This is a genomic window from Shewanella sp. 3_MG-2023, assembly GCF_030548765.1.
Taxonomy (GTDB): Bacteria; Pseudomonadota; Gammaproteobacteria; order Enterobacterales; family Shewanellaceae; genus Shewanella.
On sequence record NZ_JAUOSH010000017.1, the window covers coordinates 1 to 57,671 of the forward strand.

The following is a 57,671-nucleotide window of genomic DNA, read 5'->3' on the forward strand; positions in this document are numbered from 1 at the left end:
ATATCGCCGCCGCATTTACCTTCACCGCATTTGCCTTCTTTGGCTTTTTTCATATCGCCGCCGCATTTACCTTCACCACACTTGCCTTCTTTAGCTTTTTTATCGCCGCCATCTAACTGATAACCTGAATTCATTTGCTCAAAACCAAATGGATTAGCCTCTACAGACGTAGATACGCCAGCGGTTAATACGACTGCACCTAATGCCAATGCGACTGTTGTTTGCTTTACTGAGTTCATAATAATTTCCTTAAATTCAAACTTAATAATGATGACCAACAACAAACAGTGCTGGCTTACAGATGAATAGACCTACAACCTGCTACTTTTATTTCACATTAATTGATCTAAATCATCATTTTTTATTAAAAATATTGCTAGAGAAGTTCTCTAATGATTAAGGATAGGACAAAATATTCATCTATCAACTTGATATAAAAGATTAAATATGCAGTTGCAGCAGATAACAGTGAATTCAAATACTTGAAATGAATTTGTATAAAAAATTAAACTCGCTAGAATAGCGCTCCTTTTATAGTTAACCAGGTAGTACTGTGCACGTAGTCTTAGCTCCGATGGAAGGCGTCATTGATGATTTGATGCGAGAAATTTTATCTGAAATCAACCCTTATGATTTGGTGGTAACCGAATTTGTGCGGGTGATTAATCAGTTACTTCCTGAGAAGGTTTATCATAAATTATGCCCTGAGCTGCGTAATGGCGGCTTGACCGCATCAGGCACCCCGGTAAGAATTCAATTATTAGGGCAACATCCGCAAGTGATGGCAGAAAACGCCCAGCGCGCCGTCGAGCTAGGCTCACGCGGTGTTGATGCTAACTTTGGCTGCCCTGCTAAAATGGTTAACCGCAGTAATGGCGGCGCAGTATTACTGCAATACCCGGATAAGATTCACGATATAGTCAAAGCAATGCGTGATGCAGTACCAGCAGATCAACCTGTTACTGCTAAAATCCGTCTCGGTTACGAAGATAAATCATTATTTATGGAAAACGCTATCGCTGTGTATGAAGCGGGTGCTACCGAGCTTGCTATTCATGCTCGCAGTAAGACTGACGGTTACAAGCCGCCTGCTTATTGGGAATACATAACCGAGGTGCGTGAGCGTTTACCTATCCCTATTATTGCTAACGGTGAGATTTGGAATAGTGATGATGCTAAGCGCTGTATGGCAGTTACAGGCTGTGACAGCATAATGCTGGGGCGCGGGGCAATGTCTCTGCCAAACCTTGCTGCCACCATAAAAGGCGTTGAAGCGCCTTACACTTGGTCACAAACGCTAAATTTGTTACTGAACTACACCCAAAAGCAGTTGGTTAACAAGAAAATTGATTATTACCCTGCCCGAGTAAAGCAATGGTTTACTTATTTGAATAAACAGTACCCTGAAGCTGATGTGTTATTCAGAGAGCTCAGAGTGCTTAAAACGGCTGAAGGTATCATTGCCATTTTAGAAAAAGCCCATGAACAACAGTTAGCGACTAACGGCTAACTTAAGCAGTCTTTTTAGCATTAACAGCTTTCATTAACTGAGAACTCATTTCTGTGATGGGTTTTCGGTTAAACAAACTGCATAATTCTTTTTGAGTCAGCAATTTGCCCCGATACAGACCATCATTGAGCTATCCCCTTCGCTATCTTGCTTAATTTACAGCACAAAATATAAGATTTTGCGCGTTTAGTTACCTACTTAGTTCACACTATATAAATAAAGCCTAATACTGAAATCCTAAATTAACTCTCAATTGATCTCCATCATAGTAAGCATATTGATTAACGGTAGACTGGATAACCAGTGAAATGAACAAACTAATTAGGTGATCTTGTGAACACTCAAGACGTACAACAAATATTATTGCAACGAGAAGCACAGTTAAAATATGAACTTGTACATCAATTAAACCAACAAACTCAGCCTTCTGCTCAAGTTCAATTTAATATGAGTTTGACCGAGTTGATTGAACTCATGAGTGAGCAGCGATTAACTGACACCCCTCTATTTGGACAACTAACCCGTCTTGATGCCGCTCTTTGCCAGCTTGAACTTGGCCTCTATGGTTTATGTTCTGACTGCGAGTCTGACATTGAAGCGGAGCGGTTGGCCGCCGACCCCACAGAGCAGCGCTGTGCTCATTGTGCAGAAAAATACCATCAGCAACATCGCCATGAACTTAAATTAAGTCATTAATTGGCCTGTATTACTATTGTCAGTTAAGGCACTTGATTGCTCGTACTTTCCATAACGATCAGCCATGAAAACATCTACATTTGCAGGTAGGCCTAATTGAATCTCGGTATTGGCTACGGTGTGACCACGCTCAGGATTCATATCATCACCTCCGGTGATAACTCCAGAAGCAAATTTTGGTTCAGACTTTTGCTTGAAGTTAATCATTTCATATTCAGCACCGACGGGTATAGCTAAGCTGAATTATCATTATCAACCAAAAAGTACAGAGTTAAAACGTATAAAAAATCATAGAAATAGCAAGTAATCGATAGAAAAAACAAAACCCCAACCAAATTAATGGATGGGGTTTTTAATTAAGAGAAATAAATTATCTTAATAACGATAGCAGCTAGCTTAGAACTTTACGCTTGCTCTAACGAAGAAATAACGACCTAGTACATCATAAGTATAAGGATCGGTATTAGAGTCATTATTACCACTATAGTAAGGTGGCTCTTCATCTAGTAAATTGTTCACGCCACCAGATAATCTAACATTGTTAGTCACATCGTATGATGCTGAGATATCGTGATAAACGATTGAATCAACAGACGGTGCATAACAATCAGCTGGGTCATCTTTACAGGCAAATGAATCCATACCATCAATGTAACGTGCTTCGTATGTAGCTGACCAATCATCGCCAGAAGCTTTTATGTTGAAGTTAGTTTTCAATTCAGCGTATGCGCCAACACCACCTGTAATGAAGCCTTTATAATCAACAGCATTACCGTCTTGGTCAAATTCTTCGTAAGTATCTAGGATAGAAGTATCAAGACCAGCTCTCCAATCTAAACCAAGTGCATCGAAGGTATAAGCAATATTGATATCGTAACCAGCTGTGTTTGTTTCACCGATGTTTTGTAAACCATTGTCAAACTTAATGCGACCCGTGCCATCAATTGAGATATTAGCTGATTGACATAATGCTGTGTCATTGTTGATGGTATTTTTATTAGCATCTAAACACTGGTTAGCAACGTAGTTAGAATCAACTGAAGTAATCGTGTTGCTGATTTGAATATCGTAGTAATCAACTGTTAGTGATAAACCGTCAACAAAGCTAGGAGAATACACTAAACCAACAGTGGTGATATCTGCTTCTTCAGGTGTTAGAAGTGGGTTACCACCTACGGTCACTTCAGCCTGATCCTGTTCAGTAGCATCATGCTTAATTGCATCGAATGATGGTGACTTACCGCCATATAACTCATCAACTGTTGGTGCACGGAATGCTGTAGATTGCACACCACGAAGCATTAAGTCATCAAATAAACGCCAAGTTAAACCCAGCTTCCAAGTATTGTCAGAACCAAAAGTACTGTAATCGAAGTAACGGATAGCGGCACTTAAATCTACTTGCTCAGCGAATGGAAGCTCACTTAATAATGGGATAGCTAATTCAGCGTAAATTTCATTAACATCGAATGAACCGGCCGTAGCTTCAACACGTGGGTCGTTCGCTAAACCTTGAGCAGTTAATGAATCAGGCGTGTAGTGAGCAGATTCTTTACGGAATTCATAACCCGCAGCAAAGCCCATAGTACCGGCGGGTAAATCAACAATATCGCCAGCAATTGATGCAGCTGCAATATCTAACTCGCTGCCACCAGAATTGACTTCAGTGTAAATGAACGGAGCAATGCTTTCACCTTCCCATGAAGACTGTAGGAACGGGTCAAAGTTGCCTTCTATAACAGCATCGTTGATTGAACCAATGTTGTGTAAATTTGCTAAGGTATCAACTGAATCATTCTTACCTTTATTGTAAGAAGCATCCCAAGTCCAACCATTGTCAAACTCACCTTCAAGGCCGACAACTAACCTAACGGTATCGACAACTTGAGAGAAATCACGTGAGCCAGACTCTACCATACGACGACCGTAATCAGCTGCTTCACCTTCTTGAAGAAGACCTATCAACTCAGGGTTCATCCAGCTTGAATCATAAGTCCATGCTGAAGCATTCCAAATTGGCTGAGGTGCCATTTGCTGTTCTGACCAACGCTTTGAGTACATCGCTTCAGTAAAGAACAAAATGTTATCTGAAAGCTCGTAAGTACCAGACATACTTAAATTTAGGCGTTCCATTGGTGTCGATAAGAAACTGTCTTTTGAGTAATTATATTTATCTTCATTCTCAAAGTCATGATACTCGCCACCACGACCACTAAGATCTGCAATTTTACGACTACCCCAGGTATCATCTACGCCAGAATCATAATATTGTGAACTTGAATCCGTTATGCTATTCCATGTTTGAAAAACAGTTTGATCTTTTCCATCATCGTCCATCCATACAGAGCCATCATCATTAAGACGTTGGACATAGCTGCCGTAAAAACCAGAATCTCCACGACCTGTAATTAGATTACCGTCATCATCGACATTTGTCTTAGTCATGTCGTGGTTTTGGTTACCCCAAATGTGGCCGCCTTGAGCATAAGAACTACCACCACAGTAAACTGCACTACCATCAGTGGTTTCGGTGATAGGACAATCAGAGAAGTCACGATCGGCTTGACTTGCATCGCCACGCTTAGTGTACTGCGCGTTGATTACAATGTTACCTTTATCGAAAGTATTACCCATAGTGAAGTCAATGCTTGACTCATCAGCATCGCCTTGACCAGAGATACCAGTCTGAGCATTTAACTCAAAACCATCAAAATCACGTTTAAGAATAACGTTGACAACACCAGCAATGGCGTCAGTACCGTAAACAGCTGATGCGCCATCTTTAAGTACTTCAACACGTTGGATCATTGAAACAGGGATAGTGTTTAAATCAACTGAAGATGCAGCACCTGTTCCAGATGCAATCATACGACGGCCGTTAACAAGAACTAAGGTACGGTTAGAGCCTAAACCACGTAAGTTAACACGTGAGTTACCGCCTGAGCCATTGTTCACGGCTGCGTTAGTCATTGCGCCGCCAGAAGAGGTCATTTTTTGTAACACGTCATCAATAGAAGTGGCACCAGAAGCAATAATTGCTGATGCGTCAATAACGGTTAACGGACTAGCCGATTCCATATCGGTACGTTTAATGCGAGAACCAGTAACGGCAATACGCTCTACTTTTTCAACTTGAGCTTCTTCTGCAGCGCTAACAGAAAAAGTTGAAGTTGTTGCAACTGCAGTTGCAGCTACAGTTAATAAACCACGGCGTATAGCCTTAGCAGTTAAAGATAATGAACTCATTATTATACTCCCTTCGTTATGTTCCAAATAAAGCCATAACGTTATATTTTTTATTCTTTAGGTTAATAGATTTTATTAACTAAGAGCAATATTGTTAAATAAAAACGAATTAGTCAACATCTTTTACAAATAAATAAACAACCACTTGAGCATCTATATACAAAACAAGTAAGTAATAATTACATAATAAGTAAACCTTTTATTTACAACGCCTTATGTTTAAAAAAACAAACAATGTTACCGCCAACCGATACTAATGTTACCAGGATGTAATCGGTAACATTAAAAAGGTTCGATAAACGAACAGCTCAGCTTAAATAAATAGATTAAACACCAATTAAAAGTAACACCAAGATCATATAAATCAACACTTATAACAAACCATTAACCTAAGTAACCTTTATTTATTATAGTTTAATTTTATTTCATTATTAAGTCGCCCTTTAAAATTAACATTTAGATAGCATTTTAGTTCAATCTCTTCAGTCAAAAGTGCGTTTGGTTTCAATTTTGTATGACTTTTCACTTGGCGATAGTGAAATATATCTAGCTTAATCTTGATAGTTCGAACTGGACTTTGGACTTGGAACTTGGAACTTGGAACTTCGGGCCTGGGGCTTGAGACGATGAAGTAAAAGTTAGAATGGGGTTTTATAGAAGAGTAATTTTACTGAGTTGTTATGGCTGGGGTGATAATTACGAAGTAAGCAACAAGCTTGGGTAAGTCAGAAATAAGGGCATCTCTACGTTGCTGGATAGACAGGCATAAAAAAGGAGCCATAAGGCTCCTTTTTAAAATCAATGTAGAATTTAGCGTGTGCGTGCACACAACTCTTCTGCACTGAAGAAGTAAGCAACTTCACGTTCAGCAGATGCTACAGAATCAGAACCGTGAGCAGCGTTCTCATCGATGCTTTCTGCGAAATCTGCACGGATAGTGCCTTCAGCAGCTTCAGCTGGGTTAGTCGCACCTAAGATTTCACGGTGAGCTAGAACAGCGTTTTCACCTTCAAGCGTTTGAACCATGATAGGACCAGAAGTCATGAATGCAACTAAAGCACCGAAAAAAGGACGCTCGCTATGTTCAGCGTAGAAACCTTCTGCTTGCTCTTTAGTAAGGTGCACCATTTTAGAAGCGATGATCTTAAGACCAGCAGTTTCAAAACGGTTGTAGATAGCACCGATGTGGTTTTTAGCAACTGCATCTGGTTTAATAATTGAAAAAGTGCGTTCGATCGCCATTGTGAGCTTCCTTTAAATAACAAATATATTTTAAAATTCGCGCGGATTATACGTAATTTAGCCTGTAATGCATAGTGTTATCGGCGTCACATTATAAAAATTTAACCATGTGACCAAGGTAATAGTAAAATTGTGATAAAACGCATGCTCGTGAGTAACCTCTTAATAATAAGCCGTTTAATATTTCTGCAGCATAGCCTCAAAGGGGCTCAAGGATCTTGCAACGAGCGTAGCCTACTGATGTATAAAATCATCTTGGCTCAATATGGACAGCTTATAGGCGAAGAATAAAGCAAAATTGTCGTTAATGATTAATAGCGCATAATCGTGTTAGCCTAAGCAGGCTGCAAAAAAGCAGCGGCTATGTCGAGACATAGAACCGCTGCTTTGAAATAACGCTATAAACTGTTATTAGCTAAAAAGCAGTCAGTACTAGTGAAGTAAACTAGCCTTCACTGACCATATTAATAGTATATTTAGGTATTTCGATAACCATATCGGTATCAACCACTTTAGCCTGACAAGCTAGACGACTTTCAGGCTCTAAACCCCAAGCTTTATCTAGCATGTCATCTTCCAATTCATCACTTTCTTCTAGCTCATCAAAGCCTTCACGGACGATACAATGACAAGTGGTACAGGCACATGACTTTTCACAAGCATGTTCAATATGAATGCCATTTTTTAAAGCAACGTCTAAAATCGTTTCGCCTATTTCTGCTTCAAGAACTGCTCCATCAGGACACAGCTCTTCATGGGGTAAAAATACTAACTGCGGCATTTGTTCACCTATATATTATCGACAGACTGGCCTTTCAGTGCTGTTCGAATTGAATTATCCATACGACGATTAGCAAACTCTTGGGTTTGTGCATCTAACGCTTCAATCGCTTTTTCAATCGCGTCAGTATCATCGCTTTGAGCGGTCACTTGTAACTGTTCAATGGCGCTATAAATAGCACTGCGCTCTTGCTCATTTAATAAGTCCGCATCTTTTGCTAATGCTGCGGTTAGTGTTTCCACTACTCGAGACGCTTCAACTTGCTGCTCAGCTAGCATACGACGGCTAATGTCATCTTTAGCATGCTTCATTGAATCTTTCAGCATAGTCGCTATTTCAGAGTCAGATAAACCAAATGAAGGTTTAACCTGAATCGTGGTCTTCACTTCGGTTGATTTTTCCATAGCGGTTACGCTAAGTAAACCATCTGCATCCACTTGGAAGGTCACGCGAATATGCGCAGCGCCGGCTGCAAGTGCTGGAATACCATTTAAGGTAAAGCGCGCTAATGAGCGACAATCGTCAACCATTTCACGCTCGCCCTGCACCACATGAAATGCCATCGCCGTTTGACCATCTTTAAAGGTGGTAAACTCTTGAGCTCGCGCCACTGGAATGGTGGTGTTACGGGTGACGACTTTTTCAATCAGCCCACCCATAGTTTCGATACCCAAAGACAATGGAATAACATCAAGTAATAATAAGTCAGATTCTGGTTTGTTACCCACCAAAATGTCAGCCTGGATCGCAGCGCCAATGGCAACCACGCGATCAGGATCGATTGAGGTTAACGGGGTTTTCTTAAAGAAATTTTCAACTTGTTCACGTACTAAAGGCACGCGAGTTGAACCACCAACCATTACAGTTTCGATAATCTCATCAGTACTGACATCGGCATCACGTAACGTGCGGCGACAACTGGCAATGGTTTTTTTCACCAGTGAACTGATCAATGTTTCAAAATCAGCTTTAGTCACTTGTGTTTCTACGCGCTCAGCATTATCTAACGTAATCGATGCTATGCAGCTCTCAGATGTGGTTAAGTGCTCTTTAACTCTTCTCGATTCAATCAATAATTGACGTGAAAGCGTGGCAGACAAATCAGTTAAACCAAAAGCTTGCTGTAGATGTGCTTGCAATAAATGGTCAAAGTCATCACCACCTAACGCAGAGTCACCACCAGTGGCTAATACTTCAAACACGCCGCGATTTAGGCGCAGTATTGAAATATCAAATGTGCCGCCACCTAAGTCGTAAATGGCAATCACACCTTCTTGTTTTGAATCTAAACCATAGGCAATTGCTGCTGCCGTTGGCTCATTGAGTAAACGTAATACTTTAACACCTAATAGCTCTGCTGCATCTTTAGTGCCTTGACGCTGGGCATCATCAAAATAAGCCGGTACGGTAATCACCACACCTTCAAGATTGCCACCTAATGTCAACTCGGCGCGAGCAATAAGAGGCTTTAAAATTTCAGCCGAGACTTGCACGGGGTTAACAGCACCAAAAGCAGTATTAAAAATCGGTAAGCCATTGTCACTTGAGCTAAAGTCGTAGGGTAACTGTTGCTCTTTTGCTTGAATATCAGCAAGGCTTCTACCCATAAAACGTTTTACTGAAACAATGGTATTTTTAGGATCTTGGGCAGATTGTGCTTGCGCATTAACACCAACATCAATAGATTCGGCATTATAATGGACCACAGAAGGAAGAGAATGCTGTCCGTTATCATCAACTAATGTTGATGCTTCGCCACTTCTAACAGCCGCTACTAAAGAGTTTGTGGTACCTAAGTCGATACCAACAGCGAGACGATGCTGATGGGGCGCGGCGCTTTGACCGGGCTCAGCGATTTGAAAAAGGGCCATAGTAATCCAATAGTTTATTAGTGAACATTCATCGATTAAATCAAAACAAAATGCTCTGTTAAAAACAGAGCATTAAGTTTACCAATCCATTAGTCTAGTAATGAATCTTCAATTTTAGCGAGTTCATCTTGCAATTTTGCCATAAATTTTAGCTTTCTGATCTGATCTGCCGCTAATAAATTATCATTATCGGTGTCTTTAACCAGTAAAATAGCAAGGCTTTGCGAGAGTGACTTTTCAAAATCAGCAAAAGAGTCAAATAAGTCACTGATTAAGTCGTCGGGTTGCTGGCTGTGCTCGATATCTTCTAATGCTTCACGCCATTCCATCTGCTGCATTAAAAATGCAGTGTCTTTAACTGTGGTGGTTTCATGGCTTATATCAATACCACGAAGGCTCAATATGTGTTCGGCACGTCTGAGCGGATTCTTGAGAGTCTGATAACCATCATTAACTTGTGCAGTACGCTGCACGGATAATAATTTTTGTTGCTCAGATCCATTAGCGAATTTATCGGGATGAACCGCCCGTTGCAGTTCGCGGTAGCGTTCTGCAAGTTGGGCGATATCGATATCAAAGGAAGGTGAAAATTGAAATAACTCAAAATAATTCATTGGCAGATATCATGCTCTTTGATTGGTGATTTGCGATACAAGCTTCATAGTATAGATTAACTAAACAGTGAAACTTTCACCACAACCACATTCACCTTTGGCATTAGGGTTGTTAAATTGAAAACCTTCGTTTAGGCCTTCTTTAACAAAATCTAACTCTATACCTTGCAGATAAATAAAGCTTTTGGCATCTATGATGATATTTACGCCTTCGATGTCATAAACTTCATCGTCGTCATTAATTTCATCGACAAACTCGATGACATAAGCCATACCTGAACAACCAGATGTTCTTAACCCAAGGCGTAAACCTAAACCTTTCCCACGATTTACTAGAAAAGATTTAACTCTATCAGCCGCAGCTGGGGTCATTGTAATTGCCATCTTAACTCCAGGTATTACTTATCTTGCTTTGATTTGTACTCATCCAACGCTGCTTTAATAGCATCTTCAGCTAAAATTGAGCAATGGATTTTAACTGGTGGAAGCGCTAACTCTTCTGCAATGTCTGCATTTTTAATCGTAGCGGCTTCTTCAACAGTTTTGCCTTTAACCCATTCTGTTACTAATGAGCTTGATGCAATGGCACTACCACAACCATAAGTTTTGAATTTAGCATCTTCAATGATGCCATTCTCGCCTATTTTAAGTTGTAATTTCATTACATCACCACATGCGGGTGCACCTACCATTCCGGTTACCACTGATGGATCATTTTTATCAAATGAACCAACGTTACGTGGATTTTCATAATGTTCGATTACTTTTTCGCTGTAAGCCATAACAATTCTGCTCCGTTTATCGCTATCGATAATAATGTATTAGTGATGTGCCCATTGAACTTGATCAAGGTCGATACCATCTTTGAACATCTCCCATAATGGAGACATTTCACGTAATTTACCGATAGATTCATCAATTACTTTAATTGCATGCTCGATTTCTTCATCAGTGGTAAAACGACCGATTGAGAAGCGAATTGAGCTATGTGCCATTTCATCATTTAAGCCTAGTGCACGTAATACGTAACTTGGTTCTAGGCTTGCTGAAGTACATGCAGACCCTGATGAAACCGCTAAATCTTTAAGCGCCATCATTAATGACTCGCCTTCAACAAAGTTGAAGCTGACGTTGAAAATGCCGCAATAACGTTGCTGCATGTCACCATTAATATAAGTTTCTTCAATATGTTTAATGCCATTCCATAACTTGTCACGTAGACGAAGGATACGGGCACTGTCTTCAATCATATCTTGCTTAGCAATCGCGGCTGCTTCGCCTAAACCAACAAGTTGATGTGTCGCTAATGTACCACTACGCATACCACGTTCATGTCCGCCACCATGCATTTGTGACTCTAAACGGATACGAGGCTTACGGCGCACATATAATGCACCTACGCCTTTAGGCCCATACATTTTATGGCCAGAAATTGAAATCAAATCAACTTTAATTGCTTGTACATCAATCGGTAATTTACCAGCACTTTGTGCTGCATCCATATGGAAGAAAATACCTTTTGAGCGACATAATTCGCCAATGGCTTCGATGTCTTGAATCACACCAATTTCATTGTTTACATGCATGATGCTCACTAAAATAGTGTCTTCACGCATGGCAGCTTCAATCACTGACAATGCAATTAAACCGTTTGCACTTGGTTCAAGGTAAGTGACCTCAAAGCCTTCACGTTCAAGCTGACGACATACATCTAACGTTGCTTTATGTTCTGTCTTGCTAGTGATGATGTGCTTGCCTTTCTTGTGATAGAAATGCGCAATACCTTTAATGGCAAGGTTACTTGATTCAGTCGCACCAGATGTAAATACAATTTCACGGTGATCAGCGTTGATTAAATCTGCTACTTGGTTACGAGCAATATCAACTGCTTCTTCGGCTTGCCAACCATAACGATGAGAACGAGATGCTGGGTTACCAAACACACCGTCCATTGTCATAAATTGCACCATCTTGTCGGCAACGCGTTTGTCGACAGGGGTTGTTGCGGCATAGTCTAAATAGATAGGAAGCTTCATCATACACTCCGTACTGAGTAGCCCAAAGGAGGCTACTAACAACGTACATATAAATAGTTATCAATATATGAACAGGAAATTATAAACTAACTCTATGTTCATTCTGCATTTCATCTTGCTTTAGTGAGATAAATTGAACATCTCGTTTGTGCATCAATCCAGCAAGTGTAATGCCATCTAAGAAATCTGAAATTTGTTTACTTAAGTCACCCCATAGCGAATGGGTTAGACAGCGGGTGCCACTTTGGCAGTTCCCTTTTCCCTGACAACGAGTCGCATCGACAGACTCGTCAACAGCATGGACAACCATGCCTACAGAGATATCATTGGCTTCTTGGCCTAGGCGATAACCGCCACCAGGACCACGCACGCTTGATACAAGACCATGTTTACGAAGCTTGGCGAAAAGTTGCTCAAGATAGGAAAGCGATATCCCCTGTCTCTCAGAAATATCCGCTAAGGGAACTGGCCCGGTAGCTGAGTGAATTGCAACGTCCAGCATAGCTGTCACTGCGTAGCGACCTTTTGATGTCAGTTTCATAACGTTATTTGCTCCCATAAACCATAGAGCAATTTCACCATACCCGAGTATTTTAGTCAAGTATTTAACCAAGTAATTTACTCAAGTATTATCTCTCGTTCACATCTAACAATTTAGGTCTTAAAATTTGCAGGGCTATTTAACCTTTTTATAGTGCAAGATTCAATGCCAGCGAGCCATTAAAAGCCCTAATTTGTGATAAATTCGTCCTACTTTTACAAAAATGCTTCAGTTGTTAAAATTTGCAGTACAGAAATAAAAAATCGACACCCAGATAAGTGGGTGTCGATTGTGTCATTTTCAAGTCTACTGATTATATAATCGGGTCAAACTTATCAATTTCTTGAGTACGTTTTTCAGCCGCTTCTTGTTCAGCTTCAGTAAAGTCGTCAACATTCAACTCTGGTAGCTTTTCAGTACAGACTTCACCGCCCATGGTTTGCACCGCTTGGCAAATCTCTTGTACTTTAGAGTCCATTAAATGCATATGATCAAGCATTTGCCCAATGGCACTGGCAACAGGATCTGGGTTGTCTGGCGACACTGCATAGGCATCAAAGCCGTATTTTTTCGCCATGGCGCTTCTACGCTCAGTTTGTTCTTTCGATTGCGCTGAAGGACTTGATACCACACGGCCAGGTATACCCACTACAGTAGTGTCTTTAGCAACATCTTTAACCACTACTGAATTTGAGCCAACTCTTGCGCCATCATGCATCGTAATAGGCCCCAGAATTTGTGCCCCAGCACCAACCACCACATTATTTTGCAGTGTTGGGTGACGTTTTCCCGCTTGCCATGTTGTGCCACCTAAGGTAACGCCATGATAAAGCGTACAATCATCACCAATTTCGGCTGTTTCACCAATCACAACGCCCATACCATGATCGATAAAGAATCGACGGCCAATAGTCGCACCAGGATGAATTTCGACCCCTGTTAACCAACGCGAAAAAGTAGACAAACATCGAGATAGCAGACGCCAATTTGCATTCCAAAGCTTGTTACTGATGCGATGGATCCAAATTGCCTGCATACCAGGGTAGTTCATTAATATTTCGAAACTACTGTTCGCCGCGGGATCGCGGTGATATATAGATTCAATATCTTCTTTTAGTCGCGCAATCACGCCCATATAACAATCCTTAATACGTTAACGTTATGAATCTTTGTTCTCGTCTGATTTCGCGACTTTTTTATCGATTGAAGTCAATATACCGCGCAGAATATTCATCTCCGCAGTTTCAACCCTTGCACGGGCGAATAAACGTTTAAGTTTGGTCATAATCTGCCCTGGATGATTCTTAATAATGAAGTTAGTTTTTGTTAGTGTTGACTCAAGGTGTACATAAAAACGCTGTAAGTCTTCTGCTAACGGGTATTCTTCTTCAACCGTTGCTTTTTCATCTAACGCAAGGTGGGCCATGCGGGTTTCATAACAAATGATTTGTACCGCTTGCGCCAAGTTCAATGAGCTATATTCTGGATTTGCAGGTATGGCTACATGATAATGACACTCTTGTAATTCCTCATTGCTTAACCCGTGGTTCTCACGACCAAAGACAATCGCTACAGGCCCTTTTATCCCTTCAAGAGCAAGTTTTTCACCTGCTTCTTTTGGCACTAGCATTGGCCAATCTAAAGTACGACTTCTGGCACTGGTTGCAATGACTAAGCTACAGTCTTTGATTGCATCCGTTAAAGAATCAACAATAGTGATATCTCGGATTAAATCTGCTGCGCCAGCAGCAAGTGCAATAGATTGCCCATCAGGCTCAACTCTTGGTTCAGCCAAATATAAATTTGATAACCCCATGGTTTTCATGGCTCTTGCTGTAGAACCAATATTACCAGGGTGTGATGTACCCACTAAAACAACGCGTATATTACTCAGCATGAAACTACTTTATTCTTTAAAAAACTATTTTGGAATAGTAACACAAGCAGCAATTAATTCGTTATATGAAAATCTGCATTTGATATAACTGTCAAAAAGCGTATAATATGCCGCTGATTTATTCGTTCTTTAACATCCAGGGGATTGCTATGCATCCGATGCTGACTATTGCCACGCGCGCTGCACGCGCTGCGGGCCAAACTATTATGCGCGCCTACACTGAACTCGACAATGTTGAGATTGATTCAAAAGGTCTAAATGACTTTGTTACGAGTGTAGACAAGGAAGCTGAATCTACCATTACATACCAAATTCGTAAATCTTACCCAGATCATACGATTGTTGGCGAAGAAAACGGTGAAAACCGTGGCACCAATAAAGATTATGTGTGGATAGTTGATCCTTTGGATGGTACCAACAACTTCGTTCGTGGTATCCCTCATTTCGCAGTTTCTATCGCTGTTCAATACAAAGGCAAAATTGAAGTTGCCGTTGTTTACGATCCTGTACGCGAAGAACTGTTCTCTGCCGTTCGTGGTAAAGGCGCTAAAGTTAATGACTTCCGTCTACGTGTAACTAATGTTAAAACACTTGATGGCACCATTATTGGTACTGGTTTCCCGTTCAAAGCTCGCCAACACACTGAATCTTACCTAAACATCTTAGGTGAAGTATTCCCTGTATGTGCAGACATTCGTCGCACCGGTTCAGCAGCACTTGATTTAGCCTATGTTGCCGCGGGTCGTTTTGACGGTTTCTTTGAAATCGGTCTTAAGCCTTGGGACATCGCAGCAGGCGACTTAATCTGTCGTGAAGCTGGCGGTACTGTAGCTGACTTTACCGGAAACCATAACTATATGACTTCAGGTAATATTGTTGCAGGTTCTCCTAAAGTGACTTCCGAGTTAGTTAAAATTATGCGTCCTTTATTAAATGAAGGCTTAAAACGCTAATTTCAATTAACGCCAAAAGCCGCCTTTTATGGCGGCTTTTTTGTATCTGCAGTTCTTTAGCCTTCAATGGCACTGCTAAATAGTGATGATATTGGGATAAATTTATATTATTTGAACTAGATCACTCAGTATTATTCCATCTAGCAGAATATACTGAATTATCAATCAAATTTATAATAAGAGATGTAATAATCATGCCACTCCCTATACTCCGCCAAATAGGTGTTAAAAGCCTTAAAGGCGTCGAACATATCGTTCTTTTCATTATTTCTCTTGCGACCGTCTTTGCCATTGGCGAAGAGGTGATGCATATGTTCGATATTAGAACCGTAGAACTTGCCGATTTGCTACTACTCTTCATTTATCTTGAAGTCTTAGCCATGGTGGTCAATTACCTCGAGTCAGGTAAGCTACCTATCCGCATGCCACTATATATTGCTATTGTGGCACTGGCCCGTTACTTAATTCTTGATATGAAAGATATGGATGACTGGCGCATACTGGCGATTTCTGTTTCAACGATTGTGCTAGCAGCCACGGTCATTGTCATTCGCTGGGGACAACTGAAACTGCCCTACCCTAAAAGCAAAGATTTCGACTAAGCTCACAGAGTAGACACCTTTGTTAATTTATATCAACAAATAAAGCGATAAGTGACTTACTTATCGCTTTTTTTAACGATGTTGATTACTATCACTAATAATGACTAATACTTATGATGGATTAAGCAAACAGGGAGCGATAAGGTTATGTCAAATGAGCCTATAGGGTTTGAAGAAAAAAGAGCTTCTTTAAGAGTCGATATGGAAGCCGAGCGAGTTTTATTGCATTGGATTGACGCTAATGGCCAGCCCCAGGAAGATGCTGGCATTTGTATCGATTTAGCCCGTAAAGGAATTTTAATCGACTATAAAGCGCCGTTTGCCTTAGGCGACTTAATCGCAGTCACCTTCAACCATAACACTGACAAACAAAATACCATCAAAGGCCAAGTATGTCGTTGCCTTGAGTCAAATCCACAGAGTTATCATATTGCCATGCAGTTGCTTTAAATGCTTAAAGCAGTGCAATATCTTTAACATTAAGGTGATACTATGATTATATTAGTCGGCGGCGAAAAAGGTGGTAGTGGCAAAAGTTGTTTAGCGCAAAACCTCGCTGTATATGTAACCGAAACCTTCAATGCCAGTGTATTGATGGTTGATTGTGACCCGCAAAAAACCACCTCAGATTGGATCCAAGCCAGAAATGAACACCCCAGTTTAAAACCCATTAATTGCATTCAATTATACGGCAAAATCCGTAATGACTTACTTAGTCTTAATGAGCGCTTTGAATACGTTATTGTCGATTGCGGTGGTCAAGATAACCTTGCCATGCGCGCAGCGATGTCAGTCGCCACTTACGTACTCATTCCGCTTAGGCCCAAAAGACGTGATTTAAAAACGCTTCCACACATGGAGGACATGCTAAGCACCTGTAAAATGGTCAACCCCAAAATGGTGGCTGCAATAGTCGTCAGTCAATGCCCTGCTCTGCCATCGCAATTTAAGCGTATTTTAGAGGCCAAGGAAGTAGTGCAATCATTTGGCTTAAAAGCGCTAAATGCCATTACCTTCAATCGTAATATTTATGATGACAGCGAAGAAAGTGGCTCGTCAGTGCTTGAGATTGACCCTGAAGGTAAAGCAGCAGTAGAAATTCGCGCCATAGCCGAAGAGCTTTTTGCCATTCCACCAGATAATAGCTTCGAGTTTTAGGTCTGATATGCTGAAGTTTCAGTGTGGTTAACTTAGCACTGAAACATTTCAGCACTAACGTCATCAGCAAGCCAATGTTATAATGTCGGCAAATTGGTAAATTAAGCTGCGTACATGACTCAAGCAAACAATCCTCTTCATGGAATTAAATTAGAAACTATTGTCACTGAATTAGTGGAAAAGTATGGCTGGGAAGAATTAGGCAGCCGCATTAATATTCGCTGTTTTCAAGATAATCCAAGTGTTAAATCCAGCCTCAAGTTTTTAAGAAAAACCGAATGGGCCCGTGATAAAGTTGAATACTTATGGCTAAAAACCAACAAGCTGCCTTTGCCTGCTCCTAAAGTTTATGATGCAACAAAATCAACGACAAAGGCTCATCAAGGCTCGGGTGCCAAACCTGTGTCCAAAGCGCAAAATAATAAATGCACTGCAGGTGTTAATGCTGATATTTGGGGCAAATAAACACCATTGATAAACAAGCGGTCTGAAACAAACCTCTAACTACCTGTTTATTCGGTAAATAGTACAAAAAAGCCTGATAGTTTAGTTAAACCATCAGGCTTTTTTGTAACCGATGAAACTACATAGGGAATTCAAAAATTAATCGCCACACCTGTAACTCCCCATCAGTTTGATAACTCATACCAAATCGGTCTGTACTGAACCATCCCCAACCTAACGGCTTAGACAAGGCTAATGTCACTCCCACTTCATAGGAATATTGCGTAAGCACATTTTCTTGCACTGGGGTAACAAACTTAAGTTTATCGAAATACCAGCGCCCCGCTACAAACAAGCGTGGCTCAACGGTATACTCACCCCAATCCCAGCGTTGATTTAAGCCAAAATCAATGCCAGATTGCAATACAGAATAGCCATCAGAGCTGTCATTGATACTGCTTTTATAGCCAGCATAATAAATTCGGTTAACCCACACCGGATTATATTTGGGTTGTGCCAATTCATATAACGCTGAAAAACCAGTAGAGAAAATCCCCACATTACTGGAATTTGAAAAGTTATGCCCGTAGCCCAAATCTAAATAGGTTTCTAGGGTGAGCTGCTCGTCATAAAACCATTTGTACTCAATCCCTGGGGTTATGGTCATAGTGCCGACACCATCGGGTAGTTCACCTTCTGGCAAGTCACTAAAAGAGTAATTAAAAAAGCCCAATGAAACTGGCAACCTTAGGGTCAGCAGGTGATCATCGGCCTGTTCAATATCAAATGCGAAAGGAATATTGGCCACTGCAGCGCTCTGGCCAGAAGCGCGATAAATCCCGCTGCCAATATAATTTGCAAAAGCATAATGGGAAAGATCGGGGTTGTCAGCATCAAATTGAGCCTGACAAGGTTGAACAACAAAAAGCGCTGCAATAGCTATTACAGCGCTTTTATATAATGGAAATTGATTTGCTTTAAAACCAGTAAACCAACTCAGTAACATGATTTAATCTACGCTATTTCGTCAACTGTTATTTATTGTCATCAATAAAATGGTGTTCTGTCATCATATGACCTAACTCGGTTGATTTGGTTTTTAAATATGCTTCATTGTAACGGTTTTTGCCCACTTGCAATGGAACTCTTTCGCTCACTTCAATGCCAACTGCCTGCATGGCCTTCACTTTACGTGGATTATTGGTCATTAACTTCACTTTGCTAACACCAATTTGAGCCAACATAGGTTCAATCATATCGTACTTACGCATATCAGCTTCAAAACCTAAACGTTCGTTAGCTTCAACAGTATTGGCACCTTGATCTTGCAGTTCGTAGGCTCGGATTTTATTCAGTAAACCAATGCCACGGCCTTCTTGTCTTAAATAAAGAATAAAACCTTGGCCTAATTCAGCAATATTTTGCATTGCAGTTTGCAGCTGAAAACCACAATCACAACGCAAACTAAACAAGGCATCACCGGTTAAACATTCAGAGTGAATACGACCTAACATTGGCTCATTAGCATTTAGCTCACCAAACGTTAGCGCAACATGTTCTTTACCGGTTTCGGTATCTTCAAAACCATGCATTGCAAATACGCCCCAAGGCGTAGGTAACTTAGAAGTGGCGATATATTTAATCGACATTGACCAACCTTTCAGACAACGCTCAATTTATGAGTCTCATCATCCATGCAACTGACTTACGTCATAACTAATAGGGATAAACTGGATTAGAATTTTGCTGGGGCAAAACCAGTTACTGCTTTAATATTCATTTCGCGGCCAAGCGCAGTCATTGGATGTACAACAACTAATCCTTTAACTGATTTTTTTAATTTACCCATGTCTGCTTGTTCCGCTTTGGTCAGCACACGACTAAATTTTAGTTCTTTTACATCTTTACCGGCTTTGTTTAATTGACGTGATTGCTGATTTTTCAAACTTGCAATACGTTTTGTTACTGTCGCGATCTCTTTTTTAAACTGCATGATAACCGCTTTATCTTCACGGGCTTGTGCAGCAGCAAGTTTACGGCGAAACTTTTCTGCTTTATCGTTTAATGCTTGCAGTTCTTCTTTTAAATTCATTGTGTTACCTTAAATTTCAACATTGTGCCACTGACACAATAACATGCTCAAACACAGCACTTGTATCAATCCAACACGTTTACGGAGGCGAAGTATAACAGTTCGTTAGACGAAACACATTATCCACAGCAGCTTATGGTTAATCTATTTGAACTAAATCATGAATAATTTGATTACTGCTACCACGCCACTTCAAACTGGGATCCGCTAAATCTTGCTCGAACTTGCCATCCACTAACACATCTACATAGTCTAATACTTGCAGTTGTTTGAGGGACATTTGATCGAGCTTGTAGCCACTCCATAGCCAAATGTCTTTATCTGGGCATTGTTGTTTTACCCGTTTAACCAAAGACAAAATGCTGTCGAGATTAGCTGGGAATAATGGGTCGCCACCAGAAAGTGATAAACCACGGCGCTTAATACGAGTATCATTTAAATCAGCAATAATTTGATCTTCCATCATTTGGCTAAATTCATGGCCTGAACGAGGATCCCAAGTAGACTGATTATAACAACCACGGCATTGATGCTCACAACCTGAAACAAACAAGGTCGCGCGGGTACCTGGGCCGTTGATCACATCGATAGGAAAATACTGATGGTAATTCATAATCACTTCTCTTACTGCTCATTGTCGCGTAAACACTCACGCTGTAAACCTATTTGCATCACTAAGGCCAAACCAAAACAAGGCGCTTAAAGCGCCTTGTTGGGTTAATCACGGAATTAGCTTTGCTAACTTCATGAATTTGCTATTTATAAATGCTTAACGCGGCGTTTAACTTCTTCTTGCTTACCATAGTTAAATGGTCTTGCATCAGGGCTGCCTAGATAACCACATACACGACGGGTTACCGACACACGGCTTGGCTCATGGTTGCCACATTTAGGGCACACAAAACCTTTACTGGTACAGTTAAACTCACCAACGTAACCACAGTCATAACATTCATCGATTGGGGTATTGGTACCGTAATAAGGCACTCTGGTGTAACTGTAATCCCAGACGTTTTCTAATGCTTCAATATTGTGCTGCATGTTCGGGAACTCGCCGTAACAAATAAAGCCACCATTGGTGATTTCTGGGTACGGTAATTCAAACTCAATTTTATCGTATGGATTGACTTTCTTTTCGACGTCTAAATGGAAACTGTTAGTGTAGTAACCTTTATCAGTAACCCCTGCAACCACACCAAACTCTTTGGCATCTAGCTGGCAAAAACGACTACATAAGTTTTCACTTGGGGTGCTGTATAGGCTAAAGCCATAACCTGTTTCTTGTTTCCACGCTTCAGTCGCGCGCTTCATCACTGAGATAATTTCAATGGCTTTAGTGCGTAACAGCTCGCTATCAAACACGTGCTCATCAGTACCATAAAGTGCATTAATCGTTTCATGTAAGCCAATGTAGCCTAATGAGATTGACGCGCGGCCATTTTTAAAGATTTCAGACACATCATCATCTGCATTTAAACGAACACCACAAGCACCTTCCATATAAAGGATGGGGGCAACACGCGCTTTTACACCCACTAAGCGGGCAATACGGGTATCGAGTGCTTTACGAGCGAGTGTCATTCTCTGTTCTAATAAGGCAAAGAAAGCGGTTTCGTCGCCCTTGGCTTCAATGGCGATTCTAGGTAAGTTTAAGCTGACAACACCTAAGTTGTTACGCCCTTCATGAATTAACTCACCATTTTCTTCATAAGTTCCTAAGAATGAACGACAACCCATTGGCGTTTTAAATGAACCAGTAACGCGTTCAACTTGTTCATAATTAAGAATATCTGGATACATGCGCATGGTGGCACACTCTAATGCTAACTTCTTCACATCGTAGTTAGCATCAGCAGCTTTATGATTTAGGCCATCACGAATAGCAAAAACCAGTTTTGGGAATACCGCTGTTTTACGGTTTTTACCTAGACCTGCCATACGTACTTTAAGAATCGACTTTTGAATTAAACGCGCTTCCCAGCACGAGCCTAAGCCAAAACCAAAGGTCACAAATGGCGTTTGGCCATTGGCGGTATGAAGGGTATTTACTTCATATTCTAAAGACTGGAATGCGTCGTAACATTCTTTTTCAGTTTGCGCCATGGCAAAGGCTTCAACATCTGCTACGCCCCACTCTTTACCGATAACCAACTGCTTTTGATAGCTCTTTTGAACGAACTCAGCTAATACTTCATCAATGCGGTTAATGGTGGTGCCGCCATAGATATGGCTAGCCACTTGGGCAATAATTTGCGCAGTTACTGCAGTCGCAGTTGAAATTGATTTAGGGGTGTCAATTTCAGCGTTACCCATTTTAAAACCATGGGTTAACATGCCAGCTAAATCAATTAGCATGCAGTTAAACATTGGGAAGAATGGTGCATAGTCTAAGTCGTGATAATGCAGTTGACCTGACTCATGTGCAGCAACAATATCTTTTGGCAATAGATGCGACTTGGCATAATGTTTGGCCACGATGCCAGCAAGTAAATCCCGTTGAGTTGGAATAACTTTAGCGTCTTTATTGGCATTTTCATTTAAAATCGACGCGTCGCTTTGTTCAACCAAACCACGAATTTCGCAGTTCAATTTACTTTTGGCTTCACGGCAAATATCACGGTCGTGACGATACTCAATATAATGACGCGCAACCTCTTTATGAGGACCTTCCATTAATAAGTTTTCAACTAAAGCTTGTAAATGATGGATCTCAACTTCTTCATCGTTAGCAACTTGATCTCTAATCACACAAGCGACTGTTGAAGCATAGTCTTCATCAGCACTACCTGTAGCAGTTTCCATTGCTGCAACAATGGCATCCTTGATCCGCGACTCATCAAATAGAGTACGACAACCGTCCCTTTTAATTACTACAGGCATTACTTTTACTCCTTTTATGCACAGGATATAAACACTATATATCCACACATAATTATCAACAAACACAATATATGGTGCATTAGGCAATAATAGGCACTAAAAATCCATGATCTAGATCATGTTTTGATGAAGGGGAACAAAATGAAAAAAATTACTGCCAAGCTCAACACTATTTAGAAAAGTTGAACTTGACCAGGTTATAAAAAGCAGCTACTGAGTGCTGAAACGCCTATAAATAGATTGCTATTTATTACAGATTTAAACTGGTAATTGCAGGCTTATACGAATAGTTATCTCAGATTTATACAAATAGTTATCACAGATTTATACTGGTATATTGATGCTTAAACAGGTCATTTCAACCGTTAAAAATCAGTATGATTAAAGCAAAGCGCTTTAATTGGCGTTAATCATTTGGGCTAATACCAAGGGCTGCATAAATTAAATGCGCAGATTGGCGCACAGATTGACGGCCTGCTTCTATGGCTTCATCAGCACGATGAAACTCCATGGTACCGATATCAGCAAGCTGTGGCACTAAACACACATCCGGTGGATCGCCCATTAATCTGGCGCGTTTATGGCGCTGCTCTAAAATATCCATTGATTGCGACATCACCGCAATCATCCCAGGGTGAGATTTCGTGCTTGTGGAAAACTTTTCTGAAAAACTATTTATATACTCTTTACCTTTACCTAGCAGATCCATAAACGCCGACTCTGGCTCTTTGGCCACTAATTGCTTTTCAATTTCAGTGGGCGCACAGCTGGTCATTTGTTGAGGCAACATATGCATACTATTACGGCGGTGACCATTTAAGTCCACTGCAATCACTACATCAACGTCCATGGTGCGGCACATTGACACTGGCACAGGGTTTACCACTGCGCCATCCACTAACCAGCGATCATGCAATTGTACTGGGGGTAAAAAGCCCGGCATTGAACACGAGGCTCTTACCGCATGACGTAAATCGCCTTCTTTGAACCAAATTTCTTGGCCAGAATATAAATCGGTCGCCACTGCCGCAAACGGCTTTTGCAATTGCTCTATTTTTAGATCGCCTATTCGACCAGCTAAAACATCAAATACTTTTTCACCACTGATTAAGCCACCTTTGCGCCAGCTTAAATCCATTAAGCCTAAAACATCCCAACTAGAAAACCCACTCACCCACTCATGTAACTCTTCTAAATGATCATTAGCATAAGCTGCGCCCACCAGAGCCCCAACAGAGCAGCCAGCAATCTTTTCAGGGTGGATCCCCATGGCGGCCAGCTCTTTTATCACCCCAATATGAGCCCAGCCCTTAGCCGCGCCACTACCGAGGGCGATCCCAACACGAAGTGATGATTTATTTTCTTTTGAAGCCTTAGACATTTACCAAACCCTTAACCATTTTTGCACACCTAAGTAGCTTATCTTACGCTTAAGCTGTTGGCTATCAAGTCGCTTACACGTTATAATATCTGGCTATCATTTTTTAGGGGATTTACCTTTGTTATTTACCGATTTTTCTTTAGATAAACGCTTATTAGACAGTCTAAAGCATATGGGCATTTCTGAGCCAACAGAAATTCAGCAGCAAGCCCTGCCAATTGCCCTAGCGGGTAAAGATTTAATGGCATCATCTAAAACCGGTTCAGGTAAAACCCTGGCGTTTTTATTACCTGCTTTGCAGCGGGTAATATCGACTAGGGCCCTCTCTAAAAAAGACCCTCGCGTTCTGATTTTATTGCCAACCCGTGAACTTGCTCAGCAAGTCTATGGTCAATTACGTTTACTGGTTGCCAATACCCAATATAAAGCCATTAGTATTTTAGGTGGCGAGAACTTTAACGATCAAGCAAAATCGCTATCTCGTGACCCACACTTTATTGTGGCAACACCTGGGCGTATTGCCGATCATCTTCAACAGCGCCACTTATACCTAAATGGCTTAGAGTTACTGGTACTTGATGAAGCCGATCGCATGTTAGATCTTGGTTTTGCGCCACAACTTAAAGCCATTAATGACGCTGCAGATCATAAGCGCAGACAAACCTTGATGTTTTCAGCGACATTAGATCACGATGACATCAATGATATCGCCGCAACATTATTAAAGACCCCTAGCCATGTGGCTATTGGCGCATCGCATGCAGAGCATAAAGATATTGTTCAGCGCATCTTTTTAGTTGACCACCTTGATCACAAACAAGCCCTGCTGCAGCATATTTTAAAACATGAGCAACACAAGCAAGTGATCATTTTTACTGCAACTCGCTCAGACACTGACAGACTAGCCAAACTATTGTCTGCTGAAGGGCTAGAAACCGCTGCGCTCAGTGGTGACTTAAGTCAGTCAGCACGTAATCAAATTATGGACAAATTCAGCCGTGGCCAACAAAAGATTTTAGTCACCACAGATGTTGCTTCTCGCGGGTTAGACTTATTAAATGTGTCATTAGTAATTAACTTTGACATGCCAAAGTTTGCCGAAGAATATGTTCACCGTATTGGCCGTACTGGCCGCGCAGGCGCTAAAGGCGATGCTATTTCATTAGTAGGCCCGAAAGACTGGGATAGCTTTAAGAAAGTACAGGTGTTCTTACGTAAGAACTTTGACTTCTCAACTATCGCAGGCCTTGAAGCTAAATTTAAAGGCTTAAGAGACAAGCCTAAGGCATCAAGCGCCAATGCAAAATCAGCTGATGCCAATACAGGTAATGCCAAGCGTGTCGCTAGCAAGAAGCCAAAAGTGGCGCCTAAACGCGACAAGCGCTTTGCCACCGGTATTGATATTGGTGACACACCAATGCGCCGTAAAGCAAAACCAGCAAAAATTATCGAAACTGATGATTCAATTGTCAGTGACGAAGAATAACCGTAATTTTGACAGCATGAACATATTTGAGCACAGCTCAACAACATGCCAAATAAACTCGCTCTAAGTAAGGTATAACATGAAGATTTGTGGTGTAGAATTAAAAGGTGGCGAAGCCATCATCAGCTTATTAAATTATGAGAAAGAGTCATTCAACGTACCGGAATGTCGTCAAATCTCGTTCAGCATTTCAAAATCTGTTGAAACAGAATCAATTCGTGAATTTCATTTTGCTTTCCATAAATTAATGGAAGATTACAAAGTTGATGAAATCGTGATTATTGAACGTGAACAAAAAGGCAAGTTCTCCGGCTCTGCTACTAGCTTTAAACTTGAAGCAGCAATTCAAATTACTGAATTACCAGTAGCGATTATTAGCCCAGTGACTATCAAAGAAGAGCTAAAGCGTAATCCGCCACAAGCCGATCTTGATACCCTTGAGCTTAAACGTGTGCAATTACCTGCTTTTGAAGCCGCATACGCTCAGCAAAACCGCCACATGTATGGCAAAATCTAACTCAGTTTGAATTAGATTTTCTTGTGATTAAGCTGCTTTATGGCCTGTTTGTGGGTAAAAGCAGCTTACTGATAAGCTTAAAGTAAGCAATAAATATCCCTATGAATTCAAGAAAATCCGCCTCATTTTCCACTCCTGTTACATCAAAAAAAGTCAGACCAAGTGCGCCGCCGCAAATGACGGTAAAAGCGGTTAATCAAGCTACAGCGACTAAACTGGCGGCTAAGCAAGCCCTAGCAAGCCTGGTAACCAGTGATGAGGTAAAGGCCAAAAAACAGCAAACAGCCCAGCTTAAATACATTGCCGGTTATTCAGCCCAAACCATCGAACAGGTAAAAGGCTATATTGCCAATGACAGCTTAGCTGCCGTGCTATTAAAGCGTTACCCAAGTGTGCACGATATACGCACTGATAAAGCGCTTTATGACTACACCATGGTGTTTAAACAGCAATTCTTAAAACAGTCTGCGCCGCTTTCTAAAGTGGTTTTTGACGACAAAATCACCCTCAGTCATCAAGCCTTAGGCCTACATACCTACGCCAATCGCGTACAAGGCAGTAAGGTCAAAGCTAAGAATGAAATTCGAATTTCATCACGACTACGCCATGTGCCTGAGCCATTACTGAGAATGGTGGTGGTGCACGAATTAGCCCACCTTAAAGAAAAAGATCACAACAAAGCTTTTTATCAACTGTGCGAATATATGACCAGCGATTACCACCAGCTGGAATTCGACTTACGCTTATTACTGACCTGTATTGAGCTAGGAAAAGCCCCTTATTAAGCTTAAGATATTCATAAACCTATTTTCTTAGGAGGGTATTAATGTATGTAGCAAGCTTTAGGGGCGACAATCGTCGCACTCGAAAATACAAAACCGAAAAAGCAGCCATGAAAGCCATTCGTAATTGGCTTAAGGATAATCAACTTAAAGGGTTTTCGGTGGGTTTGATGGGACCCGATCTGGCGCCATGCGAATTTAATGATTGGGAGTTAATCCCATTTGAAGAACCCAAATCGGTATCTTTTTATTCATCTCAAAAATGGTTAAGCCTGCGTCTAAACGCTTTTGAAAAGTACGGCTCAGTTTGTCAGTGCTGCGGCACTAGCCCACAACATGGCGCAGTCATGCACGTTGACCACATCAAACCTCGCTCCAAATATCCTGAACTTGCGCTCGATATCGATAACCTACAAGTGCTATGCGATCAATGTAACCTTGGTAAATCAAATCACTCAGAAACCAAATGGCGCAAATAAAAAACCACTTTCAAACGAATTAAAAGTGGTTTTAATTTAACGATAAAAAGATTAAATGGGTTAACCTAAATCCATCATCATTTGTTTGGTTTTCACCAGTTGCTTAAAGGCGTTCATTTGCTTTTTAGGCAATACCGAGGCTTCAATGATACTCACCTTCATTGGGTTAACTGGGCGACCATTAACATGAAACTCATAATGTAAATGTGGTCCCGTCACCCGACCTGTGCTGCCTGATAAGCCAATCACCTGCCCGCGTTTAACCCGCTGGCCTTTTCTGACCAAGAACTTCGACATATGCAAATAGCGGGTTCTAACATTATTGTCGTGTTCAATCACAATATACTTGCCTGCAAAGCGATGATTAGTGACCATTGACACCACACCATCCCCCGGCGCTACCACTCTGGTGCCAGTAGGAGTGGCAAAGTCAGTACCGTTATGTGGCGAGGTTCTACCAGTAACAGGGTGCTTACGGGTCGGATTGAAATGTGAAGATAAGCGATACTGCCTTTCCAGCGGTATTCGCTGAAAGGCACTGGCTAGACCTTGGCCTTTGTCATCATAAAAATTACCATCCACATTTTGAAAGGCGCTAATATTTCTACCTCTGGTTTCAATACGCACTGCTTCTAATTTACTGGCTCCGGTGGATACGCCTTCAATAAATTGATCATTCATTAATACTGAAAATTGATCACCTGCACGCAAATCACGGGAGAAATTTAGCTTGCTTGAAAGTAGCGTTTCTATGGTTTGTATTTGCGCTGCAGTTAAACCTGAGCGCTGGGCCGATAAATAAAATGAGCCATTGATATCCCCACTAATAATGCGGTTTTGCCAAATGCCTTCTATATTGACCTCATTAACCTCGTAACTGCCATCGTCAAAACGGCTAAATACCACTTGGTAAGCTGGATTAAAATACAACTCTAGTTTGGTTAGTTTTTGCTGTTCGTCTTGCCAAAATCGAATACGATTACCCGGCGATAATGTATCTAATGCCAGTACATTTAAATCAGCTTCAAGCACTTTGTACATGGTCTGTTGACCAATACCAGCTATTTCAAATAACTGACTTAAGGTGTCACCTTGCTCAATAATACGTTCAAATGTCGGCGCAACCGGCTCACTAATTTCAACCGGAGTATGATTGGCTACCTGTGGGATCAAGGCTTCGATATCAAGGGCAACAGGGATCCGCTGTGAGGCAAATTCTTGCGGGGTTGGCCACAGTAATGCCGCCGCGACAATAAACACGCTTGCTAGCAATAATTTCCGATGTAATGTGGGTAAGTTTTGCGCTTTACCAACCAGCGTTTGTAGCTTATCCATTTGAGCTGAAAGCAATCTCGTGTCCGCCCTACTGCACGTATTAATATACGTATAAAAGAATGTATACTTAAGCACTAGTTTAATGAGTGCTTAAGTACTATATACCAAGGGGGAGTTATATCAAAAAAGACTGCAAATACAAATATAAAAACTCACCACGCCTGCATAACTTTGAACTAGGCAATTGAAAGTAACTGAGATGGGAAAAGACTGTTATCAGTCATGATGTTTTTAATTTACATCTATTACTCGCTTAATTAACCTAAAAGCGCTGCAACAATGGCAGCTTTTTACTCAGCATGGTTGATTTATCATTAGAATTTATTGACCTAAAAATAACCCTACCCCAAAGCAAATAATGAGGCTAATGCGGCTGCATTAACCTCAAGTGACGGTTTAGTTGTTAGCCTAGCCGCGAGTCTGAGCGATAAGCTTTAGAGACAAACTTAAGCCAATTCGACATCGCTATTAACTTTATATTCACTCTGCAACTTACTGACTCCAAGTCCATTCATTTTATGCACTCTAATTTGCACCCCAATGCGCTCTTTCATCGCTTCAATGTGGCTGATCACACCAATCATTTTGCCTGAAGCATTAAGGTTATCTAGCGCATCAAGGGCGGTATCTAAGGTTTGACTGTCTAAGGTGCCAAAGCCCTCATCCAAAAATAACGAGTCGATACTGGTTTTATGACTGACTAAATCCGATAACGCTAACGCTAATGCCAAACTGACTAAAAAGCTTTCACCACCTGATAAGGTGCGAGTATCTCGAATTGCATCGCCTTGCCAGGTATCCAATACTTGCAGCTCTAGATCTACCGATTGTTTGCGCTCAAGCAAATAGCGTCCTTGAAGCCTATCCAGCTGCCGATTAGCCAAAGTAACCAGATGATCTAATGTCAGCCCTTGGGCAAACTTTCTGAATTTATCGCCTTTTTGCGAACCGATGAGTGAGTGTAAATAGGCGATATCATCATAAGCTTGTTTGGCTTGGTTAAGCTCTAACAGCATTTGCTGCTGACTTAGGCGCTTTTGTTTATCGTCATCCAGTAAATGGTTCACTTGCCATAAGGTTTGTTTTATCTCACCTAACTGGGTCTCGACTTGTTGATGCTGCAAACTGACCTTTGCTAAATAGCCTTGTGCAGATTCTTGCTCTGACTTTAGCTCTGAATCTAGATCAGCCCCTTGAAGTAAGACTTTGTCTGAGCCTTGTTGCTGCTTTTCAGTCGTTAGCTGCTCATAACCAAATTGCTCTGCTTGGGTCATTAACGCTGTTAATTGCTGCTTGGCTTGTTCTACCAAGGTGCGCGCTTTTAACTGCTGCTCATTAAGTTGCTGCTGCAAGTTAATTAACTGCTCACGCTCAGCCTGAGGAATAATGGCTTGCTCAAATTCCGCTTGGCTAGCAAATGGGCTTTGGCTTAATTGCTGCTGCCACTGCTCGGTTGCCGCGGTTAACTCAGTCAATGCCACTGCAATTTGTTTATTAACGGCTTCAATATGCGCCTTAACATTATCTTGCTGCTGCTGATATTGATTCAATTGGCTTTGTAGCGCTGTTAACTGGCTTTCTGCTTGCTCAAGCATGGCTTGGCTAGCCTGCTTTTCAGTTAATGTTTGCTTATCGGCAAATAGCTGCTGCCTTTGGCTCGTCAACTTGGCTAACTCAGCTGCAACTTCAGTTAATTGCGCTTGCTGCGACTGTGATTGCTGCAACGCCTCTTCTAGTTGACTCGCCTGGGTTTGCTGTTGCTGCTGCAATAATTGTAATTGCTGCTGTGCTTCAAGTTGCTGATCGCTTGCTTGCTGCCACTGCATTATTTGTTGTTCAAGGGCGCTTAACCACGCTTTAAACCCAGCCATATCTGGCATAGACTCTGCGGTTTGCGCAATTGAATCGCTTAATTCAGTCACTAGGTTATTAAGGGTTTTATTCACCTCAATAAGCTGCAGCTCAGCGTCCTGTAAGCCATTGTTGCAGCTTGTATGCTCTTGGGCTAATAAGCTTAATTGGTGCTGTTGTTGCTCAGCGGCGTTATTCGCTTGCTGGTACTGATCGTTTTGTTGTTGCAGGTGAGTTTTAGCCTGCCTGATATCGGCTAATCGCTGGGATAAGTTTTGCTGCAACTGCGCCATTTGCGCTACATAATCACTCAGCTGGCTATCATCAATAGCAAATGCAATTCCAAGTTGCTGACAAGTTTGCTGCCAGTCCTGTTGTAATTGCTGACTCTGCGCCGTTAGCTTAGCCACCGCTTGTGAGGCTGACTCATATTGTAACTGCAAGGTTTGCAATGCCAATTTAGCTTGCTCGCCTTGGGTTTTAATCTTATCTAATTGCGCGCTAGTTTGTTGATGGCGCAGCTCTGTTTGCGACAAATCAACCGCTTGATATTCACTCACTAAAGGGTGATCCAACGAGCCACATAAGGCGCATGGCTCACCTTCTACTAACTTAGCCCGATGCTGGGTTAAATCAGCAATATATTGCTCTTGTTTTAGCAAGCTTGTTAAGTCTTTTAATTGCTGATTTTTATCTGTCCACAAGACTCGTATTTGGGTTAACTCAGCTTGCTTTAACTCAATATCGTGTTGGGTTTGCGCGTTTTGCTGGCGATGTTGATTAAGATCTAATTGCAATTCACTGTAACGGGTCGACAAGTGTTCAAGCTGACTGCGCTTTGGCTGCTGAGTCACTATGTCATTATATTGCTGCTCAATGAGTGCTTCTTCATCACCGGCTAACAAGGTCTGTAATTGCAGCTGGGCTTGTTGGCGGCTGAGTTGATATTGTCCAAGTAACTGTTGCTCACTGGTTACTTGCGCTGTCAGTGTGCTTTGCTGCTGTTGGAGCTGAATTTGCTGTTGCTGAAAACGGGCAATTTGTTGCGTCAACTTAGTTTGCTGAGTCACTTGCTCGGCGTAGTTAGCATATTGCTGCTGCCACACACCAAGGCGAGTTTGGATCAACTTGCCCTGGGGATATTGGTTGATGACTTGCTGCTGCTGGGCTTGTAATGCCGTAACGGTTTGTATTTGTCCGCCGATGGCCTGCTGCTTTTGCTGTAATTGCTCTAGCAGCTGGGTTTGTTGCTGCTGAGACTGTAACTGCTGAGCATGTTTAAAGCTCACTTGCTCAATTTGATTATCAAGTGGCTGCACCTGAGTATCAATTAGCGTCACTAAATCCGTATGTTGCTGCTTAGCTAAACTAAAGTGCTGAGACTGCAACTGTTGCTCAGTGGCGATTTGACTTAATTGTGCGCTGGCCTGTTCAAGCTCAGTATTGCGCTGCTGTAACTGCTTTTGCAACTGTGCATGGCTGTTTTCAAGTTTGCTCATGCCTTCAAATAACGGAATTAAGCTTTCAGCTGGCTCACTGGCAGCTAACTTAGCTAAACTGGCTTGCTGGGCTTTAAGTTCAGTCTGCGCTAGTTGTAATTGTTGCTCACTGGCAAGATGTCGCTCAGTTGCTTGCTCAAGCTGCTTAGCCCACGTGACTTGCAGCTGCAGTTGCTGCAGTTGTTGCTGGCATAAATCGGCTTGCTCAATTAACTGAGTTTGCTCTATTTGTTTAAGGCTAATACTGTCATCATCTAGTAATTCAACGCTGTTTGATTTAGCTTCAAGCAAGGCAAGCTCCTGCTTTGATTGGCTAAATTTTTGATGTACTTGCTCCGAGATAAGCCCGTATATTTCTGTGCCGGTAAGCTCTTCAAGTAACTCAGCCCGTTCATTAGCTTTGGCATTTAAAAAGGCGGCAAACTGACCTTGGGATAACATCATCGATTTAGTAAATCGCGCGAAATCTAATCCGGTAATGGCTTCGGTTAATTCGGTTTTATGCTTAATTTGGCTGGCAAGAATTTTACCATCTTCAAGTTGCGCTAACTCAACTTGGGCATCTTGTAAATTGCCATCAACTTGACCACGGGAGCGTCGTTGGCTCCAAAAGGCGCGATACGCCTTACCTTTCACTTCAAACTCAACCTCGGCCAGACAATCGCTGGTGCCACGAGTCATGAGCTCATTGGTGGTTTTTGAAATTACCCCTAAGCGCGGGGTCTGATGATACAGCGCTAAGCAGATAGCATCTAAAATGGTTGTTTTACCCGAGCCTGTAGGGCCAATAATGGCAAACAGGCCGTTTTCTTTAAATGGCGACTGGGTAAAATCAATTTTCCACTCATTTTTTAATGAGTTAATATTTTTAAAACGCAGGCTAAGGATTTTCATTATTTTGCCTCCTCAACATGTTGCGCTGTGCCATTAAGCTGCTCATTCATTTCATCAAGGATAATATCAAACTGTTGTTTTACCCGTTCAAGTCGCTGTTGCTGCTCGGGTTCTGAAAAGTCTTCTTGGGCTAAACGGCGCTCAAACACTTCTGTGACGCTTAATTCAGTTAAGGTTTCATTATCCATTTGCTGAATTTGCTGTTGGCGCTGGCTACGAGCACGCTTAAGTTGCAGTACTTCTACAGGTAAGGCGTCGGTCAATTCGGCTATTCGGCTTTGTAAGTCGGTTAAAAAGTCTTGCTCGGCCACTTCGATACTCAGCCAAGTGACTTGATCGCTGCCTTGCTCAACTAAGGTTTCAAGCTGGGATGCGATTTCGGCCAAGCTGCCTTTTACACTTGCCATGGCTTGAAACTTGGGCACTTCAAGGGCACTGACCTCGGCTAATTTAGCCTTATCAAACTCAACCAAATACACACTTTTTTGACTGTTAAGTTCATCAAAACTTAAACTGATTGGCGAGCCGCTATAGCGAATATGCTCTGTTTTGGCGATTTTTTGCGGTCGATGAATGTGGCCTAGTGCAATGTAATCCGCTGCAGGAAACAAGTTGGCATTAAATGCATCAAGGCTACCAATATAAATGTCTCGCACTGACTCACTGGTGCTGGCACCCACTGTGGTTAAATGCCCTGTGGCAATAATGGGTAATGGCGTAGTTTGCTGGTTATTAATTGCTTGGGCATGAGCAAAACAGCGCTGATATAAATCGGCGATTTCATTAGCTAACTTTCGCTGTTTATCTTCACTGGACTCACCCGACTCACTTAATACTATATCTCTAGGGCGTAAATACGGCAGCGCACATACAATCGCGCAGGGGTGATCATGACTATCAGCCACTAACAACACATGCTCAGCTGCGTTATCAAGCGCACCTGGGATAACCGTGGCATTTAAGCACGCCAGCAACTGCTTTGACTCTCCTAAGGTAGCAACAGAGTCGTGATTACCACCAAGAACGATAAGCTTACAATTTGTTGCTTGAATATCGACAATAAATTGATTGTACAAACTGCGGGCATAACTTGGCGGCGTGCCAGTATCAAAAATATCGCCAGCGACAATCAGTGCATCAACCTGATGCTGGCTAATTTGTGCTAACAACCACTGCAAAAATGCCTTGTGCTCAACAGCGCGACTTTTACCGTAAAAGTTTTGACCAAGGTGCCAATCAGATGTGTGAATAATGCGCATGAAAACCTTTTCTGTTCGATGTGTTGTTATTGAAATCTGTCATAAAACGCTTAATTAGTCTGGAGATATAAGTCACTTACCCGTACTGCGCCCACAATAATTTAAAGCTCATTAAAAATGCCATGGTGATCACCAGCGGTTTAATAATTTTTACCCCTTTGGTCATCACTAAGCGTGAGCCAAAAGTTGCGCCGATAGCTTGCCCGACTAACATAATAAGCCCTAATAAAACCGCCACTTGGCCGCCAATCATAAAAAAGATTAACGATGACACATTAGTAGCAAAGTTAAGCACTTTGGCATGGGCGGTGGCTTTAGCCAGTCCGTAACCTGCCAGTGACACAAAGGCTAAAGCAAAGAAACTGCCGGTTCCGGGTCCAAAAAATCCATCATAAAACCCCACCCCAAGAGCGGCAGTAAAAGCAAACATGGCAGGTGTCAGCACTTGTTGTTTATCTTCTTCTGAGATTTTTTTAGAAAACAAAAAATAACAGCCAATGGCGAGGATAAGAAATGGTAATACCAGTTCTAATACGGTGACATCAATCATTTGTACAATAATGGTGCCCACTGCAGCGCCAATAAACGCGCACACAATGGATAAGCGTGCTTGCTTTAAGTCAACCATGCCTTTGCGAATAAAGTACAAACTAGCAAAAAAGCTGCCGCCACAAGCTTGCAGCTTATTAGTACCTAAAGCCGCAGCTGGCGGTAAACCCGCCCACATCAATGCAGGAATAGTGAGTAAACCGCCACCACCGGCAATGGCATCAATAAAACCCGCCAATATGGCGACGAAAAATAATATAACAGCAATTTGTAGGGTTAACTCGAACATTAGATAGGTCTATAAATCAAAATAATACGCTATTAGACCTGCTTTAATGGCAAAATTCAAAAGCTATCTGCATTAGATTGTGCCTTAGTTTATCCAAACGTTTACGTCGCTATTTTTAATAACACTGAGCCTGTGAACATTTAATAATTGTTGACAGATATCGGCTAAAAAACGCAAAAAGGTAACCTAAGTTACCTTTTTATTAGTGAGTAAAGTGATTGCGCTTTTTAACTGTGATTAACAGTGCAATTAAAAGCCCCAGAACAAGTTGGTGATTAAAAACAGCACCAACATACTTATGAAGTTAATAATCATACCTGCACGCATCATTTCAGATTGCTTGATATAACCTGAGCCAAAGACAATGGCATTAGGCGGGGTGGCGACAGGCAACATAAAGGCGCAAGAAGCTGCAATACCAATCACTACTGAAATCATCACTGGCGATAAACCTAAGGGCTCAGCAATTGCAGCAAAAACTGGCACCAGCAATGCTGCACTAGCCGTGTTACTGGCAAACTCAGTTAATAACACCACAAAGGTAATCACTGCAATCATAAATAGCGCCATGTGGGCATCGCCAAAAATATCTGTCACAAAGTGGGCTAGAAACACACTGGTGCCTGTGGCTTTTAACACTGCACTTAACGTGAGGCCACCGCCGAACAGGATAAGTACTCCCCAGTCCGTGGTCGATTCGATTTTTTTCCAGTCCACTAATTTAAGGCTGGCAAGCACAACTACCGCACCTAAAGCAACAATGGTATCAAACTTACTGATCCCACCAAGTGCTTGGGCTAATGGTTTACTGAATATCCAACCACAAACTGTAGCTAAAAATATAATCAGGGTTAATTTTGCACTAACGGTCATTTTTACATTTTCTGTTTTTATCTCACACACAGTCGATAAATCAGGTTTTAAAAATAGATAAAGCGCGATTAACATGCTTGGTAACATAATAGCCACAGTGATTAAACCAAACTCGAGCCAATCACTAAAGCTTAAGCCCACTTGTGCCGCAGCAATGGCATTAGGCGGACTGCCCACTAGGGTACCAATTCCACCAATGTTGGCAGAATACGCGATTCCCAGTAGCACGAACAAATAGGTTTTACGGTACTGTTTAAAATCCAGTTGATGCAAAATACCCAAGGCTAGTGGCAGCATCATTGCGGCTGTTGCCGTATTACTGATCCACATCGACAGCACTGCGGTCACTAAAAACAGTAACATACAAGCAATACTCAACTTACCTTGAGACAGCAGCAACACCTTTTGCGCAATTAAGCGGTCAATGCCCTGATGATTTAGCGCCGCCGCCAACACAAAACCACCAAAGAATAAGAAGATAATCGGGTTAGCAAAATTACTCATGGCGGTGGAAGTATCAAACACCCCCAAAAACACCGCTAATATCGGAATTAAAATGGCGGTAATACTGATATGAATCGCTTCGGTTAACCATAGAATAGCTGCAAAAATAAGTAGCGATAGACCGGTATTGACCCCTTGTTCAAAGGGTAATAAATGATATAGCAAGGCAAACAAGGCAATGTTGCCAAACAAGATGATGAAGTCAGTTTTATTGTTTTTGGTTGTCGTCGACTTTGTTGGGCAGTTTTCCATTAAAGCGTTCTCCCTTATTTTTTAATGACAACAATGTAAACAGAGTAATAGGTAAGATAAAGCATTGTTTTTGGTTGCTTGATTACATAGTCAAGCCTGCGCGGCGTGAGATGAATCCCATTACCAGCCACTGTTGTGACGCGCAACAATAGTAACACTAGATGTATTGTGGTTATTAAGTTTCAAATTGACGGAATTCGCCATTTAGTACTCTCAAACTGAATGTTTATTAGCGTTTAAATAATGTGACATAGATCTAGCTGGCCCAGGATAAACTTGTAATAAGACAAAGTTAATTAGCGTTTCGTGATCTGTAATAACCATAAGTGGTTTTAAATGCCGCTTAGAGAAATGATAAAATAGTGATGGGTGATGGGTGATGGGTGATGGGTGACGGGTGACGGGTGACGGGCTATTAATAGTAAAACTAGCTTAGCAAAAAAGATCCTTTAGCAGCAGGAATGCTCAATAGGGGCGTTAAAAAAGTAAAATAAAAACTCAGTAAGGCACATCCGCCTTACTGAGTATTAGTCGTTATGCGATTATACGATGCAATAACGCGAGCTTAGATTTCACCCGTCACAATGCAGTAACCAGTAACGGCCTCTTCACCGTGCACTTGAACCTTGGCATATAACTTATGATCAGCTAGCGGGTAATGATTGTATAAAAGGTAAGTGGGTGTTTCGCTGATGTCCTGGCCATCAACTGCATCGATGCGATAAATATTACTTAAGATCGGCGATTTATAGCCATCAATGTTAACCACAGGTTCATTTGAACGTAAAATATCAATATTAGCCATGGTGATATCATCACCACCAGCAACAGTGCATGATAGATCACTTGCATGCGCCATACCTGTCAGCGCGGCGATGCTCAAAGTTGAAACGAGTAGTGTTTTTTTAAAAGAGCTCATCAGGTGTTACCTCAATATCGTAAGTTATAGCTATTTTAATCAACTTACAGCAATTGAATAAATCCCATATGAAGGATATGACCCTACCACAAGCTAATTTGCATGACTCAAGTGTAGTATAAGAATACTGGCGATGATTCCCCCTTCAAATAGGCCGCTTAAATGGGCTTTATATTGGCCAACATCGCTATCGATATTCGTTTTTTAATCACATCATTACTCATAAAGGCCTTTAGTGGTGTCATGCCTAAAAACTGATGGGCTTTATAGGGGCGCTGTATTTTTCGAGTTTATCAGCCAAGAAGTGCCGTTCTAGTTAAAGTAACCAACAAGAAAATTATAAAGTCACGCTAAGCTACACATCACTTGTGCCTATTCATTTAGCAAAGGATGATCTTTAACCGACAAGCTATACGAAAAAAAGCGGCTATCTTTTACAAAGCCAATTTTCTCATAGACAGATTGAGCAGGAAAATTCACTTTCGCGGTGCTTAAATCAACCCTTACGGCTTGAATACCGCGAGCCAATTCAATAGAGCATCGGATAAGTAAATTAGCGGCGCCTTGATTTCGATAGTCTGGCTCAACAAATAGATCATTTAACACTAATACTTTACCTAGCTCTGTGGATGAAAAACTTTGATAATTAAGCACGAAACCAATCGCTTTATCCGCTTCAGTGTAAGCCCCAAAAATAAACGCTTCTTGATTATTTAACCGTTCCAGCAAATAGGTAGCATACTCAGTCACGGCTTGCTCAACCCCGTAAAAATGCATATATTGGCTAAACAGAGGCAAAACATCATCAAGTCGTTCAGCAGTAATGCGTTTAATAATCATGGGATCCCTCTTACATTATCCACGAATCATATAAGCCAATACGGCTTGTACCGGCTTTTGGGGCAAACATCCTTCACATAAGCCTGAAGGGCTATAAATCAAGATAACTACAAGCCAGAGTTTTGATACTCAACTTCATCGAGCCCTAACTGCTCGGCATAACTGCGGTTAGGAACGATACGAAATTCAAATTTCAAAATACTTAAGCAAGCCTCAAAAAAGCCTTCGCCAAGCCACTGCTTATCAAAGCTCATTAAGGCGTTAATCATGGCATCTGCGCCACTGCCTTGTTTAATCGACTCTGGAGAAATCGCATCGACAACACTTGCGACCAAGCCATATAAATCTTTTTCAGCATCGCCTTCTACAGACCACATAGTCGGATCGGCATATTGCGCAGCGTAATGGCTGGCAGCTATATCAGAACCTATACCAAAGTTTACTAAGGTAGCCTTACCGTCTCGGCAAATGATATTTTTAGGACAAATGGCCCCATGGTGAATATCTAAACTGTGCAAGTATTGTAGTGCTGTTAATAGTTGAATAAACCACAACCTGGGTTGACCCACTTGTATTGTGGCCACTTCATCTAGCGCGACCCCTTGTACCCAATCTCTGGCAATGAATAAATCATCCGACTGTGGCAATTGCCCAAATGCCAGCACACGCTCAACATGTGGATGATAAATTTTAGCCAGGCTGCGATACATGTTACTCAGGGTGTGCCATTGGTTATCCACATCTTGATAAACACTGACGCAGCATGGGAAGTTCCCTTGTAAATGCAATGCCCGCCATAGCTGGCTGCGAGGCGTTGCTGAAATAAAGTGATCGAGGCGGTAATGATGATCAACCACCGCGCCCTGCTCGATAACGATTTTGTGCGGTAAAGTGTCACACACACCTAAATCGATAACTGCAGATAAATCACAACGAATCGCGTCAAGGTCAATGGTGCTGCCTTTGGCTGCAGCGCGATACCATTGGTAAATACGTGGTTGTACGGTTTTTTCAGCTAATTCTAAAAAGGCCGTGGCATAAGCTTGTATATCTTCACTGGTATTAAGTGAATCTTTAATATCAATAAATTCAACGTCAGCGTCATCTGAGATAAATATACAATTATCTTCCCAGCCACCTATGGTGTAACCGCGGCGATGGATTTGCTGTAAGCCGGTGACACTGCGGCGCAGAATTTCTAACAGCTGATAAGTGGTTTGCTGTCCAATATCAAAAATATTCAGTGGCACACCACGGGGCATTCTGATGGGCAAGACCACCTGTTCACCATCTTGAATAAGTGGCGCGCAAAAAGGCACGCAGCTACAACCTGAAAGTGACTGAATCCGTTTAAATTCATCACGCAATTTTTGCTCGTGATAATTGGCATCAATACTGTCGTCAAACTCACTGGTCACCAGTATTTTCAACAGCCATGGCGCGGTCCAGCCACCCGGATTATATTCTGATTGCCAAACTTCCAAGCCTTGCTGCAGGAATAAACATTTGAGCTTAATGAAATCTTGAATTTTGTTGTTACGTTGCTCAACCAGTGCCACCTGGCCTATGGTGTCTAATACCATTTCTTTTTGAGTGTCGGTCACAGGATGAATATGCGGCGCCGTTAAGCCCCACTCTTTGGTTAACGCGGCGATGATTTTTGCAGGGGTATAAATACTCAGTTTACCGGTATCTTTTTCAACCAGAATTTCTTCGCCTTTACGCCCTGTAACAAACACCATGCCCTGACACCAAGGAGCATAAACGCCCACAGGAATTTTGTTCTTTAATTTACCCGCTAATACTCGGGCGACATAATTGGCTTTTGATAAACTATTGTCCACATGACGACCATCCAGTGACCAAGCATGTAAACCAGCGTTTAAGCGACCAATGTAGCCTTTTACGTCAACCACATACACACCAAACTCACCGACAACTAAGGCGTCAACCTCCATTGCTTGGCCAGTTTGAGTAGGAATTTCTACATTGGTTAAAAGGAGATAATCTTCAGGAAGTTCGTCAGATAAAAGAGAAAATGCCCAACGTTCGGCATCATTGACTGGGGTACCAAAGCTAATGTGTCTTGCCATTTAAAATGCGACTCCATAAATACTGCGGGATATTAACTTCCCTTAACTGCATATGGCTCCATCCTATAATATAAAGACACAAAAAAACCACCTAATTGGTGGTTTTTGTTTTCAATATTTTAACAGGCTAACTAGTGGGTGTGTGAGCAGTTGTCGTCACATTGATGCTCATCATCAGCAAACTCGTCATCACCTTCTTGATGTTGCATTACGCCCCATCCATCTGTCATGCCGTCAAACTCTTGGGCAAAGGTGTTTAACTCAAGTTCTTTAGCCACCAAGTCATCATAAGTTGGCACCATGTTTAAACAAACAATCAGCTCCCACTTTTCGATTTCTTCGCTAAAGTTAAGCTCTAACTCACCATTTGAGCCCATTGCTGCGAGTGCTTCTAATGCTGATTCTGCATCGCGTTGATCATCAAAAATCAAAAAGAAATCAACATCAAGTGCTACAGTTAAGTCAATACCAGACTCAGCCATTGCGGCTAACATTTTACCATTGTCATCATCAGGGAATTGCATGCTTGTATCCTTATGCTGTGGCAACAATTTGAATTTTATCGCCATTAAATTCAATGACATCACCAACGACACACTTTTTACGCTTACGTGTGTCAACTTCGTTGTTTACTGTGACTAAGCCTTCAGAGATGACATGCTTAGCTGCACCGCCACCATCGACTAAACCTTGTACTTTTAATACTTTATATAACTCAACAAACTCATCGCCACTCAAAAGTGCGAATTGTGCAACTTGGCTGCTCATTCAATTTTGGCCTTTAATCATAAATATGGGTTGCATTATACCTGATCACTGCTTAATACCAACCATCTCGCCGCTAACGAGTTATCAATTAACAAGCTGCTAGCATTTTTAGCGGATCGGGATGAATATAGTTGAAATTAAGCTGTTGGCAAATCAAATTACCATTTATTACTTTACTGGCTAATTGGGTTTGATTAAATTGCGGCGCTGCTAAGCCCAAGTCAGCAGTCGCTGCTTGGTAAAACTCAACGCGAGTAGGATGACTCGGCGCAGTTAAATTGTAATAGCTCGACACATTTTTCCCTGAGCTCGTCGCCGCCAATATGGCCTCTATTGCCTGAATGCAATCATCAAGATGAACCAAATTAACCGCGACATTTGCGCCGCTAACATCGGTTTTACCAGCAAAAAACTTACCCGGATGGCGCTTAGGGCCAATTAAGCCTGCAAAGCGCACGATACAAGCATTATCCATTGCAGCAATTAACGACTCCGCAGCCAATAATATTGCACTTTTATCATCATATGCCGCAGCATCCGCTTCGGTCATTATGCGATTTTTAGCAGGATAAACCCCTGTGGTACTGATAAAAATCACCCGCTGATATTGGCGCGGTGCAATCAAGTTGACCAAGGTTTGAATATGCTCAAGATAATGACTTTCACCTCGGCGCAGGCCCGGCGGAATATTAATGATTAACGCATCGGCTTCAAGTAAGCCTTCAAGCTGTGTTGCTTCAATATTTTGCTCACTTAAATCTAGCTTATAAGCATCAATACCCAGTGAGGATAACTGCTCACAACCGGCTTGGGTTCGCTTAGTGCCGCTAACCTGATAACCTTGTTTAACTAATCTTGTCGCTAATGGCAGGCCAAACCAACCACAGCCGATAATTGCAATACAGTTCATGAAAATCCCACGGGTTAAAAAACGCTAAAATTAATCATTAATATGGCAAACATAAAAACATACAGGGGCGTGAACTTCTAGCAAGTTAGCTAGTTTTTTTGATAAATCTTCTAGTTTTACCGTCTCAACAATCGTTACCCCTTCATCAATTAAGCATCTAAAACTGGCCTGAGTACCATGAGCTGAACAACTAACTACATGGGGCTGCTTAGATGCGGTTGATGTCATCATTACCTTGGCGATACTACCATCGGACAATTTAACAATGGAGCCCGGAGGAAAAACGCCTAACGTTTTCACTAGTATGCTAATCAAGGCTTTATCATGTTTATCAGCACGGCTTTTAAATAAGGTGCCTAATGCCAATTGTGCTGAGCCTGTGCTTTCTAACAATACCGTATAGTCATTCGCTAGAATCACGATTTGGGTCAATAAAGGAATGTGATTTTTGGTGAGTTTATTGGGGTAACCACTACCATCGATATACTCATGATGATGTAGCACAATATCCAACATGGCTTTAGGGAATAAACCACTTCTATCTAGCATTTCATAGCCGATATTGGGATGGGTCTTTATATAGTTTCGCTCGTGACTAGTTAAATCAATGCGTTTGCGACGTATGGCATCAGGTATTTTTAATTTGCCAATATCATGAAACACACAGCCTAACGCAAGATCTCGCATTTGCGCAGGGGCTAACTCAAGGCTGTGCCCCATTAAAATGGATAACACAGCAACCGAGATCCCATGCTGAGCCATGTTTATTTCTTTATCAGCACAGTTAACTAATCCAATTTGTGGCTGTTTGGTTTCATGTAAATGGGTTAATAGTAACTCCACGACTGTCACTGCTTCTCGATGTGATACCGGCGGATCACTAATGACTTTACTATATGCGGGGCGAAGATTACTGCAGGCTTTACTGAAGCGAACTCGACTTGTATTTACTGACTTTTTGATTATGGCGTTAATATCAAACGCGGGGGCCACTTCCGCAGCAACCACAGGTTGACTGATAACGGGCTCAACAAATAAATGCTGACCGTTAATCACAGTCACATAGTTAATGCCTAAGCTATTAATCAGTTCAATTTCTGCTTGGGAGCTAATCAGTACTTTATTACGAAAAAACGGATTATTAAACCACGATAACGGCAGTTTTACCGTCATACCGACCACCAGTTGTGATAACGGTATATTGATAGGCTCAGTTTTAGCCACTACTTTAGCCAAGATAAGATCCTTTTTAACCGCCATAGCAGCCGCTGGTATTGGTTTTTATTTCTGTCAGCTACTATGACTTAACATGTTTTACTTATTCACCTTTATCGAGTCGGTTATTTCTGTTGCAATAACTTTATTATACACGCCTCGATTATGTTTGGCTGACTCGACAATCTTTTGAGTATGCTGCGCGGCTTGTGACTGTTCATCTGGCTCATAAAGTTGAGCATCTTGTTGTTCTTTCGCCATGGCAAGTTCAGCTTCTACTGCCATATAATCGGCTTCATTTTGCCAATCTTTAAAATAATGCTGCAATCGTTTTGATTTTAATAAATAAATAGCTGACCAAAAGATAAATAATGCATCAAGTGCAAAGCTGACTTTGAAAACAAAATGATCGTGAACCAGGCGTTGGCTAAGTAATAAAGCATCAACAATCAGTAGTAGCCATAGAATGTACTTAATCTGATTAAATAGCGGCCTTAATACCTGTGGGCTGCGTTTTCGCTCCGCAATCACTAATCCATAAATAATTACCGCACCAACCCCGCTCGCTAATGCCAGTAAAAAATCGCTTTTTTCAGGATAAAATAGTCTCACGAGCCCAGTGCGATCGTTAAATTGGGTTAACGATGCAATAAAGACACACCAACCACGGGCGAGAAAGATCAGCATTAAATACAAAAATATCGGCGGTTTTATATGGCCCTTGTCATCAAGCCAAGTGATATTGCTAAAATTCACAGGGTATCCAGTTTATTAGGTAAAGGCTTACTTGCTTAGTTCGAAGCTAGGTAAGCCTTAACTTATGCTATTAATAAATTGCCAGTAGCTACTTTTTAAGATTATTTAAAGCGACTAATTGTTAGTGATTAGTGTTTATTAATTAATAATTAGTGACTTAGCAAATCTAATAAGCCTTGTTCATCAATCACTTTCACGCCTAAGTCTTGGGCTTTGGTTAACTTAGAACCTGCAGCCTCCCCCGCGACTAAACAGTCGGTGTTTTTAGAAACACTGCCGGCCACTTTTGCCCCCAGCGCTTGTAACTGCGCTTTAGCATCGTTGCGATTTAACTGAGTTAAGGTACCTGTTAATACCCAGGTTTGGCCTTTAAGGCTTAAGGCTGACTCATCAACGGCTTCAAGAGCAGGCCAATTTACACCCGCAGCGACTAACTTATCAATCACTTCAAGGTTATGGGGCTGAGCAAAAAAATGCGCTATATGTTTGGCAACAATCACGCCGACATCATCCACTTCAATTAACTCATCAATGCTGGCCGCTTTAATGGCATCAAGGGTTTTATAATGGCTGGCTAAATTGGCTGCGGTGGCTTCACCAACTTCACGAATACCTAAGCCATAAATAAATCTTGATAAGGTAGTGGTTTTGGCATCATCAATGGCGGCAACCAGCTTAGTCGCCGACTTCATTGCCATACGTTCTAGCATGGTGATCATCGATGCTGTAAGGGTAAACAGCTCAGCAGGGCTTTGTACTAATTCTTTATCAATCAGTTGCTCAACCACTTTGTCGCCCATGCCATCAATGTTTAATGCTTTGCGAGAGGCAAAATGTTTAATGGCTTCTTTACGCTGGGCTTCACAAAATAAGCCACCACTGCAACGTGCTACCGCTTCACCTTCAAGCCGCTCGACTAAACTGTCACATACTGGGCAAGCTGTCGGGAAGGTAATCTCTTTAGCATCATCAGGGCGCTTTTCAGCCACAATGGCAACAATTTGCGGGATAACATCACCCGCGCGGCGAATAATCACCGTATCGCCGACTTTTACGCCTAAACGCGCAATTTCATCAGCATTGTGAAGCGTGGCATTTGATACAGTAACACCGCCAACAAACACCGGTTTTAAACGCGCAACCGGCGTCACCGCACCGGTGCGGCCAACTTGAAAATCAACCTCTTCAAGTAGCGTCATCTCTTCTTGCGCGGGAAACTTATAGGCTATTGCCCAGCGCGGCGCTCTAGCGACAAAGCCTAAGGTTGTTTGTTTGGCAATATCATTTACTTTAATTACCACTCCGTCTATCTCGTAAGATAAACTGCTGCGGCGCGTCATAATATCGCTATAGTAAGCAAACACTTCAGGTAAGCTGTCACAGACTTTAACTTCTTGACTAACAGGTAAGCCCCATTGTCTTAATTGGGTAAGCTGCCCAAAGTGACTCTGTGCCATTGGCGAGCTTTCACCTTCGACCACACCTAGAGCATAAGCGTAAAAGCCTAATGCGCGCGTGGCGGTGATTTTGCTGTCTAATTGACGAATACTGCCAGCGGCGGCATTACGTGGGTTAACAAAAGTCTTCTCGCCTTTGGCCTGTTGACGCTGATTAAGCGCATCAAATGCTGCTTTAGGCATGATCACTTCCCCACGCACCTCCATCAGTTCAGGGAAATCATCACCCCGAAGCTTTAACGGAATCGAGTTAATGGTGCGCACATTATCTGTGATGTCTTCACCTACGCTGCCATCGCCTCGCGTTGCTGCGCGCTCTAATACGCCATTACGATATAAAATACTCACCGCTAGACCATCAAGCTTTGGCTCACAGCAGTAACTGACCGTATCTACTTTATCACTAATACGTTTATTAAAGGCTTCAAAGTCTGCTTGCTCAAAGGCATTATCTAAACTGAGCATCGGCTTTAAATGGGTAATTTGATCAAACTTGGCCAGTGGCGCGCCGCCAACTCTTTGGGTGGGAGAATCAATGCTAATCAACTCAGGATGAGCCGTTTCAAGCGCGATAAGGCGCTGCATTAAACGGTCATACTCAGCATCAGGAATACTCGGCGCATCATCCACATAATAAAGAATATTATGACGGTGTAGTTCACTGCTAATTTGCTGTATTTCTGTTTTAATGTCTTGCATAAAATCACTCATCTAAAAAGCAAACAAGGCCGCAAGTGCGGCCTCATTGTAAAATATAATAAAATTTAAGAAACGGCTCGAATTCGGCTTAAGTATGCTTGTTTATTAGTATCAGTCCAGGCGTTACGCTTGTCGTCTAACACTTCAGCGCCTAAGTCATCAGCCAGTTGCTGGGCTGAATTAAGCATAATTGAGAAATTTCTTAACGCATCGCCATGGCAAGGCAATGTCATAAATAACACCACACCTTGAGTGGCAAACTGTTCCATATTGTCAGGGTCAAATACCCCAGGCTTTAACATGTTAGCCATGGAGAATAGCACTTTTCCATTACCGGCATTATCTTGATGACGATGGAAAATATCCATATCGCCGAATTTAAAGTTAAGCGATAACAAACAAGGTAATAGCTCGGCGCCTTGTAATTGTTCACCGTCACGGGCAACCACATGCAGTACTAATACATCTTGCGGCTCGCCAAGTGGCTCTTCTACTGGCTCAGCCTTTGGCGCAGTTTCGACAACAGGAGTGAGCGGCTCTTGTGCTAAGGTTTGATGTTCTGGCGAATGAACACTTGCAGAGCTCACATTAGATTCAGCTTTGGTTACTGGGGCTTTTTCAATAGGGTCGTCAATAAACGGTTCATTAGAGTCATCATTAAACTCTTCACCAAACAGCGCTTGTTGGGTTGGTATATGCTCTGGTTCTTTGGCAGCGGTAGTCATTACGGGATCTTTTCTACCCGGATGGTAACTTGGCGCTTGCACATTCACTGCTGATTGGTTTTGTAGGCCAATGCCCTTTTTTGAACCCGCTGCAGTAATTTCTAGCTCTGCACTATCAAGTTGACTGCTGCTTACATTAGGCTTTAAATGTGGGCTAACCTTCGACTGTCTCATAACAGGCTCAACTGAGACCTCGTCAGCTTTAACCCGTCTCACTTCACCAATACCATCAGCGTCAAACCCCTGTGAGTCACGCTGCTCTGCTTGGCCTTTATAAAACCCCGTCATTGGGTTGTCTTTTAACGTTTTAGGTTGTTGTTTACGAATAGACCAAAACCCATGTACCAATACTGCGATAATCGCTATTGCGCCTAGTATTGACAAAACCAGTTGAAAATCTTCCATTGGTGACCCTGTAATCCTATTTATTCTATTTATTCAGCGTCGGCAAGTGCCACCGCTTCTTCGATATCGACTGCGACTATACGTGAAACGCCCGGTTCATGCATAGTGACACCTATTAATTGATCAGCCATTTCCATGGTGATTTTATTATGGCTAATATAAACAAACTGCACACTCTGTGACATCTCTTTTAATAAGCGGCAAAAACGCTCAACGTTGGCATCATCTAAGGGTGCATCAACTTCATCAAGCATACAAAATGGTGCTGGATTTAGTCTAAATATGGCAAATACTAATGATAAAGCGGTTAAGGCTTTTTCTCCACCACTAAGAAGGTGAATAGTACTATTCTTCTTGCCGGGTGGTTGCGCCATAATGGTCACACCCGTTTCAAGTAAATCATCATCCGTTAAGGCTAAATAGGCTTTACCACCGCCAAAAACCTTAGGGAATAACTTTGATAAGTCCGCATTGACCGCATCATAAGTGGTTTTAAATCGAGTGCGAGTTTCCTTATCGATTTTACGAATGGCCTCTTCAAGTGTGGCTAAGCCTTTATTTAAATCATTATCTTGATTATCTAAATAAGCCTTACGTTCACTTTGCTGCTCAAACTCTTCGATTGCCGCGAGGTTAATGGCCCCTAAATGACTGATTTGAGCTCTTACTTTATCAAGGTTTCGCTGCCATACAATGACTTTAGCTGTTTCAGGAATATGCGCTATCACATCTTGAATCTTTATCTGTTGTTCTTCAAGTAACTGAAATTGGCCATCGGCCTGACCTTTTAATCCTTCACGACGTAACTTTAACCCGCTGAGAGACTGAGTCAAGTTTTGCAGTGCACCAAGCTGTTGTTTTTGAATCAATACCGCACTATCGAGCCGAGTTTGTAACTCTGCCTGCTGTGTACGATTTGAATTCAGTAATTGTTGTTTAGCTTGCTGAATGTCGAGTTGCGCGTTTAATTGTGTTTGCAGCTGTTGTAATTGCTGCTCACCTAAACTGGCATTAGTTTGCTGCGAAGATTCCCGCAGCTGCTTGATTTGCGCTGTGGTGGACTCGCTCTGCTGGGTTTGCTGGCTAATATTGGCTTGTAATACTGCTACTTGAGTGTGCAATTGTTGCATTTTTTGCCGGCAACTATTGCTATCACGCTCTTGCTGACTGCGGTTAGCTTTATAATCTCGTAGCTGCTGACTGGCAGTTTGCCAATCTTGATTTACTTGCTGCTGGGTTGCCAACTGCTGTTGATGCGTTTGCTGGGATAACTCAAGCTCGGCAGTTAATCGCTCTATCGCTTGTTGACCTGCGCCAATTTGTCCTTGCAGCTGAGCCACTTGTTCATCAAGGCTTTTTTGTCGGCGTAATCTGTCTTGTTGCTGCAGCACCAAACTGTGGCTCTGAGCATCAAGCTTACTGCAATCTAATTGCAACTGGTGATGTTTAAGTTGAGATTGACTCAATTGCGCGTGAGCATCGCCAACTTGCTGAGTTTGTAAGCTCACTTGCTGCTGCAACTGCAACAATTGCTCATTTAATTGGCTAATTTGTATTTGTAATTGCTGGTACTCATTTTTAAGTGCCAGCTGTGATTGCTTAGAGTCGGCTTTTTTAAAGACAAAGCCATGACCCACTAAATAACCATCTTGAGTAGCAAAAATGCCATCTGAGCTTAACTGCTTAAGCTGCGCTTTTGCCTCATCAACACTGGCACACCAGCTTACATGGTGAAGCCAAGGGGATAAATTAACCGCAGCGCTAATTTGGTGATTCAGCGCGCTCACCTCACCTGTGGCAATAAAACCACTCACTGATGGGCCAATTGCACCACCAGCATCAATCACTTTGGTGGCTAAAATGCCTTGCAGTAATACATCAACAGCCTTTTCCCAGCCTGGCGTTACCTCAATGGTTTGCCATAAAGCTTGCTGATCATCGTCATTGCTGGTTAGCCATTGCTCAATCAGCTCACTTCTGGCGCTTAGTGACGATAACTGCTGTTTTTGCTGCTGATAATCTTCACTTGCCTGAGCTAGCTGTTGTTGCTTATCTTCAAGTTCATCAGTGAGTTGATGTTTGATTTCATCTTCTAATTCAAGTTGCTCTTTAAGGGCGGTTAACTTGAGGTCAAGTGCGGTTAATTCAGCTTGTGAGTCAGACTCAGTATTTCGCTGCTGCTCAACACTAAGTTCGATTAACTGCTTTTGTTGCTGCGACAGCATTTGTTGTTGATGCTGCAATTTGCTCTGGGTTAGTGCCGCTGCCATTTTGGCATTCGCCGCGCCATCAGATAACACCGATAAATGCTGCTGTAAGTCTGCCGCTTTTTGCTCAACATCTTGCAGCTGAGCATCAATAACGCCCAGCGCTTGTTCTGCTGCAACAAGTTCAGGTTTGCCCTCAGCTAACTGCGCCGTTAATTGTTGCTCTTGCAGCATCAAGGTTTGCAACGCATTACTAGCAACTTGCTGCTGCGAAATGAGATCTGCTAATTGTTTTTCCAGCTGATTATCTTGTAGCTGTTGATGTTTAAGCTGTTGTTCAAGCTTAGCGATTTCTGTGCCTGCTTGATAATACTCGGCCACCAGCTGTTGCTCAGCAGCGGTTAATTCTGCAATTTGGGTTTTAAGCTGAGTAAGGGTTAATTCAGTGGTTTCACCATCTGCATTGGCAGCAGCTAAATTAACTTCAAGTTGTAAAATCTCTTGAGCAATATTGTCGCTTTGGTTTTTAAGCTCTTGATAGCGCATCACCAACAATTGCGCATGTAAGTCACGTTCTTGTTGCTTAAACTCACGATATTGCTTGGCGGCCTGCGCTTGTTGTTCAAGCTTGTCGATTTGGCTACCGAGCTCTAAGCGAATATCGCCCAATCGCTCCAAGTTTTCACGGGTATGGCGAATACGGTTTTCAGTTTCACGGCGGCGTTCTTTATAACGGGAAATGCCTGCTGCTTCTTCAATAAAAACCCGCAGTTCTTGGGGTTTAGATTCAATAAGACGCGAAATCGTCCCCTGCTCGATAATGGCATAACTTCGTGGGCCCAAACCTGTGCCCATAAATAAATCGGTAATATCTTTACGGCGACACTTTTGACCATTCAAAAAGTAATTTGAGTCACCATCGCGACTGACTTGTCTTTTTACCGATATTTCTTGATAACTGGCATATTGGCCTGCTAATCGACCATCGAGATTTTCAAAGCTCAACTCAATGCTGGCAACTGACACGGGTTTTCTGGCGCTAGAGCCATTAAAAATCACATCCATCATCGAGTCGCCACGCAAATGCTTAGCAGAGCTTTCGCCTAGCACCCAGCGCACGGCATCAATGACATTGGATTTACCACATCCATTGGGGCCTATAATGGCCGTTAAAGGTTGGTTGAAGGGAATTTTGGTGGAGTCAACGAACGACTTAAAGCCAGCAAGTTTTATTTGTTTTAATCGCATTGTGCTTGTGAAGTTGTTCCAGTGAGATTGATTAAGAAGCGTCGATGAATAATCATCTCGTCTGCGTAAGACGGATAAAGTACAACTTTACCAATCGCGCTGCATTTTGTAACGATTTTTATGACTTAAACACACTTTAAGGCTTGTTTTCCGCTCAATGCATCACCACAATCATCATAACTAGTTTTTTCAAGGATGTAATCGATGCCAATTAAACCAATGAAAAGTGGTGTTAATTATTTTATGGATGGGTTTAAGCTCATAAAACAACCGGGGCTACGAACCTTTGTCTTCATTCCATTAATGGTTAACTTAGTTTTATTCTCAACGGTCATTTATTTTGCCATTGGTAAATTAGATGAAATGTTTGCTTGGATGAACGGCCAAATCCCCGAATACCTCACATGGTTAAATTTTTTCCTGTGGCCACTGGCGGTTGTTAGCTTATTAGTGGTGATGTCTTTTATCTTTAGCTCAGTGATGAACTGGATAGCTGCGCCCTTTAATGGCCTGCTGGCTGAAAAAGTTGAGATGCACTTAACCGGTAAGTCACTTAACTCTGGCACAACGGTAGATTTAATTAAAGATTTGCCGCGAATAATGGGCCGAGAGTGGACTAAATTAAAATACTACCTGCCTAGAGCATTACTGTTTCTAGTGTTATTTATCGTGCCTGTTGTTGGCCAAACCGCCGCGCCCGTTTTATGGTTTTTATTCAGTGCATGGATGATGGCAATTCAGTATTGCGACTTCCCATTCGATAACCATAAAGTGCCGTTTGAGGATATGAAGTTTGCCCTCAATCAAACTAAAGGCACCAGCTACACCTTTGGCGCCACAGTAACGCTGTTTTCAATGATCCCGATAGTGAACTTTATCGTCATGCCAGTAGCTATTTGCGGCGCTACCGCCATGTGGGTTGATAAATACCGTGATGCTTATAAGCATCCAGAAATAGCACCTGAATAGTTTCGCAATGAGAATACCGTTGTTGATTCTGCGGTATTGATATCAAGAGGCCTCGACATTTTGTTGAGGCTTTTTATTGTATATCTGTCTCTTACTGAGGTTTGTGACTAATACTTTGATTATTTGCTGTTGCCTTTAAGTATGCATATGAGGCTAACGTTAGGAAGCGGCCTATTGAGCATGCGTCATCCTAGTTTTTAACAAGTAAATATTTATCAATTGTTAATTCCAAGCCCTCAAACGCAAGTAACAACTAAAAACATTTTAATCACATAAAATTAACGACTTTAGTATGACTTTCTGCGACAATCTCGCAAACTAACAATAAGTTACAGATTCATCATGAGAAGTATTGTGAAAAAATACCTGACAACACCTTTGTTTCTATCAAATTCCACCATTAGAAGCGCAGCTATTTTAAGCGTGTTTTTTAGCACTTTTCTGCTCCCTGCTTCTGTTATCGCTGGTGATGCAAGTCAATTTAATATCGCCATTCCAACCTTATCCGAGGCTGTAGAAATCGATGGCGAGTTGAATGAGCCACAGTGGCAACAAGCTGCCACTATGCAGCTTAAATATGAAACCTCACCGGGTGAAAACATTGCCGCCCCCGTTAGCACTGAAGCGAAAATATTTGCCACAGAAACCAGTTTGTTTGTTGCCTTTTTGGCTAATGACCCAAACCCTGAACAGATCCGCAGTAATTTACGTGACCGCGATAGCTCATGGGGTGATGATCAAGTGGGTATTAAGCTCGACACCTTTAATAATGCCCGCCTTGCCTATCAGTTTTTTATCAACCCTTATGGGGTTCAAAATGACTCTATTGAAAATGAGTTAACAGGTGAAGAAAGTGATGCCTGGGACGGTATTTGGTATGCTAGTGGTCAGATCACAGCCCAAGGTTATCAAGTTGAACTAGAGCTACCATTAAGACTATTTAACTTTGATGACAATAAAGACCTGCAAACTTGGGGCATTGAATTAATTCGCTTTTACCCAAGAAATGAAACCCATCGTATATCAAGCCATAAAATTGATCGTAATGTGTCATGTCAATTATGCCAACTCGGCACCGCAACAGGCCTTGAAGGCGCTAAGCAAGGTAAAGATATTCAAATTACGCCATCAGTGGTGGCAACCAGTAATAATCAACGTAATCTTAATCCTAACCAGCCTTGGGAAGATGATAATCATGTTGAAGCTGGGCTCGATTTACGTTGGGGCATCACCCCTACAACGTTATTAAATGCCACCATTAATCCTGACTTTTCCCAAGTAGAAGCCGATTCTGGTCAGCTAGATGTTAACAATACTTTTGCGTTATTTTACCCTGAAAAACGTGCTTTCTTTTTAGATAATAAAGATTATTTCGATACCCAATTAAGCCTATTACACACTCGTAATATTGCCTCACCTGACTATGGGGTAAAGCTTACCAGTAAAACTGATGATCACACTTTAGCTGTGTTGGCGGCTAATGACGAAAATACCCAGTTTTTAATCCCGGGTAACTTAAGCTCAGATATCGCCACCATTAACGAAGAAAGCTATAACCTTGCAGCAAGGTACCGCTTTGATCCCAACAAGAAGCTATCTTTTGGTGGTCTGGTTACCGCTAAAACCTCAGAGAATTACCATAACTATGTTGCCAGTGTTGATATCAAGTATCAGCCCACTGAGCAAGATACTTTTACCGGGCAATATGTATTTTCAGACACGCAATATCCTGATGATTTGTTTCAACAGTTTTGCCAAGGCGAGGATTGCAGCGCACCGCCACAAAGCTGTGAGTTGGGTAATTGTGAATACAATGAACGCGTGCTACGCACTAACAAGCAAGATAACTTTTCCGACAGTATGTACCGGGTAAGCTACGACCATATTCGTCGTAACTGGCGCGCCTTTAGCCGTTATGAATCCATTGGTGAAGACTTTAGAGCTGACTTAGGTTTTATTGACCGAATTGATGCCAGTAAGTTTGTCGTCGGCGGTAATTATGTTTGGTACCCAATGGAAAACTTTTTCAACAAAGTGGTATTTGGCGGCGATTGGGACATTACCCACAATCAAAATAATGAAAAAATTGAACAAGAAGCTGAGGTGTATATTGAGTTTAACGGCGGCTTACAAAGTTACATATCAACCGGTTTTGTTCACAAAGACCGCGTAGGTAGACGCCATGATGGCTCATCACTGGCCATTGATGGCAATACCACCATGTACGATATTAATTTCAATTGGTTGTACGCCAACTTTACCCCGATACAGTCACTGAAATTAGAAATTGATATGAACTACGGTGATGATATTGATTACGCCAACGACCGTGCGGCTACTGTGACTATGTTTAACCCAGCGGTGGAGTGGAAGGTGACTGAGTCAATCATCTTAGATGTGAATCATCGCTACCAAACCCTTGATGTTGATGAAGGTACTTTGTTTACCGCTAACCTGACTGATTTACGTCTCAATTGGCAAATCAGCTTAAATAGTTTTTTACGTTTAAGCAGTGTCTATACCGATATTGAGCGCGATCCAAGTTTATATCAATACCAATCGCCGAATAAGCAAAGTCAGAATTTAGGCAATGAAATTTTATATGGCTATAAGCTAAATCCACAAAGTGTATTTTATCTGGGTTATTCCGACGGCTTGGTTGCTACCGATGAAATCGATTCATTAACCCAAAAAGATAAAACCTACTTTATGAAAGTAAGTTATGCCTGGTTACTGTAGTTATTAGTCGTTAGTTGTTTAAGATTTTACCCATTGATGATCAAAAAGACTGCCTTGGCAGTCTTTTTGATTTAGTTGAAAGTACACACAGTTAAAATTAAGTCTTCTCTAAAATAATACTGCCAACAGAGTAGCCTGCTCCAAACGAGCAAAGCAGACCTAAATCACCAGTTTTAAAGTCCTGATTATATTTATTAAAAGCAATAATCGAGCCCGCTGAAGCCGTGTTTGCGTATTCATCTAATACCACTGGTGCCTGCGCTGCATCCACATTGTCACCAAGCAGTTTACGCACCACAAACTGATTCATATTGATATTGGCTTGATGTAACCACAAGCGTTTAAATTCATTAGCTTGTATCTGCTCTTGTTCGAGTTGCTTGTCTAAATGCTGATAAATCATTGGCAACAACTCTTTAAATACCTTGCGCCCTTGTTGATGAAACAACTTATCACTGCTGTTAGCATTGAGCGGATCACAGCGATTCATATGGCCAAAATTACTGCGGATATTATTAGAGTAATCAGTAACGCATTTGCTCGACAGCACATTAAAAGCAAACTCAGTGTGAGCATTGTTTGCTTTTTCAACCACAACTGCGGTTGCGACATCGCCAAAAATAAAGTGGCTATCGCGATCGCGATAATTAACCTGCGGCGAACATATTTCAGGATTAATCACCAATACCCTAGATGCTGTACCTGACTGCACGGCATTGATCGCATTGACTATGGCAAATGTAGCTGACGAACACGCCACCAACATGTCGTAGGCAAAGCCCTTTGTGCCCATGGCTTGCTGAATTTCGATAGCAATTGCAGGGTATGAGCGCTGAGTATAAGCACAGGCAACAATCACTAAGTCAATGTCACTGGCGAGCAGTTTAGCCTGTTCTAAGGCTTTATTCGCCGCCGCGATACCCATTTCAGCCTGCATAGATAATTCGGTACTTGGGCGATCTTTTATCAAAGGCATCATGATGTCAGGCTCTAAAATGCCCTCTTTGACCATCACATAACGCTGCTTAATTCCTGAGGCTTTTTCGATAAATTCAGCCGATGAGTGGGCTAATGCGTTTAATTCACCATTCGCGATTAAGCTAGCATGCTGGCTGTTATATTGGTCGACGTAACGATTAAGGCTTGTTACTAGCTCTTCATTACTAATGCTATGGGGTGGGGTGTAAAGTCCACTTCCTGAAATCACCACTTTGTTCATATTATATCTGCCATTAAGGTATTGGGGAGTAACAAGTTTCCCACCTCGACATTGCCATACTGATAACTTTTGGCCATCTGGTTAATACAGGGAAAATTTTACAATTAAAACAAGTCTATTGGGTTCTGGCATTTTCGCTAAGCACTAATTGACGATTTGCTAAAGGTCTGACCATCTAAGCGAGTAATAATGTGCTTAACTGTTGCAGCAAAAGTAAATGATTGTTAATTAAGAAGATGCTTTATTATTATAGTAGAGTTTGCTTTAATAACTAAAAGGAATAACGAATAACTAACTGTCACTGTTAAAGCCACCTAAACCGATTATCATTAGACAATGCAAACAAGGAGCTAAACCATGAGCAACATTTACGAAGACAATTCATACACGCTAGGTAATACCCCACTAGTGCGCCTTAATCGAGTAAGCAATGGTAATGTGCTAGCAAAAATAGAAGCACGCAATCCAAGTTTCAGCGTTAAATGTCGTATCGGTGCCAACATGATTTGGGATGCTGAAAAGAAAGGCACCCTTAAGGCAGGTATCGAATTAGTTGAGCCAACCTCAGGTAATACCGGTATTGCACTGGCTTATGTTGCCGCTGCCCGCGGTTACAAGCTAACCCTCACAATGCCAAACACCATGAGCCTTGAGCGCCGTAAACTGCTTAAAGCATTAGGTGCTAACCTTGTGTTAACTGAAGGCGCTAAAGGCATGAAAGGCGCAATTGATAAAGCAGAAGAGATTCGTTTATCAGATCCTGAAAAGTACCTTATTCTTGGTCAATTCAGTAACCCTGCTAATCCAGAAATTCATGAAAAAACCACAGGTCCAGAAATTTGGAATGACACCGATGGTAAAGTCGATGTATTCGTAGCAGGTGTTGGTACTGGCGGTACTATTACCGGTGTGAGCCGTTACTTAAAAAGTAAGAATAAAGATATTGTGTCAGTGGCAGTTGAGCCAGTTGATTCTCAAGTTATTGCTCAAGCTAAAGCAGGTGAGCCTCTGCAACCTGGACCACATAAAATTCAAGGTATTGGCGCAGGTTTCATCCCTGGTAACTTAGATTTAGATATGGTTGATCTTGTTCAAGCTGTTAGCAATGACGATGCAATTGATATGGCGCGCCGCTTAATGAAAGAAGAAGGTATCTTAGTCGGTATTTCTTCAGGCGCAGCAGTAGTTGCGGCAAATAAAATTGCTGAACTGCCAGAATATGCAGACAAAAACATTGTTGTTATTTTGCCTTCTGCTGCAGAGCGTTACTTATCATCGGCACTATTTGCTGGCGAATTTAGCGATAGCGAAAACGTACAGTAATCATATTTAGTGACCGATTACTAAAAAGTCGGTAAACACTTCAAAAAGCTCTGTATTTACAGGGCTTTTTTATTGGTTTAAACAAACGTAACTACCTGCACATAAGTAAGTTTCAATTCAACTATCTGCAACATCTAAGGCTTGTGTCCCAAAAATGCATTATCCCGCCCTAGCATGTCATTAAAAAGCTCAACATCTAGAGCTAGATCAAGCTCCTATTTAATAGTGTTTGCTAATATCGCAGCACTTTTTTTCCTGCTGCTAGAGCAATCTTCATTTTATGTCTTTTTATCAATCACCGAAAAAAATATCCGCCTACGATGCTAAATTCGAAGCACAAAAAATAGCCTTCGCACCTGTAAGCTTTCAAGTGGCCCGTTGCCTTAGCCAATTCGGCCTACTGGCACAAATTGATGCAGCAGGCGATCAAGGTATTAGCTTAGCGCAGTTAGTAACTGATGCTGACGTATCTGAGTATGCTATTCATGTTTTACTGGATATGGGTCTAAGTATGGGTCTGCTTTGGTGCAAAGATGAGCGTTACCGCTTAGATAAAACAGGACATTTCTTATTACATGATGATATGGCTGCAAAGAATCTGAACTTTATTCACGATGTCTGTTACCAAGGTTTGTTTGAATTAGAAGCATCACTTCGTAATGGCAA

49 protein-coding genes and 2 pseudogenes (1 of these 51 running past the window's edge) are annotated in these 57,671 nt (G+C 41.8%); 15 read left to right on the forward strand and 36 right to left on the reverse strand.

The genetic code is table 11. The annotated features are described in order from the left end of the window. A pseudogene (locus Q4591_RS11040) lies at window positions 1–239 on the reverse strand (hypothetical protein); the annotation flags it as partial. 314 nt (window positions 240–553) lie between these two features. Here Q4591_RS11040 and Q4591_RS11045 point away from each other — a divergent pair. Further along, window positions 554–1,510: a tRNA-dihydrouridine synthase gene (locus Q4591_RS11045; protein ID WP_102519480.1), complete on the forward strand. Its 957-nt coding sequence runs from the start codon at window positions 554–556 to the stop codon at window positions 1,508–1,510. Between the two features lie 333 nt (window positions 1,511–1,843). After that, a complete protein-coding gene (locus Q4591_RS11050) occupies window positions 1,844–2,206 on the forward strand; it encodes a TraR/DksA C4-type zinc finger protein (RefSeq protein ID WP_241904123.1) in 363 nt (120 codons plus the stop codon). On the opposite strand, the gene Q4591_RS11055 is transcribed toward Q4591_RS11050, so the two are convergent. The 12 genes from Q4591_RS11055 to trmJ all read right to left on the reverse strand — a co-directional run bounded on the left by Q4591_RS11055 (window position 2,195) and on the right by trmJ (window position 14,434). Then, window positions 2,195–2,413 (reverse strand): hypothetical protein, encoded by a 219-nt coding sequence (locus tag Q4591_RS11055; protein WP_303461074.1) that lies wholly within the window; start codon window positions 2,411–2,413, stop codon window positions 2,195–2,197. The genes Q4591_RS11050 and Q4591_RS11055 overlap by 12 nt on opposite strands. Window positions 2,414–2,602: 189 nt before the next feature. Continuing rightward, window positions 2,603–5,452 (reverse strand): TonB-dependent receptor, encoded by a 2,850-nt coding sequence (locus tag Q4591_RS11060; RefSeq protein ID WP_303461076.1) that lies wholly within the window; start codon window positions 5,450–5,452, stop codon window positions 2,603–2,605. 810 nt (window positions 5,453–6,262) lie between these two features. Then, window positions 6,263–6,694 (reverse strand): nucleoside-diphosphate kinase, encoded by a 432-nt coding sequence (gene ndk / locus Q4591_RS11065; protein ID WP_102440383.1) that lies wholly within the window; start codon window positions 6,692–6,694, stop codon window positions 6,263–6,265. 445 nt (window positions 6,695–7,139) lie between these two features. After that, window positions 7,140–7,475, reverse strand: coding sequence for an ISC system 2Fe-2S type ferredoxin (gene fdx / locus Q4591_RS11070; RefSeq protein WP_076542310.1), 336 nt, complete (start codon window positions 7,473–7,475; stop codon window positions 7,140–7,142). An 8-nt stretch (window positions 7,476–7,483) separates the two neighbouring features. Further along, a complete protein-coding gene (hscA, locus tag Q4591_RS11075; protein WP_102440389.1) occupies window positions 7,484–9,346 on the reverse strand; it encodes a Fe-S protein assembly chaperone HscA in 1,863 nt (620 codons plus the stop codon). Window positions 9,347–9,435: 89 nt separating this feature from the next. Continuing rightward, complete coding sequence (hscB, locus tag Q4591_RS11080) at window positions 9,436–9,960, reverse strand: co-chaperone HscB (protein WP_102440390.1); 525 nt, start codon at window positions 9,958–9,960, stop codon at window positions 9,436–9,438. A 60-nt stretch (window positions 9,961–10,020) separates the two neighbouring features. Further along, window positions 10,021–10,344, reverse strand: coding sequence for an iron-sulfur cluster assembly protein IscA (iscA, locus tag Q4591_RS11085; RefSeq protein ID WP_102440391.1), 324 nt, complete (start codon window positions 10,342–10,344; stop codon window positions 10,021–10,023). Window positions 10,345–10,358: 14 nt separating this feature from the next. Continuing rightward, complete coding sequence (iscU, locus tag Q4591_RS11090; RefSeq protein ID WP_076542320.1) at window positions 10,359–10,742, reverse strand: Fe-S cluster assembly scaffold IscU; 384 nt, start codon at window positions 10,740–10,742, stop codon at window positions 10,359–10,361. Window positions 10,743–10,781: 39 nt separating this feature from the next. Then, window positions 10,782–11,996 carry an IscS subfamily cysteine desulfurase gene (locus tag Q4591_RS11095; RefSeq protein ID WP_102440392.1) on the reverse strand — a complete coding sequence of 405 codons (1,215 nt, stop codon included), beginning with the start codon at window positions 11,994–11,996 and terminating at the stop codon, window positions 10,782–10,784. 79 nt (window positions 11,997–12,075) lie between these two features. Beyond that, window positions 12,076–12,537: a Fe-S cluster assembly transcriptional regulator IscR gene (iscR, locus tag Q4591_RS11100; protein WP_076542338.1), complete on the reverse strand. Its 462-nt coding sequence runs from the start codon at window positions 12,535–12,537 to the stop codon at window positions 12,076–12,078. 313 nt (window positions 12,538–12,850) lie between these two features. Further along, a complete protein-coding gene (gene cysE / locus Q4591_RS11105) occupies window positions 12,851–13,672 on the reverse strand; it encodes a serine O-acetyltransferase (RefSeq protein ID WP_102476087.1) in 822 nt (273 codons plus the stop codon). Between the two features lie 24 nt (window positions 13,673–13,696). Beyond that, on the reverse strand, window positions 13,697–14,434 hold the full coding sequence (trmJ, locus tag Q4591_RS11110) for a tRNA (cytosine(32)/uridine(32)-2'-O)-methyltransferase TrmJ (protein WP_102440394.1): 738 nt from the start codon (window positions 14,432–14,434) through the stop codon (window positions 13,697–13,699). A 149-nt stretch (window positions 14,435–14,583) separates the two neighbouring features. Here trmJ and suhB point away from each other — a divergent pair, with 149 nt between their 5' ends. The 5 genes from suhB to Q4591_RS11135 all read left to right on the forward strand — a co-directional run bounded on the left by suhB (window position 14,584) and on the right by Q4591_RS11135 (window position 17,612). Beyond that, window positions 14,584–15,387: an inositol-1-monophosphatase gene (suhB, locus tag Q4591_RS11115; protein ID WP_076542340.1), complete on the forward strand. Its 804-nt coding sequence runs from the start codon at window positions 14,584–14,586 to the stop codon at window positions 15,385–15,387. Between the two features lie 194 nt (window positions 15,388–15,581). Next, window positions 15,582–15,989: a phosphate-starvation-inducible protein PsiE gene (locus Q4591_RS11120; protein ID WP_076540074.1), complete on the forward strand. Its 408-nt coding sequence runs from the start codon at window positions 15,582–15,584 to the stop codon at window positions 15,987–15,989. A 147-nt stretch (window positions 15,990–16,136) separates the two neighbouring features. Further along, the gene (locus Q4591_RS11125; protein ID WP_102440396.1) at window positions 16,137–16,439 is read left to right on the forward strand and encodes a PilZ domain-containing protein; all 303 of its coding nucleotides are present in this window, start codon (window positions 16,137–16,139) and stop codon (window positions 16,437–16,439) included. Window positions 16,440–16,481: 42 nt separating this feature from the next. Then, entirely contained in the window at window positions 16,482–17,147 is a 666-nt protein-coding gene (locus Q4591_RS11130) for an AAA family ATPase (protein ID WP_102440397.1), read from the forward strand. A 114-nt stretch (window positions 17,148–17,261) separates the two neighbouring features. Beyond that, window positions 17,262–17,612, forward strand: coding sequence for a VF530 family protein (locus Q4591_RS11135; protein WP_303461079.1), 351 nt, complete (start codon window positions 17,262–17,264; stop codon window positions 17,610–17,612). A gap of 118 nt (window positions 17,613–17,730) precedes the next feature. On the opposite strand, the gene Q4591_RS11140 is transcribed toward Q4591_RS11135, so the two are convergent. The 6 genes from Q4591_RS11140 to rssA all read right to left on the reverse strand — a co-directional run bounded on the left by Q4591_RS11140 (window position 17,731) and on the right by rssA (window position 23,944). Further along, on the reverse strand, window positions 17,731–18,597 hold the full coding sequence (locus Q4591_RS11140) for a hypothetical protein (RefSeq protein ID WP_102476085.1): 867 nt from the start codon (window positions 18,595–18,597) through the stop codon (window positions 17,731–17,733). 28 nt (window positions 18,598–18,625) lie between these two features. Further along, window positions 18,626–19,240, reverse strand: a complete 615-nt coding sequence (gene ribA, locus Q4591_RS11145) for a GTP cyclohydrolase II (RefSeq protein WP_076540064.1) — start codon at window positions 19,238–19,240, stop codon at window positions 18,626–18,628. An 86-nt stretch (window positions 19,241–19,326) separates the two neighbouring features. Further along, window positions 19,327–19,683 carry a YibL family ribosome-associated protein gene (locus Q4591_RS11150; protein ID WP_076540062.1) on the reverse strand — a complete coding sequence of 119 codons (357 nt, stop codon included), beginning with the start codon at window positions 19,681–19,683 and terminating at the stop codon, window positions 19,327–19,329. A gap of 139 nt (window positions 19,684–19,822) precedes the next feature. Further along, window positions 19,823–20,296 carry an anaerobic ribonucleoside-triphosphate reductase-activating protein gene (gene nrdG / locus Q4591_RS11155; RefSeq protein WP_102440400.1) on the reverse strand — a complete coding sequence of 158 codons (474 nt, stop codon included), beginning with the start codon at window positions 20,294–20,296 and terminating at the stop codon, window positions 19,823–19,825. 146 nt (window positions 20,297–20,442) lie between these two features. Beyond that, window positions 20,443–22,563 carry an anaerobic ribonucleoside-triphosphate reductase gene (gene nrdD, locus Q4591_RS11160; RefSeq protein WP_102440401.1) on the reverse strand — a complete coding sequence of 707 codons (2,121 nt, stop codon included), beginning with the start codon at window positions 22,561–22,563 and terminating at the stop codon, window positions 20,443–20,445. A gap of 406 nt (window positions 22,564–22,969) precedes the next feature. Next, a complete protein-coding gene (gene rssA / locus Q4591_RS11165) occupies window positions 22,970–23,944 on the reverse strand; it encodes a patatin-like phospholipase RssA (protein ID WP_102476082.1) in 975 nt (324 codons plus the stop codon). A gap of 118 nt (window positions 23,945–24,062) precedes the next feature. On the opposite strand from rssA, the gene Q4591_RS11170 reads away from it, so the two are divergent. From Q4591_RS11170 to Q4591_RS11185, 4 genes are all read left to right on the forward strand, one after another. Next, window positions 24,063–25,430, forward strand: coding sequence for a DEAD/DEAH box helicase (locus Q4591_RS11170; protein ID WP_303461081.1), 1,368 nt, complete (start codon window positions 24,063–24,065; stop codon window positions 25,428–25,430). Between the two features lie 79 nt (window positions 25,431–25,509). Further along, window positions 25,510–25,947: a DUF3010 family protein gene (locus Q4591_RS11175; protein WP_102440404.1), complete on the forward strand. Its 438-nt coding sequence runs from the start codon at window positions 25,510–25,512 to the stop codon at window positions 25,945–25,947. Between the two features lie 101 nt (window positions 25,948–26,048). Beyond that, complete coding sequence (locus tag Q4591_RS11180) at window positions 26,049–26,732, forward strand: M48 family metallopeptidase (RefSeq protein ID WP_102440405.1); 684 nt, start codon at window positions 26,049–26,051, stop codon at window positions 26,730–26,732. Window positions 26,733–26,773: 41 nt separating this feature from the next. Beyond that, window positions 26,774–27,208 carry an HNH endonuclease gene (locus Q4591_RS11185; protein ID WP_102440406.1) on the forward strand — a complete coding sequence of 145 codons (435 nt, stop codon included), beginning with the start codon at window positions 26,774–26,776 and terminating at the stop codon, window positions 27,206–27,208. A gap of 60 nt (window positions 27,209–27,268) precedes the next feature. Here the strand turns inward: Q4591_RS11185 and Q4591_RS11190 are convergent, their stop codons facing one another. The 16 genes and pseudogenes from Q4591_RS11190 to Q4591_RS11265 all read right to left on the reverse strand — a co-directional run bounded on the left by Q4591_RS11190 (window position 27,269) and on the right by Q4591_RS11265 (window position 50,755). Continuing rightward, window positions 27,269–28,543: a peptidoglycan DD-metalloendopeptidase family protein gene (locus Q4591_RS11190; RefSeq protein ID WP_102440407.1), complete on the reverse strand. Its 1,275-nt coding sequence runs from the start codon at window positions 28,541–28,543 to the stop codon at window positions 27,269–27,271. A 446-nt stretch (window positions 28,544–28,989) separates the two neighbouring features. After that, window positions 28,990–32,787 carry an AAA family ATPase gene (locus tag Q4591_RS11195; RefSeq protein ID WP_303461083.1) on the reverse strand — a complete coding sequence of 1,266 codons (3,798 nt, stop codon included), beginning with the start codon at window positions 32,785–32,787 and terminating at the stop codon, window positions 28,990–28,992. Next, a complete protein-coding gene (gene sbcD, locus Q4591_RS11200) occupies window positions 32,787–34,046 on the reverse strand; it encodes an exonuclease subunit SbcD (protein WP_102440409.1) in 1,260 nt (419 codons plus the stop codon). The genes Q4591_RS11195 and sbcD overlap by 1 nt, the downstream gene beginning before the upstream one ends. 76 nt (window positions 34,047–34,122) lie before the next feature. Beyond that, window positions 34,123–34,884, reverse strand: a complete 762-nt coding sequence (locus Q4591_RS11205) for a TSUP family transporter (RefSeq protein WP_102440410.1) — start codon at window positions 34,882–34,884, stop codon at window positions 34,123–34,125. 249 nt (window positions 34,885–35,133) lie between these two features. Continuing rightward, window positions 35,134–36,513: a DASS family sodium-coupled anion symporter gene (locus Q4591_RS11210; RefSeq protein ID WP_102440411.1), complete on the reverse strand. Its 1,380-nt coding sequence runs from the start codon at window positions 36,511–36,513 to the stop codon at window positions 35,134–35,136. A gap of 565 nt (window positions 36,514–37,078) precedes the next feature. Next, complete coding sequence (locus tag Q4591_RS11215; RefSeq protein ID WP_102440412.1) at window positions 37,079–37,432, reverse strand: hypothetical protein; 354 nt, start codon at window positions 37,430–37,432, stop codon at window positions 37,079–37,081. Window positions 37,433–37,804: 372 nt separating this feature from the next. After that, window positions 37,805–38,272 (reverse strand): N-acetyltransferase, encoded by a 468-nt coding sequence (locus Q4591_RS11220; protein ID WP_102532116.1) that lies wholly within the window; start codon window positions 38,270–38,272, stop codon window positions 37,805–37,807. Window positions 38,273–38,379: 107 nt separating this feature from the next. Further along, complete coding sequence (locus tag Q4591_RS11225; protein ID WP_102440414.1) at window positions 38,380–40,365, reverse strand: NERD domain-containing protein kinase family protein; 1,986 nt, start codon at window positions 40,363–40,365, stop codon at window positions 38,380–38,382. Window positions 40,366–40,496: 131 nt separating this feature from the next. Next, window positions 40,497–40,889 carry a ribonuclease E inhibitor RraB gene (locus Q4591_RS11230; RefSeq protein ID WP_102440415.1) on the reverse strand — a complete coding sequence of 131 codons (393 nt, stop codon included), beginning with the start codon at window positions 40,887–40,889 and terminating at the stop codon, window positions 40,497–40,499. Window positions 40,890–40,899: 10 nt separating this feature from the next. After that, complete coding sequence (locus tag Q4591_RS11235; RefSeq protein WP_102440416.1) at window positions 40,900–41,133, reverse strand: RNA-binding S4 domain-containing protein; 234 nt, start codon at window positions 41,131–41,133, stop codon at window positions 40,900–40,902. An 88-nt stretch (window positions 41,134–41,221) separates the two neighbouring features. Further along, a complete protein-coding gene (locus Q4591_RS11240; protein WP_102440417.1) occupies window positions 41,222–42,043 on the reverse strand; it encodes an SDR family oxidoreductase in 822 nt (273 codons plus the stop codon). Window positions 42,044–42,073: 30 nt separating this feature from the next. Then, on the reverse strand, window positions 42,074–43,279 hold the full coding sequence (locus tag Q4591_RS11245) for an HD-GYP domain-containing protein (RefSeq protein ID WP_303461088.1): 1,206 nt from the start codon (window positions 43,277–43,279) through the stop codon (window positions 42,074–42,076). Between the two features lie 282 nt (window positions 43,280–43,561). Further along, window positions 43,562–44,014: pseudogene (locus Q4591_RS11250) on the reverse strand (DUF2919 domain-containing protein); the annotation flags it as partial. A gap of 149 nt (window positions 44,015–44,163) precedes the next feature. After that, entirely contained in the window at window positions 44,164–46,170 is a 2,007-nt protein-coding gene (gene ligA / locus Q4591_RS11255; protein WP_102440426.1) for an NAD-dependent DNA ligase LigA, read from the reverse strand. 65 nt (window positions 46,171–46,235) lie between these two features. Continuing rightward, entirely contained in the window at window positions 46,236–47,300 is a 1,065-nt protein-coding gene (zipA, locus tag Q4591_RS11260; protein WP_303461089.1) for a cell division protein ZipA, read from the reverse strand. 29 nt (window positions 47,301–47,329) lie between these two features. Then, window positions 47,330–50,755, reverse strand: a complete 3,426-nt coding sequence (locus Q4591_RS11265; RefSeq protein ID WP_303461091.1) for a chromosome segregation protein SMC — start codon at window positions 50,753–50,755, stop codon at window positions 47,330–47,332. A 204-nt stretch (window positions 50,756–50,959) separates the two neighbouring features. On the opposite strand from Q4591_RS11265, the gene cysZ reads away from it, so the two are divergent. Then, on the forward strand, window positions 50,960–51,724 hold the full coding sequence (gene cysZ / locus Q4591_RS11270; RefSeq protein ID WP_076540003.1) for a sulfate transporter CysZ: 765 nt from the start codon (window positions 50,960–50,962) through the stop codon (window positions 51,722–51,724). Between the two features lie 342 nt (window positions 51,725–52,066). After that, window positions 52,067–54,463, forward strand: coding sequence for a carbohydrate binding family 9 domain-containing protein (locus Q4591_RS11275; RefSeq protein ID WP_303461093.1), 2,397 nt, complete (start codon window positions 52,067–52,069; stop codon window positions 54,461–54,463). Window positions 54,464–54,560: 97 nt separating this feature from the next. Here the strand turns inward: Q4591_RS11275 and Q4591_RS11280 are convergent, their stop codons facing one another. Then, entirely contained in the window at window positions 54,561–55,682 is a 1,122-nt protein-coding gene (locus Q4591_RS11280) for a beta-ketoacyl-ACP synthase III (protein ID WP_102439868.1), read from the reverse strand. Between the two features lie 357 nt (window positions 55,683–56,039). Here Q4591_RS11280 and cysK point away from each other — a divergent pair, with 357 nt between their 5' ends. Together cysK and Q4591_RS11290 are read left to right on the forward strand one after the other, a co-directional pair. Then, window positions 56,040–57,005 carry a cysteine synthase A gene (gene cysK / locus Q4591_RS11285; protein WP_303461095.1) on the forward strand — a complete coding sequence of 322 codons (966 nt, stop codon included), beginning with the start codon at window positions 56,040–56,042 and terminating at the stop codon, window positions 57,003–57,005. A gap of 280 nt (window positions 57,006–57,285) precedes the next feature. After that, window positions 57,286–57,671: the 5' end (the start) of a methyltransferase gene (locus Q4591_RS11290; RefSeq protein WP_303461097.1), read on the forward strand. It continues 691 nt past the right edge of the window; only the first 386 of its 1,077 coding nucleotides appear in the window; it begins with the start codon at window positions 57,286–57,288; its stop codon lies beyond the right edge, outside the window.

Coding starts and splice junctions, on each gene's coding strand:
- Q4591_RS11055 (WP_303461074.1), bottom strand. CDS start 2,413: ATGATTAACTTCAAGCAAAAGTCTGAACCAAAATTTGCTTCTGGAGTT.
- Q4591_RS11060 (WP_303461076.1), bottom strand. CDS start 5,452: ATGAGTTCATTATCTTTAACTGCTAAGGCTATACGCCGTGGTTTATTA.
- ndk (WP_102440383.1), bottom strand. CDS start 6,694: ATGGCGATCGAACGCACTTTTTCAATTATTAAACCAGATGCAGTTGCT.
- fdx (WP_076542310.1), bottom strand. CDS start 7,475: ATGCCGCAGTTAGTATTTTTACCCCATGAAGAGCTGTGTCCTGATGGA.
- hscA (WP_102440389.1), bottom strand. CDS start 9,346: ATGGCCCTTTTTCAAATCGCTGAGCCCGGTCAAAGCGCCGCGCCCCAT.
- hscB (WP_102440390.1), bottom strand. CDS start 9,960: ATGAATTATTTTGAGTTATTTCAATTTTCACCTTCCTTTGATATCGAT.
- iscA (WP_102440391.1), bottom strand. CDS start 10,344: ATGGCAATTACAATGACCCCAGCTGCGGCTGATAGAGTTAAATCTTTT.
- iscU (WP_076542320.1), bottom strand. CDS start 10,742: ATGGCTTACAGCGAAAAAGTAATCGAACATTATGAAAATCCACGTAAC.
- Q4591_RS11095 (WP_102440392.1), bottom strand. CDS start 11,996: ATGAAGCTTCCTATCTATTTAGACTATGCCGCAACAACCCCTGTCGAC.
- iscR (WP_076542338.1), bottom strand. CDS start 12,537: ATGAAACTGACATCAAAAGGTCGCTACGCAGTGACAGCTATGCTGGAC.
- cysE (WP_102476087.1), bottom strand. CDS start 13,672: ATGGGCGTGATTGCGCGACTAAAAGAAGATATTGAATCTATATATCAC.
- trmJ (WP_102440394.1), bottom strand. CDS start 14,434: ATGCTGAGTAATATACGCGTTGTTTTAGTGGGTACATCACACCCTGGT.
- suhB (WP_076542340.1), top strand. CDS start 14,584: ATGCATCCGATGCTGACTATTGCCACGCGCGCTGCACGCGCTGCGGGC.
- Q4591_RS11120 (WP_076540074.1), top strand. CDS start 15,582: ATGCCACTCCCTATACTCCGCCAAATAGGTGTTAAAAGCCTTAAAGGC.
- Q4591_RS11125 (WP_102440396.1), top strand. CDS start 16,137: ATGTCAAATGAGCCTATAGGGTTTGAAGAAAAAAGAGCTTCTTTAAGA.
- Q4591_RS11130 (WP_102440397.1), top strand. CDS start 16,482: ATGATTATATTAGTCGGCGGCGAAAAAGGTGGTAGTGGCAAAAGTTGT.
- Q4591_RS11135 (WP_303461079.1), top strand. CDS start 17,262: ATGACTCAAGCAAACAATCCTCTTCATGGAATTAAATTAGAAACTATT.
- Q4591_RS11140 (WP_102476085.1), bottom strand. CDS start 18,597: ATGTTACTGAGTTGGTTTACTGGTTTTAAAGCAAATCAATTTCCATTA.
- ribA (WP_076540064.1), bottom strand. CDS start 19,240: ATGTCGATTAAATATATCGCCACTTCTAAGTTACCTACGCCTTGGGGC.
- Q4591_RS11150 (WP_076540062.1), bottom strand. CDS start 19,683: ATGAATTTAAAAGAAGAACTGCAAGCATTAAACGATAAAGCAGAAAAG.
- nrdG (WP_102440400.1), bottom strand. CDS start 20,296: ATGAATTACCATCAGTATTTTCCTATCGATGTGATCAACGGCCCAGGT.
- nrdD (WP_102440401.1), bottom strand. CDS start 22,563: ATGCCTGTAGTAATTAAAAGGGACGGTTGTCGTACTCTATTTGATGAG.
- rssA (WP_102476082.1), bottom strand. CDS start 23,944: ATGTCTAAGGCTTCAAAAGAAAATAAATCATCACTTCGTGTTGGGATC.
- Q4591_RS11175 (WP_102440404.1), top strand. CDS start 25,510: ATGAAGATTTGTGGTGTAGAATTAAAAGGTGGCGAAGCCATCATCAGC.
- Q4591_RS11180 (WP_102440405.1), top strand. CDS start 26,049: ATGAATTCAAGAAAATCCGCCTCATTTTCCACTCCTGTTACATCAAAA.
- Q4591_RS11185 (WP_102440406.1), top strand. CDS start 26,774: ATGTATGTAGCAAGCTTTAGGGGCGACAATCGTCGCACTCGAAAATAC.
- Q4591_RS11190 (WP_102440407.1), bottom strand. CDS start 28,543: ATGGATAAGCTACAAACGCTGGTTGGTAAAGCGCAAAACTTACCCACA.
- Q4591_RS11195 (WP_303461083.1), bottom strand. CDS start 32,787: ATGAAAATCCTTAGCCTGCGTTTTAAAAATATTAACTCATTAAAAAAT.
- sbcD (WP_102440409.1), bottom strand. CDS start 34,046: ATGCGCATTATTCACACATCTGATTGGCACCTTGGTCAAAACTTTTAC.
- Q4591_RS11205 (WP_102440410.1), bottom strand. CDS start 34,884: ATGTTCGAGTTAACCCTACAAATTGCTGTTATATTATTTTTCGTCGCC.
- Q4591_RS11210 (WP_102440411.1), bottom strand. CDS start 36,513: ATGGAAAACTGCCCAACAAAGTCGACGACAACCAAAAACAATAAAACT.
- Q4591_RS11215 (WP_102440412.1), bottom strand. CDS start 37,432: ATGAGCTCTTTTAAAAAAACACTACTCGTTTCAACTTTGAGCATCGCC.
- Q4591_RS11220 (WP_102532116.1), bottom strand. CDS start 38,272: ATGATTATTAAACGCATTACTGCTGAACGACTTGATGATGTTTTGCCT.
- Q4591_RS11225 (WP_102440414.1), bottom strand. CDS start 40,365: ATGGCAAGACACATTAGCTTTGGTACCCCAGTCAATGATGCCGAACGT.
- Q4591_RS11230 (WP_102440415.1), bottom strand. CDS start 40,889: ATGCAATTCCCTGATGATGACAATGGTAAAATGTTAGCCGCAATGGCT.
- Q4591_RS11235 (WP_102440416.1), bottom strand. CDS start 41,133: ATGAGCAGCCAAGTTGCACAATTCGCACTTTTGAGTGGCGATGAGTTT.
- Q4591_RS11240 (WP_102440417.1), bottom strand. CDS start 42,043: ATGAACTGTATTGCAATTATCGGCTGTGGTTGGTTTGGCCTGCCATTA.
- ligA (WP_102440426.1), bottom strand. CDS start 46,170: ATGCAAGACATTAAAACAGAAATACAGCAAATTAGCAGTGAACTACAC.
- zipA (WP_303461089.1), bottom strand. CDS start 47,300: ATGGAAGATTTTCAACTGGTTTTGTCAATACTAGGCGCAATAGCGATT.
- Q4591_RS11265 (WP_303461091.1), bottom strand. CDS start 50,755: ATGCGATTAAAACAAATAAAACTTGCTGGCTTTAAGTCGTTCGTTGAC.
- cysZ (WP_076540003.1), top strand. CDS start 50,960: ATGCCAATTAAACCAATGAAAAGTGGTGTTAATTATTTTATGGATGGG.
- Q4591_RS11275 (WP_303461093.1), top strand. CDS start 52,067: ATGAGAAGTATTGTGAAAAAATACCTGACAACACCTTTGTTTCTATCA.
- Q4591_RS11280 (WP_102439868.1), bottom strand. CDS start 55,682: ATGAACAAAGTGGTGATTTCAGGAAGTGGACTTTACACCCCACCCCAT.
- cysK (WP_303461095.1), top strand. CDS start 56,040: ATGAGCAACATTTACGAAGACAATTCATACACGCTAGGTAATACCCCA.